Here is a 57671-nt window from a genome sequence, read left to right on the forward strand (position 1 = left end):
AAAATCGAGTAGGGGAGATTTTCTCTCCCCTCTCACACCACCGTACATGCCGTTCGGCATACGGCGGTTCAACATAACTTCAAAGCATGACGCTCATTGTAATAGTCAAGGCAGCTTATAAGCCCTGCTCTAGCTAATACTCCTTTTGAGATTGCCCTTACAATGCATGTCTTAGTCGCCACCCAGTAATAGCGGTCTCCACAGTACGCTGTCAATCTTGCAAGGTCTTTTCCAATCCCTAGTTTCTGCAATCCCCATTGTCTCTTGCTTGGTACTTTCCACTGTTTCCAGATGATGACTCTGAGTCTTGTCCTTAAGTGTGCGTCTATCTCTGTCATTACCGTTTTCATGGAACCAAGGGCATAGTAGTTGATCCACCCTCTCGTTACCTGATTGATTTTCTCAATCTTGCTCTTGACTGTTCCCGGCATCTTCCTACAAGTCAGTTCTTTTAGCCTGTCTTTGAATTTCTTCACAGATTCCTGGTGAGGTCTGCTCTTCCATTCTTTTGTCTTGCTGTCCTTGTAGAATCCGAAACCAAGATATTTCAGCTTCAGCGGTCTTGTGATGTGGGTCTTAGTCATATTGACCTTTAACCCCAGTTTCCTCTGTATCCAATCTGATACCGTCCGCATCACTCTTTTTGCACTCGATTCGCTTTTGACCGCTATCACACAGTCATCTGCGTATCTTGTGAACCGGAGCCCTCTTGTCTCCAACTCCTTATCCAGTTCATTCAGCATGATGTTTGACAGCAGCGGCGACAGGTTTCCGCCTTGTGGGGTCCCGAGTTTTGTTTCCTCGTAACCCTGCGGTGTCATGACTCCTGCTTTCAGATACCTGCGGATTAGGGATTCCGTATCGCCATCGTTGATAATGTTGTGGACCAGGCTCATCAATCTATCCTGTGGTACATTATCAAAGAATTTCTCCAGGTCGATATCTACTATCCATTCATAACCCTCGTTTAGATATACGAGCAGTTGCCGGATTGCCATTTCACAGCTCCTGTTCGGTCTAAAGCCATAGCTCCATTCCGAAAACAGCGGCTCACACATGGGACTTATTACCTGCACGATACCTTGCTGAATCACCCGGTCCATTACGGTCGGGATTCCCAGTTTTCTCACTCCGCCGTTCGGTTTCGGTATTTCCGCTCTCCTGACCGGCTGGGGTTTGTACTTCCTGTTCCTGATTTGATTCCTGATACTCTCCCAGTTCTCTTTGATATAGTCGCCGAGTTCTTCAATCGTTACCTCATCCACTCCTCCTGCACCTTTATTGGCACAGACTCTTTTGTATGCGGTGTTCATGTTGTCTTTAGAAAGTATCTTTTCCAACAGTTCTGACATTGCCTTGTGTGCTTTCTCCTTTCCGTTTCCATGGATTCACCCTAAGTTATGCAGTACCTGCTCATTTACGTTTTGCCCTTCCTGCTGTCAGGTATTCCATGGAGCATACATTTGATTACACGGTTACATTGTTCGGCCCTTCAGCAACGTCCATTTCAGGGCCTTGCCTATTACGGCTTCTGCTGACTTCTCACAGTTCGTTGTTACTACAGTGGATTTCACCGTCTGTGAGACCTCGCGGGATAAGCCTGTCAGTCTTTCCTCGTCTACCTGCCTGATTTACGCACATGGGTTACGGTTGCCTTTAGGACTTCGCTACGTTTGGCTAGCTTATCCGCCATGTACGCCTTATATCAGGTTTCTGTTCGTCAGGCTACGATTTCGCTATCCCTTCTTCTCACCCACACCTCACGATGTAAACCTTGGGAGTCGCTATGGGGTTCGTCGGCAACTACGCCCCTTGTGGACTTTCACCACAGACTGACGGCATGCCCGTCATACCAAAAAAGCCCCGGGCTGACGTCATGTCAACCCAGGGCGAACTATACATAAGTCCGTGGTACCACCTGCATTCAGATAGAATCTGCACTCTCCGGCACAGGAAATCATCCGATGCCATATCTCTGTAACGGGAGAACCCGGCAAGGCTTACTATTACTTCGGCCCACAGCTCAAAGACCGGTTGGGCATCCTTTCATTAAGGGCTCGCACCAGCCGCCCTCTCTCTGAAAATCCAGGATGCTTACTATTTCTTATCATAGCTTTTGTGCTCAATTTCGGAAATCATAACATAGAGACCAGGCTGTGTCAAGTAGCCTGATTCTTATTCCAAAGCGCCAGCCGGTACATTTCCCCGTTCTGTACCTCCGGCAATGACAGAAAATAATTGTATAAACGAGTCTCAAATATACGGTTGGCAATCTGCAATGTTTCCTGCTCCACCTTCACAAAACCGAACATCAGCAGCATATCTGTGGCTGAGTCATCGGCATTATAGGTGATTGTCTGTCCCTGAAAGAGAAGCTGGTATACCATTCTTTTTAAGTCCGGATAGTCATTAAGTTTCCCTATCAGAGAGTCAAACAAAGAATTCTTTTCCGCAAGCAGAAGTTTTACCGCTTCCAGAAATCCCTGTTTTGTCCAGACAGATTGTTCGGAGGGAAATTCTTTTGTCCCTGCCAGTTTTTCATCCATCAGTTTGCAAAGTCTCGACACCAGAAAAGGGTATCCTGACGTATAATCGTAAAGAAGTCCTGCCATTTTTTGTATATCCATACCGGTATGGTAGTCCTGCTCGTATTCACGAAGCATACTGGAGATATCTTCCGTTGAAAAACTCATTTCCACATCAAAATCAGCCGCAATATTCCAGGGACTGTTCTGCTTATGTTCCTCGTCCTCACGAAGTTTTCTTTTCATGTTTTGAATGTTGTATACGCCGGCGAGGATGACGGACTGGAAGGTCGGCGTCAGGTCACGGGAAAGGTAGGCCGCTCGCAGCTGCGCAAGGAAATCCACGAAAACCTGATTATTGGTCGCCGTGTCCACTTCATCAATAATGAGAACGATTGGCTTCTCTGTCCCGGCACACCACAGGGACAGGACACGGAATAACGATTGCAGCGAATTCAGTCTGGCAGTTCCTTCCGCATATGCACAGAGCCGTTTCTCAATCTCCTGCGGAAAATCCTTTACCGCATACAGCAGTTCCTCAGAAAAGGAAGCCACAAACTTCTGCTCATCCTGAAAAGAAAGGGAGCTCATTCTCTGAAAGTCAAGACTCACGACCACATATTCTTCCTGAAGAAAATGTGCCAATGCCCGCAGTATGGTTGTCTTTCCATACTGACGCGCCTTATTTATCGTGAAATATGCTCCCTCTTCCACCATTTCTTTGATGGCGGCCAGTCTGGAAGAAAGATCGACCATGTAGTGAAGATCCGGTCTGCAGACCCCGTTCACATTAAATTTTTTTGCCACAAAAACGCCCCCTTTCTAAATATAGCTTCATTTTACTACTTTAGAAAAGGAGGCGCAATCTTTTAATCCGAATTTTCTACCGGACTGTCTCTTTCTTTTTTATTCTTTATCTTCTTCGTATATTTTATCGTTTCGGCTTTGCCGTGATGCTCACCCAGTCTTTCATGTGGTGGATCTCCAGGATCTCAAAATTGTTGGCGAGCATGGCTTCTTTCACGGCTTCCTCCATGGTATTGATGATACCGGAGGTGATAAAGACGCCGTCGTCGGTAAGGAGCGGCGTCACGATACCGGAAAGAGGGATGATGACGTCCGCGAGGATATTTGCCACCACCACATCGTAGCGTTTTCCGTGGTTGTTCTCGTAGAATTCCATGGCCTCGGATTCATCCAGGATATTGACCCGGTGTACTTCCGCCTGTTCGGTCACACCGTTGATGGCAAAGTTCTCTTCTGTGGCGCGGATGGCGTTGGGATCAATGTCCGTGGCCATGGCGTGGCGGGCACCCAGTTTCAGTCCGATGATAGAGAGGATGCCGCTGCCGGTACCCACATCCAGAAGCTCGGTGTCCGGCTTTATGTATTTTTTCAGCTGAGAAATGCACAGCTTCGTTGTCTCGTGGGAGCCGCTGCCGAAAGCCGTGCCCGGGTCGATCTCGATGACAATGTCATCGTCTTTCTGGTCCGTGAGTGTCTCCCAGGTCGGTTTGATGACGATGTTGCCGTCCAGACGGAACGGTTTGAAAAACGCCTTCCAGTTATTGATCCAGTCTTCTTCCTCTGTGGTTCCCAGGGTGATCTTTCCCGTTCCCATCGGCATAAACGCAGAGAGTTCTTCGATTTTGGCGCGGATTTTATCCAGCATCTCATCGAGATTCTCTTTCTCGTCGATGTAACAGGAGATTTTTGCGGTGCCGTCATCCGGAGCGATCTCGTCCGGAAGAAGATCCACATACATGATCTTCCGGTCTTCTTCGGAGAGCGGCACGTGGTCTTCCACTTCCACTCCCTCGATGCCCATTTCCTGCAGCTCGTAACTTAACATGTCTTCGGCCGCCGTCGTTGTCTCGATTGTAATCTTATTCCATTTCATATTTATCTTCTTTCCTATTCCTTATTTATACAAGCTTCACCATTTATCCGCCTGCTTCGCAGGCAGATTTATCTGGCTGTCCCGTTCATCAAACCGATAACGGCAGTTACTGTTCCTGTTCCGCCAGATATTCCTCGATGAAATGTGAGGCCACTGCCCCGTCAGCGGCGGCAGTGATCACCTGACGCATCGCTTTGGTTCGCACATCGCCTACTGCGAAAACACCCGGCAGACTGGTTTTGGTAGTCTCATCGGCAACGATGTAGCCGGCCTTATCCATATCCACCTGTCCCCGGAACAATTCTGTGGCCGGAGAACGGCCGATGCTCACAAAGACACCGTCGCAGGCGATATCCTTTTCTTCCCCGGTCAGTTTATTTTTTACGCGGATTCCATTTACCTTATCTTCGTACAGGAATGCTTCCACGGTGCTGTTCCAGCAGAATTCCACGTTTTCTGCCTGCATCAGCGGAGTGTGATAAATCTTTTCCGCCCGGAGTGTGTCTCTTCTGTGAACAATCACAACTTTTTCACAGATTTTTGATAACAAAAGAGCGTCTCCCGCGGCTGAATTGCCGCCGCCGATGACCGCCACGGTTTTGCCTTTATAAAACATGCCGTCGCAGGCGGCGCAGTAGTTGACGCCTCTTCCCACCAGCTTCGCCTCATCCGCAATTCCCAGCTCCCGCGGCGTTGCTCCGGTGGCGATGACCACCGTGCGGCTTTTGAATGTTCCCTCACTGGTGACAATCTCTTTCACATCGCCGGAGAGCTGCACACTCTCCACCTCTGCCAGTTCCGTCTTTGCGCCAAAGCGCTCCGCTCCCTGCTGCATTTTCTCTCCCAGCTCAAAGCCGTCGATTCCCTCATCGAATCCCGGATAGTTGTCGATCTGGCTGGTGAGAGCCATCTGTCCGCCGGCGGACAATTTCTCGATAATCAATGTATCCATGCCGGCACGGGCACAGTAGAGGGCTGCCGTATAGCCACCCGGCCCGCCGCCGATGATCACAACGTCATAGAGATGTTCCATATGCATATCCTCCTTCTCTTTATATTTATCCCAGATGCTCTGCGATAAACGCTTCGATTTTGGCCTTGGAATCCGGGGCAGTGATGCTTCCCAGCATCTTTCCATCCTTAAAAACCATCAGAGTAGGAATCACTTCCACCTTATATTCTTCCGCCAGCGCTTCCTGCTCATCAATATTGATCTCCCCAATGATCATCCTGTCCGCGTACTGCTCCGCGATCTTTTTCATGGCCGGTCCGATGCGGCGGCAGTAAGTACACCACGGTGCGGAGAACTCCACCAGCGCCGGTTTTGCTCCTTCCAGTACATTTTCCTTAAAATTATCTGTTGTAATCTTTATCATTGACATATATAAATCTCCTTCCTTGTCTTCTGTAAAATAGGATTTCCTGTTTTTTCACAAGTATACCTTATTGTAACATAAGCCTGAACGAAAATACATTTTTTTGTGCTATAACATAAACAAGATCGCAGATATATTTTCATCGTAAAAACACTTTTTATTTCAATCTGCCGTGATACATGTCGCTGAAAATGCCTTCCCGCTCAATCAGTTCGCCATATTTTCCTTCCTGTACAATCTGTCCCTTATCAAATACCAAGATGGTATCGCAGTTTTTCAGGGTCGTGAGCCGGTGGGCGATGGAGATGACCGTCATCGGCGTCTCCTTCATGAGCTTTTCGATCTCCACCTGGATATGTTTTTCCGAAGTGTTATCAAGGGCCGAGGTCGCCTCATCAAGAATCAGGATCTCCGGTTTACGGAGAAAGATCCGGGCGATGGCAATTCTCTGCCGCTGTCCTCCGGACAGATTTCCTCCGCCTTCGGCCACCAGGGTATCAAATTTCTCCGGAAGAGACTGAATAAAATCATATATGTAAGCCTTCTTTGCGGCGGCTTCCACATCCGCCAGAGGAATTTCCCCGTCCAGACCGTAACAGATGTTATCATAAACAGTTCCGGCAATGAGGAACGGACTCTGCGGCACCAGCGCGATATCTCTGGCGATATCCTTCCTTGACAGGGCACGGATCTCTCTTCCGTTGATATAGATTTCTCCCCCGCACTGTTCCATTTTACAGAGAGCCTTGATAAAAGTCGACTTCCCACAGCCGCTGGGGCCCGCGATTCCGAGAAAGCTTCCTTTCTTCACTGCCAGATTGATATGGCAAAGCACCGGTTCCTCTTCCTTGTAAGCAAATGTGAGATTCCTCACCAGAACGCTGTCCTTCGTCTCCTGCATCGGGGCATTTTCCTCTTCCGCCCGGGCGGGAAGCGCATAGGAAAAGTCGCAGGGCAGATCCATCATCCGGAAAAAGTCTTCTGCCAGAACCATGGATTCCGACAACTCGTCAAGAATCCGGTGCAGTTCTTTCAGCGGCGTGATCAGCTGAGTAAAACACAGATACGCCGTCAGAACGCTTCCGACGCTGATGACGCCCTCCGTGGCAAGAAAAGTGGAAGTTCCGATCATGAGTACCGTGAAGACCGCCTCGTTGATAAATTTAAAACAGTCATACTTAGCCATCTGTATATGATGGCGCATTTCTTTTTTTCTCAGATATTCTGACTTCTGCCCGAAACGTCTTTTCTCAATGTCCACACTGTCCATAATCCGTATCACTTCAATACCGTTCAGCAGCTCCACGATCGTTCCGTCCATGGCGGACTTCGTCTCCAGAAGCTCCACCCGTATGCCCCGCTGGGTGCTGATCTGCCGGAACACGATGAGTGTTCCTATGGGAATCACCAATAACATCGGCAGCACCAGAATGACCGGCAGGGTGCAGAATATGGTCACGATTGCCGCGATACTGTTAAAAATCGCCGGAGCAAAATCCATGAACAAAAGTTTCTCAAGCTTTACCGTACCTTCCAGACACCGGTTCAGCCTGCCGTGTATATTTCCGGTCATATTTTCTTTAAAGTAGGAAAGGGGTGCCTTTAACAATGAGACAAGAACCAGACCTCTGGCTTTCTTTTCGGTCTTTGTGGCCGTATCTTCCACCATCACTCTTCTCAAAATCTTAATAAGCTCGTTGGCGACGTTCACCACCAAAATGAACAGCAGAAACGGAATCACTTTGATAAACGCGATCCGGTCATGAAGCAGAATATCATCGGTGAGCCAGCCGATCGCTGTCGGCGTCATCTGTGACAATCCGGCTGAAATCACCATGATGCAGATGATAAACAGGAAAGTAATCTTCTGTCTTCTGTCCAGCAGTCCATATAATTTACGAAATATTGGAAATTTCTTCTCCTTTTCTTTCATTGTTCTGTTCCTCTGTTTTCTGTAGACTGTGTTTCATTATAGCACTTTCCTGTTATAACAGTAAATACCGCCGGTCAAAAAACCGACGGTACCATAATCGTTATCTATTATTTTCACAGGATGCCCCTTCGGCCTTCCCGCTATTTCTTTTTCTTTCCGCCAAAAAAGCCCTTCCTTTCATGCTTTTCATGCTTTTCATGTTCCGGTTTTGCCGTCTCGGAAGCGGCGGAATCCGCTGCCGGCACTTCTCCCATAGCCTCCTGGAAGCGGCGCAGCGCTTCTTTCTGTGCCTCTGTCATGCGCTCCGGCACCTGTACTACGAGAGTAACAAAATGATTTCCCCGGAGATTCTTATTTCTGAGACTTGGAACACCCTTATTCTTCAGGCGGATCTTCGTATCTGTCTGAGTTCCCGGTTTGATGGTGTATTCCATCGGACCGTCCACCGTATCAATCTTGATGGTAGCGCCCAGCGCTGCCTGAGCAAAGGTAATCGGTTCCGTGGAAAAGATATCGTATTCCTGTCTCTGGAACTTCGGATGACGGGATACGTTGACATTGACAAGAAGATCTCCCCTTGGACCGCCGTTGATACCCGGCTCGCCTTTTTCACGGATTCTGACACTCTGGCCATTGTCGATACCTGCCGGAATCGGCACTTTGATCTTCTTGCGCACCTTGATGTATCCTGTACCGGAACAATCCGGACATTTATACCGGATCACCTGGCCGGTTCCGTTACAATCCGGACACGGCTGTACATTTCTTACCATACCAAACATGGACTGCTGGGTATAAACCACCTGGCCGGTTCCGTTACATTTGGAACAGGTCTCCGGACTGGTCCCCGGTTTTGCTCCCGTACCTCCACAGGTGTTACATTTCTCTTTTAATGTAATTTCCAGCTCTTTATCTACGCCGCGGATGGCCTCGTCAAAGGTAATGCGGACAGCCGCCCGCAGGTTGGCTCCCTGCCTCGGTCCGTTTCTTCTGGCGTTGCTGCGGCTACCGCCGCCAAAGAAGTCACCAAAAATATCACCGAAAATATCGCCCATATCGCCGCTGCCGAAATCGAAACCGCCAAAACCGCCGGCTCCGCCGCCCTGCTCAAAGGCTGCATGGCCAAACTGGTCATAGCGGGCTTTCTTCTCCGGATCGCTCAGCACTTCATAAGCTTCTGAAGCTTCCTTGAACTTTTCTTCCGCATTTTTGTCACCCGGATTCATGTCAGGATGATATTTCTTTGCCACCTTACGGTAGGCATGCTTTATTTCATCTGCTGTGGCGTTTTTACTGACGCCCAGAACCTCGTAATAATCTCTTTTCTCTGCCATACTATCCTCCAAATGAACGACAAGGGAAGAGGGGACAGGGCAGCCCCGTCTCCTCTTCCTGTATCATTGTACTGATTTCCGGTATTAAACTTCTTTGTAATCTGCGTCAACCACATCATCTGCATTGTAAGTTGCATTGGCGTCTCCGCCAGGAGCTGCCTGAGGGCCTCCCTGAGCGCCCTGCTGAGCCTGCTCATACATTTTTGCAAATAAGGACTGCGCATCTTTCATCAGCTGTTCTTTTGCTTCGTTGATCTCAGATACATCGGCATCGGTCATGTTGTCCGGTGTGGTGCGGTCCAGAATCTCTTTTACTTTTGTGATGTCAGCCTGAACGGTTGTCTTCTCGGAATCGCTGATCTTGTCACCGGCTTCTTCCAGTGCCTTCTCTGTCTGGAATACCATGTTGTCCGCATCATTTCTTGCGTCGATGGCTTCTTTTTTCTTCTTATCCTGAGCTTCGTATTCTGCTGCTTCTTTTACAGCTTTATCGATATCTTCCTCAGACATGTTGGAACCTGCTGTGATGGTGATGTGCTGCTCTTTTCCTGTTCCCAGGTCTTTTGCAGATACATTTACGATACCGTTGGCATCGATATCAAAGGTAACTTCGATCTGAGGTACACCTCTCCGTGCTGGTGGGATACCATCCAGACGGAACTGGCCTAAAGTCTTGTTATCTCTTGCGAACTGTCTCTCACCTTGTACAACGTGGATATCAACGGCTGTCTGATTATCCTCAGCTGTGGAGAAGATCTGGCTCTTCTTGGTAGGGATAGTAGTGTTACGCTCGATCAGTCTTGTGGCAACGCCGCCCATGGTCTCAATGGATAAGGACAGTGGAGTAACATCCAGTAAGAGGATATCGCCTGCACCGGCATCTCCGGCCAGCTTGCCGCCCTGAATGGAAGCACCGATGGCTACACATTCATCCGGGTTGATTCCCTTGAATGGCTCTTTGCCTGTCAGCTGTTTTACTTTATCCTGTACAGCCGGGATTCTTGTGGAACCGCCGACCAGTAATACTTTACTTAAATCACTGGCTGTAAGACCTGCATCTTTTAATGCTGTTGTAACAGGTGTTACTGTTCTCTCTACCAGATGAGCAGTCAGCTCGTTAAATTTAGCTCTGGTCAGATTCATCTCAAAGTGTTTTGGTCCTTCGGATGTTGCTGTGATGAACGGCAGGTTGATGTTTGTAGTTGTGGAAGAAGACAGCTCTTTCTTTGCTTTTTCTGCTGCTTCTTTTAATCTCTGCATTGCCATCTTATCTGTGGATAAGTCCACGCCTTCTTTTGCCTTGAAATCATCCAGCATGTACTGTGTGATCACATTATCGAAGTCATCGCCGCCTAAGTGGTTATCACCGGCTGTTGCCAGTACTTCGATGACACCGTCGCCGATCTCGATGATGGAAACATCAAAGGTACCGCCGCCTAAGTCGTATACCATGATCTTCTGTTCACTTTCATTATCAAGACCATAGGAAAGAGCGGCTGCTGTAGGCTCGTTGATGATACGTTTTACATCCAGTCCGGCAATCTTTCCGGCATCTTTTGTTGCCTGTCTCTGTGCATCATTGAAATATGCAGGAACAGTGATGACTGCTTCTGTTACTTTCTCGCCCAGGTAGTTCTCTGCGTCTGATTTTAATTTCTGTAAAATCATAGCGGAAATCTCCTGTGGAGAATATTTTTTACCGTCAATATCTACTTTATAATCGGTACCCATCTTACGTTTGATGGAAGAAATAGTCTTGTCAGCGTTGGTAACTGCCTGACGTTTTGCAGGTTCACCGACAACTCTTTCTCCTGTCTTTGTGAATGCCACAACAGATGGTGTTGTTCTCATACCTTCTGCGTTGGTGATAACGACTGGTTTACCACCTTCCATAACTGCTACACATGAGTTCGTAGTTCCTAAGTCAATACCTATAATCTTACTCATAATTCATTCCTCCTAAAATCAACTATATCTATTATCTCTGTTCGGAAACAGAATCTAGTTGGCAACTTTTACCATGCTGTGCCGAAGCACGCTGTCTTTATACATATAGCCTTTCTGGAATTCTTCCACAACCTGGTTCTCGCCAAATTCTTCATCTTCCACATGCATCACTGCGTTGTGGAAATCCGGGTTGAATTCTTTTCCGGCTGCGTCCATTGCTTTCACGCCGATCTCATCAAAGACGGTCATGAGCTGCTGGTAAATCTTTTCAATACCCTGGGCAAATGCGCCCTCCTTCTCTTCTTCAGAGAGGGCATCGAGACCTCTTTCGAAGTTATCCACTACCGGAAGCAGCTTCGCAAGGACTTCTTTTGCGCCGATATCATACATGCGGCTCTGCTCTTTGGCATTTCTCTTTCTGGCATTTTCAAACTCAGCCATGAGCCGCTGATATTTGTCCGTGATATCGGCAAGCTTTTCTTCACTTTTCTTTAATTCTATCTCCAGGGCTCTGGCGGATTTCTTTTTTGTTTTGCCGCCTGCCTCATTGGATTCTTTGTCATCTTCTGCCTCCGCAGCTCCGGTTTCTTTTCCTGTGACTGCTTCCTCAGAAGTCTCCTCCTGCTGTTCTTCTGCAGAACCTTCAGAATTCGTTTCCTCTACGATACTTTCGTCGAAATTTTTTTTATTCTCTTCCACTTAAGTACCACCTTTCTATGATTTATTATTAAATATCTCATCCAGATCATTTGTCAGATTCTTCAGAGTGCTCACCACCTTCTGGTAATCCATCCGTTTCGGTCCGATGATACCGACCGTTCCGGTTCCCCCTTCTTCCAGCTCATATGTTGCTGTCACAATACTGCAGTCCTTCAAAGTCTGCACCGGGGTCTCATTACCAATGTAAACCTGGATTCCGTGGCGCTCTTCCTGGTTTACTGTATCATCCACAAGCTTCACAAGAGCTTTTTTCTCTACCAGGGTGTCCAGAAGTGCCATGGTGTGATCCGGACTCATAAGCTCCGGATACTTGAGCATGTTCGTGGCTCCGCTGGTGTATATCTCCATATCGTCTGCTTCGTGTATCGCCTCCACAATTCCATTAAAAACGCCTTCCAGAATGGAGGCATGCATTCCTGCCTGCACCTTCATGGTATGCACCAGTTCCAGATTGATATCCTTGAGCGTCAGCCCCTGCAGGAAAGAATTCAATAAAATGTTGAGCTTAAGAATCTCGTCATTGCCAAGAGGATCTTCAATGTTCATCAGGAGATTTCTCACTGTGTCATTGCCCAAAACAATGACAGCCAGAAGTCTTCTGCTGTCCACCATGGAAAGCTGTATGAACTTGATCTTGGACTCCTTAATCTGTGGTGTAGTGATCAGCGTGGCATAATTGGTGTTAGCCGCCAGCACATCCGCTACCTTTTTAAGGACTTCCTCCATGCGGTCCATCTTCTGCAGGAGCGCCTGGCGTTCTTTCCGCATCTCGTTCTCACGGGCGGCAAACTCGGTCTCCTTCTCCTCCATCAGATGGTCGACGTAATAACGGTATCCTAAATCAGAAGGAATTCTTCCAGCAGATGTATGAGGCTGCAGAATATATCCCAGCTCTTCCAAATCTGCCATCTCATTACGAATGGTTGCAGAACTTAAATGTAAATCGGAATCTCTGGCAATAGTTCTGCTTCCAACAGGCTCACCAGTCTCAAGGTAAGTAGATATGATTGCCTTCAGTATTTTCATCTTCCGTTCATCCAGATCCATAACCGTTTCCCTTCTTTCTTAGTTATTAGCACTCATTTATGTCGAGTGCTAATATCTTTATAGATAACTTAGCACTATATGCTTTTCTTGTCAAGCATTAATTTCAAATTTTTATTTTTAACTGTTCAGCCATGCGTCGGGGAAAGAAACAGAAGCGTCGAAAGGTTACTTTCGTAAATTCTTTTTCTTTTCCCGGCATATGGCGTTCTGCCATAATCGAGGAAACAGGCGCATTGCGCCGGGTAAGTTGCGTTAGCAACGGGTTTCCGAGATGTCATGGCTGAACTGTTACTTTCAAGAAAATCCGTCATACTTCTATATAATAAGGACAGATATCTTCATACCGTCCATCCTTCATCCGGAACCCGCCGGGAATCACGCCCAGCTGCGTGAAGCCAATCTTTTCGTAGAGATGACGCGCGCCTGCATTGGTTTTTACCACGGCGTTAAACTGCAGGACTTTAAATCCAAGGGCACGAGCCTGACGGATGCAGTCTCTCACCAGCCGCTCCCCGATGTGACGGCCCCGCACGTCAGAGGCCACGGCGTAGCTGGCGTTGCAGATATGGCCGCAGCGTCCCACATTGTTGGGATGCAGAATATAAAGGCCCAGCACCTTTCCTGTGTCCGTGTCTTCCGCCACGCCGCAGTAACTCTGGCTGTTGAAAAATTCTTCTCCCGTCTCTTCCGTGAGCATCTCCTCCTGAGGAAAAGCAGCGCCCTCTTCCACCACCTCATTCCAGATGGCCGTCATGGAAGAAAGGTCCTGCCTATTGTATTTTCTCACTGTGATGTTCATATTATTTCTCTTCCTCCCGTCCGATATTTTATATATCTTATTTATCCTCAATATCTTGATATCTTGTTTTACGTGGAAAAGGACTGCCAGCAGCAGCCCTTTTACCATTTATCCTTTTTTCTTTTTCACAACGATTTTTCCGCCAAACTCGAATTTCCGAAGCTGTTTTTTCACTTTTTTGTTCCGGACATACACCGTACATTTTTTGGAAAGATCGTAAAAGAATCCTTTTTTGATATTTTTAGTGCGGATTACTATTTTTTCAAATTTGTTCTTTTTCCAGCCGAAATCCCCGTCAAATCGCTTGATATTTTTAGGCAGGGTCAGCTTCTTTAACTTCTTTGAACCGAGGAACACACCCTCCTCCAGCTTCCGGAGGGACTTGCTCAGGCGGATAGAAGAAAGCTTCTTCATCTCCCCAAAGGCATATCTTCCAACCGTCTGCACGGAGTTCGGCATGGTCACGGACCGGATCGTATTGTTTCCATTGAAAGCATAGTCCCCGATGTGACGGACAAAATCTTTCACCTTGTATTTTTTGGCGCTGCTGGTCACGTTATAAAGAATGGTCCCGTCTTTGGAATATACGTCGTTATCAATAACCCGGAAATATGGGTTGGACTCATCTGCGACAATCTGCACCGACGGACATCTCTTTATATCGATTCCAAACTCTGATCTGTAAACCGGTTCCCCGCAGCTGGACGGAAGAACGATTGTCTTCAGTTTCGGACAGTTAAAATAACTGACTTCATCCATATAGGAAACTTCTCCTTCAAATACGACTTCTTCCAGTTTTTTAAAGCTGATCGCTCTGCCCTGCACCGTGATGCCCGGAGCAAACGTAATCTTTCTCAGAGACTCGTGGGCGGTATTGGTTTCTTTTAAATCTGCCTGCCCCCATCCTTTGCCAAAGGAGTCATCGGAATCAACCATAAAGTCGTCCTCATCCCACCAGAACGAATCCACCGGATAGGATTTACCGAGGAATTCCACTTCATTTCTTATGTAGACTTCCGAAAGATCAGAATCCGGGTCCAGTTCTGCGTGTCCTTTCGCCTCGGAATCCCAGTCTATCAACCAGTAACGTACGCCATCCATGGTCACACTCGCCGCTTTCGCTCCAATGGAAGGCAGAAAGAACAGTCCCAGGAACAGGAATCCTCCCAGAATCATTCCCTGCAGTAACTTCATTTTTTTCATAGGTTCCCCTCCTTATTCTTTTTGTGATGTTCTTCCGTACATTTATTTTTTTCTTGCCGCATAAGTAACATCCACTGTCTTCTCACACCGCAGTCTGCCTTCCCCCCTGATACAGGTTTTGGAAAGATCCAGCTTCTGTACTTTCGTTCCCATACAATTTAAGAATCTTAACTTTCTGTTCTTTTTGAGTTTCAGAGACGTTATTTTCGTATTTTTGCAGCCTAAGATTTCAAGCTTTTTGTTTGTTTTTACGTTGATTTTTGTCAGAGCAGTATTATGGCAGCGAAGATATCTCAGGCTGGTACATCCGGTCACATCAAGGCTGGTTAATTTCCGGTTGTTCTGGCAATGTAAATACTTTAAATCTTTGTTTCCGCTCAGATCCAGAGAAGTAATCTGGGTATAATGACAATTCACGTTTTTCAATTTCTTATTTTTACTCAGATCCAGGGATTCCAGGGAAGGGGCTTTTACCGTGATACCTTTCAGTTTTCTGACTCCTTTTAGCGACAATGTCTTCAGCGTATCGCTGATGATATATATGTTTTTCAGTTTGGAACAGCGATCCAGATTCAGTGTTTCCGTTTCACCGGTAAACATAACATCCTCTAACTTTTTTAACCCGGACAGATCGATCTGGTCTGTCTGACCTCCGCATATAAAGGAATCCAGATTAGTGCATCCCTGCAGATTGATACCGTCAACATAAATCATATGCTCCGAATCAGGAATAAGCGCCAGCTGCTGCAGATTCGTACAGTCCTGCAGATTGATGGTTCCGATATGCATACTCTCAGAATATATTGTCACTTTTTCTAATTTGTCCATTCCGCTGAGATCCAAGTCCGGCGCAGCCGTCATGTCCTGCTGATACTCCGCCACCTCATAAATGAATTTTTTCAATCCAGTGAAATATTTGACGCCCTGAAATGAATCAATATATTGCCGTGTGTCAAAACGCATCTTTTTCACTTTTGACGCTTCCTTCGAAGAAAGGAAACCGTCCTCATTGGTATCCGCATTCTGCGCGTATTCCATCACTGCCGGCGCAAAATTCTTTTCATTGATCGCCACTTTGTCCGCGGCTTTCACGGACATACCGGCGCCCGCCATACAAGCACAGGCGGCGCCAGCAAACACAGCCATTTTGATAGATTTTCTCATACTTTTCATCCTTTCTCGTCAACGTTGTAGTACACTAGCTGTTTATATTTTACAATAACTCTGCCGGCCTGTCCATATAATCTTTGAACGCCCGTCTCTAAATACCTGTTTCCGATTTTCCTCATCCGTTTTTTATCTTCCCCCGTCAAAAAACGGGATTGTATATATTCATTCCATGATTATATTATAATTGTTATTTCAAAAGCCATAAATTGTTGTTTCCACAAAAAATATTGAGGAAAACTGTTGACATTTATAAAATCCATGGTATTCTATACTCATAATTGTTGAAACAACAATCAACAAACTGTTATTTCAAAAGGAGGTATGAGATGATTTACACAGTGACACTGAATCCGGCCCTTGACAAGACTGTTGAAATCCCCTCTCTGACCGTCAACGCGGTCAACCGCATCACCACCATGCGGACGGACCCGGGCGGCAAAGGGATCAACGTCTCAAAGGTCATTGCCAAACTGGGCGGAAAAAGTATTGCCACAGGAATCCTCGGCGGCGGCACCGGACGGGCGATCCTGTCGGCGCTGAAGGATCTGGAACTGACAACCAGCTTTCATTTTGTGGAAGGGGAGACCCGGACCAATATGAAAATCATTGACCCGGTACAGCACACCAACACTGACATCAATGAACCCGGCGTCACTGTCTCAGAGGAGATCCTCCATGAACTTCTCGAAGAACTTCTTGAAAACCTGACCGCCAAAGACATTGTGGTCATTTCCGGAAGCATGCCGAAAGGTTCTCCGCAGGATACCTACTACACCTGGACAAAGGCCTGCCGGGAGAAGGGCGCCAAAGTGATTCTTGACGCCGACGGAGACCTGTTAAAGGCCGGTCTTATGGCATCCCCATATCTGATCAAGCCCAATAATCATGAGCTTTCCTCTCTGGTCGGCCGTACTCTCACAACACCGGAGGAACTGGCAAAAACCGCCAGAGAACTGATGGAGCAATACGGCATTTCCAAAATCATAGTTTCTATGGGCGGTGACGGCGCATTGTATGTCACCGGGTCAGAAACCCTTTATGCGGAAGGACTGAAAGTGCCGGTGGGCAGCACCGTGGGCGCCGGAGACAGCGTCGTGGCCGCTCTGGCTGTGGCGGAGGAAGCCGGCATGAGCCTTTCAGACACCGTCTGTCTTTCCACCGCCACCGGAGCGGCGAACGTCATGTGCAGCGGCACACAGGCGGCGGAATATTCGGTCATCCAGGAACTGCTTCCTAAAGTGGTATTTCATCAGATTGAAATATAGAACTGTTGTTTAGCAAGTCGTTTTCAGTTGCAAATTTTTAATTTTTTCACTATGATAAAGAAAGGAGTTTTATTATGAAAGCAAAAGGCGTGAGACTTCACGGAGCCAATGATCTGCGTTTGGAGGAATTTAAACTTCCGGAGATTACCGATGACGAAATTTTAGTAAAGGTCGTATCTGACAGTATCTGCATGTCCACTTACAAATGCGCGATTCTGGGAACAGAACACAAACGGGTACATGAGGACGTGGCAGACCATCCGGCGATTATGGGCCACGAGTTTGCAGGCGACATCGTAAAAGTAGGCAGAAACCACCAGGATAAGTTTAAACCGGGTATGAAATTTACTCTTCAGCCGGCCTTAAACTACAAGGGAACCATGTGGAGCCCTGGATATTCCTATGAGTTCTTTGGCGGAGATACTACATACTGCATCATCCCGTCCGAAGTAATGGAACTGGGCTGTCTTCTTGAATACAAAGGCCGTGCTTATTATGAGGCATCTCTGGCGGAGCCAATGTCCTGCAGCATCGGCGCTTTCAATGCCGCTTATCACACAAAGATGGGCGTTTATACCCACCAGATGGGAATTAAAGAAGGGGGTAAACTGGCCATCATGGCAGGAGCAGGCCCGATGGGACTGGGCGCTCTGACTTACGCTCTTCACCGTGATGTGCGTCCTTCCGTGGTCGTGGTCACAGACTTAAATCAGGAACGTCTTGACCGGGCAGCCTCTTTATTCCCGCCGGAAGAAGCCGCAAAAGACGGGATCGATCTTCATTTTGTAAATACCGGAAACTTTGATGACCCGGTGGCAGAACTCATGCGCATCTCCGGAGGCACCGGTTATGACGACGTTCTGTGCTATGCGCCGGTTGCCGCTGTCGTTACACAGTCCAGCGCTATTTTAGGCCGGGACGGATGCCTGAACTTCTTCGCAGGTCCGACCGACAATCAATTCAGCGCTTCCATCAATTTCTATGATGTGCACTACAACTCCACACATGTCATGGGAACCACCGGCGGAAATACCGCTGACATGATCGAATCTCTGAAACTGACTGCCGAAGGACGGATCAATCCGGCAGTTATGGTCACACACATCGGAGGTCTGGATGCCGCAGCTGAGACCACTCTGAATCTTCCTAAGATTCCGGGGGGCAAGAAGCTGATCTACACGCATCTTTCCATGCCTCTGACTGCATTGACGGATCTCCGTGCCAAAGGGGAGGCCGAGGGAGACGAACGTCTTATAAAACTGGCAGATATCGTGGACGCGCACAACGGTCTGTGGTGCCCGGACGCCGAGGAATATCTGCTGGCTAACTTCATTACAGAATAATTTAGTGTCAGGATAACCTGTCCGTGTTATCCCGGCACGGACAGGAGGAATATATGGATTCAATGGAAATGCGCAGAGATGCGATTGTTCAGCTGATCAACGAAAAAGGAACGGTCAGTTTTGCTCAGATTAAGAAAGAATTTCCCAATGTGTCGGAAATGACACTGCGCACGGATCTGAAACTTCTCGATCAGGAGAAAAAGATTCTCCGTATCCACGGAGGGGCAAAATCTGTGCAGGTTATCATCGGCACCGATGATTTCCTGCACCGGAAATCCGTCCGCAATATACCGGAAAAACGGGAAATCGCAAAAAAAGCTCTGTCACTGCTTCACCCGGATACCACTTTCTTTCTGGATTCAGGAAGCACAGCCACTGTGCTGGCGCGGGAGATACCCGATGACTCCTATCTGATCTACACCACAGGACTGAGCTGTGCCACAGAGCTTGCCAACCTGGAGAAACCTACAGTCATGCTCCCGGGAGGCAAATTAAACCGCTACAGTCAGAGCGTCTTTGGTTTTCTGGCGATCAAAGAACTGGAGCGCGTAAATTTTGACCAGGCCTTTTTAGGCGTTACCGGCTTTCATCCTTCCGTGGGATTCTCCTGCGGCATCAACGATGAAGCATTCTTAAAGCAGACAGCCATCCGGCAGTCTGAGCAGGTAATCGCCCTGATGGATTCCTCAAAAATCGGTGTGAAATGCAGTTTCAGCTTTTGCGGACTCTCCGACATCGATATCATCGTTTCCGACGGGAAACTTCCGGAGGATTTTCTGGACGAATGCAGGAAGTACGGCGTAGAAGTCCTGTAAATGTCCCCGCATCCATTCAGCTGAACCGTTCTCCATGGAATTAACGGGGATTTAATGGAGGAAGGTTTTATGAAAAATACTGTACAACGTTTTGGTAAATTTTTATCGGCAATGGTTATGCCGAACATTGGTGCGCTGATTGCCTTCGGTTTTCTTGCCGCACTCTTCATTGACACAGGATGGATTCCAAATAAAGGGTTTAACAGCATGGTCAGCCCTATGCTCACCTACCTGATCCCTATCCTGATCGCTTCCACCGGCGGAAAGATGATCGGCGGAGACAGAGGCCGTGTTGTCGGCGCCATCGCTGTCATCGGCGCCATTCTGAGCAACACCGATATCACCATGCTGATGGCCGCCATGGTCATGGGACCTCTGGCAGGCTTCTGCATCAAAAAGTTTGATGATTTCATGGACGGCCGTATGCCGGCTGGTTTCGAGATGCTCATCAATAACTTTTCCGCCGGTATCATCGGTATGCTTCTGGCGATGCTCGGCTATGTGCTCATCGGCCCGATCATGAGCGCGATTCTCGCTGTCCTCTCCGCAGGAGTAAATATCCTAGTTCAGAACGGACTGCTCCCTCTGGTTTCCATCTTCATCGAACCGGCGAAGGTACTGTTCTTAAACAATGCGATCAACCATGGTATTTTCACCCCTCTTGCCACCGAACAGGCAGCAGAATTCGGAAAATCCATCATGTACATGCTGGAGCCAAACCCGGGTCCCGGACTTGGTGTTCTCTTAGCCTACATGTTCTTCTGTAAAGACAAAGTGACAAAAGACTCCGCCCCTGGCGCTGTGATCATTCACCTGCTGGGCGGTATCCACGAAATCTATTTCCCATACATCCTGATGAACCCTCTGGTTATCATCGCCCCGATCCTGGGAAATATGGCTGCCATCTTCTGGTTCTCTTTCACCGATTGCGGACTGGTGGGACCTGCTTCACCCGGATCCATCATCGCTTATCTGATGATGACGCCAGGTTCCGACTTATTTAAAGTGATCATCGGTGTTCTGCTGGCAACCGGCATCTCCTTTGCCATCGCCTCGCCGATCGTGCGGATGGCAGGCAGCAAGAGTCTTGAGGAAGCACAGGAAGAGATGGCTGCCATGAAGTCCGGAAACGAAAAAGTGGTTCCGGGAACCATCGAGCGCTCTTCCGAAATCCGGAAAATCATCTTCGCCTGTGACGCAGGCATGGGCTCTTCCGCCATGGGCGCAACCAAATTCCGCAACCGGATCAAAAATGACCGGCCGGATATCAGCGTCACCAATACTTCTGTGGACAATATTCCGGCAGACTGTGATATTGCCATCGTACAGACCACCCTGGCAGACCGGGCAAAGAAATCCGCGCCACAGGCACAGCTGATCACCATCGGCAACTTCCTGGCGGACCCTGCTCTGGATGCCCTGTACGTACAGCTGACCACCGGAGACGCCCCTGCGGCACCGGCCGGTGAAAACACAGATATCGTGATCCCGGATACACCGATCAAAAAACAGGTGATCGTGAAAGAAGGGATCAAACTGGGACAGAAATCCGTCACCAAAGAAGAAGCCATCCAGGCTGCGGGCGAACTTCTGGAGAAACTGGGCTACGTGGATCACACTTATGTGGATGCCATGCAGGAACGGGAAAAACTGGTTTCCACCTACATGGGCATGGGAGTCGCCATTCCTCACGGCACCACGCAGGCAAAAGACACCGTAAAGAAAACCGGTATCGTATGTCTCCAGTATCCGGACGGCGTAGATTTCGGTTCTGAGGATGCTCAGCTCGTATTTGGTATCGCCGGCATCGGCGACGAACATCTGGATCTTCTCGGAAAACTCTGTACTCTCTTAGAGGATCCTGCCCTTCTTGAAACTCTGAAAACCACCGACGATGTGGACTGGGTTTTAAAACAGTTAGGATAAAAATGACAAAACGTGCGGACTGCATCATGCAGACTCCGCACGTTTTTTTGCCGGTCCAGCTGCCAGCCGGTTTTCTCATCACACCTTTCTGCCTTTCTGGATCCTGAAACACGATCCTAAAGACCCGTTACCAGTGTAATGAGCCCGGCAACGCCGATAAACCCATACACGAATGTTTTCATTTTCGCTATATCGATCCTGTCCACAATCCGGCTTCCTGCCCAGGCGCCCACCAGCAGAGCGGCGGCTCCCACGGCCAGAGGAAGGAGGATTCCCGGATTCAGCTGTCCGGAAAAACTTCGCATTATTGTCCCATACAGATTCGTCATCATAAAAAAGAGCTGAATGGTCCCCAGATATTTTTTCTTATCTTCAAGAACCGCCATGAAATAAATGACCATGGTTGGTCCGCCAATACCAAAGAAGGCGTCAATGATTCCGGCCAGGGCCGCGCAGAGAAACGCAGACTTTACCCCGGCGGTCATCTGAATCTTCCCTTCTCCCACGATAAAATATACCGCAAGGATCATGAGAAAAATTCCCAGTACCGGTTTGAGACCGTCCATATTCAGCCCCATGGCCACCCGCAGGAAAATAAAATAAACCGGAAAATAAAAAAGCAGCGGCAGGACACACAGGCGGACGCACACAAAATGCCGGTAGCGCCAGACGATGGAAACACAGAGAACGGCACACAAAAACTGGCACATAAACGTCGACTGCACCATAGAAAAACAAAATGGATAGAACAGCATCAGAAGAATACCCGCGCCAAAACCGGTGACTCCCTGTATCATTCCGGCAAGAAAAGCCGGACACACGGTCAGTATATACAGAAGCACACGCTTCATCTCCTTTCCAAAAAACACGGATGCCCCGCGGAATTCCGCAGGGCATACAGTGGTCACAGATGATCTGTGATTCTTTAAAAGGAATATGCAGCGCCTCGGAAAACTCGTGCTCCTGGAATCCAACAACGCCGAACAGCTCTGCACCACCCTTTCCGCCACCCCGGAAGACTGCGCCATCATCGTCACCTACTCCGGTTCCACCGTCCGTATTCAGAATGAAGCGCAGCTTCTTCACGAAAAGGGCGTTCCCATCATTCTTCTGACCGGGCTGGGAGAAAACGCCGTCCGTCCCTACGCGGATTACATTCTCGATGTAACAACCCGGGAGCGGCTGTACTCTAAAGTCGGCAATTTCTCCACAAATGTGTCGGTGCAGCTGCTGCTGGATATCCTGTACTCCTGCTACTTTGCCGCTGATTTCGACAAAAACTGGAACACTCGTCTGGATATTGCGCACAAGATCGAACTTCACCGTTCTTCTCAAAATGAAATCATGCGGGAGCAGTAACCCGGTTACTCCGCAAAGTTTCCTGTATAGAGCTGATAATATTTGCCCTTGGCAGCGATCAGCTCATCGTGGGTACCTCTCTCAATAATGCGGCCCTGCTCCATGACCATGATACAGTCAGAGTTTTTGACTGTGGAAAGACGATGGGCGATGACAAAGGTGGTACGTCCCTTCATCAAAGCGTCCATACCATCCTGTACTAATTTCTCAGTACGGGTATCAATGGAGGAAGTGGCCTCGTCAAGAATCAGTGCCGGCGGGTCGGCCACAGCTGCACGGGCGATGGCAAGGAGCTGACGCTGGCCCTGACTCAAGTTGGCGCCGTCGCCGGTGAGCATGGTATCGTAACCGTCCGGCAGACGCCGGATAAATCCGTCGGCGTTGGCCAGTTTGGCCGCCTTGATACATTCTTCATCGGTGGCGTCCAGTTTACCGTAACGGATGTTGTCCATGACGGTGCCGGTGAACAGATGGGTATCCTGTAATACAATACCCAGAGACCGCCGCAGATCCTGTTTCTTTATTTTATTGATATTGATGCCGTCGTAACGGATCTTACCGTCGGCGATATCATAGAACCGGTTTATCAGGTTGGTGATGGTCGTCTTACCTGCGCCGGTGGCTCCAACGAAGGCAATCTTCTGGCCCGGTTTCGCCCAGAGGCTGATATTGTGGAGCACCAGTTTATCCTCGGTATAACCGAAGTCCACATCGTCAAGGACAACGGCTCCCTCCAGTTTAGTATAGGTGACGGTGCCGTCCGCTTTATGCGGATGTTTCCATGCCCACAGATTGGTTCTTTTCTCAGATTCTGTGATATTCCCGTTTTCATCTTCTTTGGCGTTGACCAGCTCCACGTATCCGTCATCCACTTCCGGAGTCTGATCCATCAGGTCAAAGACACGCTGGGCGCCGGCTGCGGCGTTGACCACGAAGTTGATCTGCTGGCTGACCTGGGTGATCGGGTTGGTAAAGCTTTTATTCAGACCCACAAAGGTGATAACGGTACCGATGGTAACACCTGCCAGACCGTTGATGCCTAAGATCGCGCCGATGATCGCTACCAGAGCATAGCTGATCCAGCCGATATTGGCGTTGACCGGCATCAGCAGGTTGGCGTAGCTGTTGGCCTTGTTGGTGCTGTTTCTCAATTTTTCGTTGACTTTATGGAAATCATCAATGGCCGCCTGTTCGTGGCAGAACACTTTGACCACTTTCTGTCCGTCAAGCATTTCCTCGATGAAGCCGTCCACCTCACCCAGATCCATCTGCTGATGGATGTAGTACTTTCCGGACATCTTCGAGAAATTGGCAGTGACCAGAAGCATGACAACGGCCGTCAGGATGGAGATCACTGTCAGCGCCGGATTTAAAATGATCATGGTCACCAGTGTGGCCGCCATGGTGATGACGGAGTTGATGATCTGCGGGATACTCTGGCTTAACAGCTGCCGCAGGGTATCCACGTCGTTGGTGTACACGGACATGATATCGCCGTGGGCGTGGGTATCAAAATATTTGATCGGGAGCGCTTCCATGTTGTGGAACAGGTCATCCCTCAGATGGAGCATAGTTCCCTGGCTCACATTTACCATGATACGGTTATAGGAAAACGCAGTGACAACGCCTACTGCCATGATACAGGCCAGACGGATCAGGTCGGACGCCAGTCCGTTGAAGTCACTGGAGCCGTTCTGAAGCATCGGCATGATATAATCATCCACCAGAGTCTGCGGGAAGGTCGCTCCCACTACTGTGGCGATGGCTGTAATCAAAATACAGGCAATGACAATGATAAATGGAACTTTATAGTAATGAAGCATATATTGGATGACCCTTCTGAGCAGTTTTGTGGCTGCTCTGGTCTCAAATTTCTGTTTCTTTTCACTCATCTATGTATTTCCTCCTTCCCTCTAAGCCGGCTGGTCAAAATCACCGCCGCCCTCCATCTGGGAATTATAAATCTCCTGATAGATGGCGTTGTGGGCAAGCAGGTTTTCCGGTGTATCAAAAGCATTTATGCTGCCGTTATCCAGCACGAGAATCCGGTCTGCGGACTCCACACTGGAGATACGCTGCGCGATAATGATCTTGGTGGTTCCAGGGATCTCTTTGGCGAAAGCCGCGCGGATCCTGGCATCCGTGGCGGTGTCCACGGCGCTGGTGGAATCATCCAGGATCAGAACCTTCGGTTTCTTAAGAAGCGCTCTGGCGATACAAAGCCGCTGCTTCTGTCCGCCGGATACGTTGGCGCCGCCCCGGGCGATTCTCGTCTCATAGCCGCCCGGCATCCGGTCAATGAATTCATCGGCACAGGCTGCCTTGCAGGCTTCCACACATTCCTCATAAGTCGCGTCCGGATTACCCCAGCGCAGATTGTCAAGGATCGTACCGGAAAAGAGAGTATTTTTCTGTAAAACCACAGAAACCTGATTTCTCAGCACTTCCGTGTCATAGTTGCGGACGTCCACGCCGCCCACACAGACAGAACCTTCATCCACGTCATACAGACGGCAGATCAGGTTGACCAGACTGCTCTTGCCGGCGCCTGTGCCGCCGATGACGCCGATGGTCTCTCCGCTCCTGATATGAAGATCGATATCTAACAGCGCATTTTTTCCGCTGCCATGTTTATAGGAAAAGTTTACATGATTAAAATCAATGCTGCCGTCAGCCACTTCCATGACCGGATTCTCCGGATCATGCAGGTCGGCTTTCTCGCTTAACACCTCGCTGATACGGCGGATGCTGGCAAGAGACATACTGATCATGACCACTACCATGGAAAGCATCATAAGACTCATGAGCAGCGCCATGATATAACTGAATAAGCTGGTCAGATCACCGGTGGTCATGGAACCGCCCACAATAAAGTGTGCGCCAAACCAGGACACGGAGATGATACAGAAATACACAGCCACCATCATGGCCGGGTTGTTAAAAGCCAGCAGACCCTCCGCCTTTACGGAAAGATCATAGAGCATTTTTGACGCCTTGGAGAATTTGACATTTTCATAATCCTCTCTGACAAACGCCTTAACCACACGGATGGCCGTCACATTTTCCTGTACGCTGGCGTTCAGGTCATCGTACCGTCGGAATACCTGACGGAAAATCTTCAGGGTGACCACCATGATAGAACCGATCACCGCGATCAGAAAGACCACCGCGATCAAAAACATGGCGCTCAGACGCGGACTGATGATCATACACATGGCAAAACTGAAAATCAGATTCAACGGCGCACGGACCGCCACACGGATACACATCATGAAGGCGTTCTGCACGTTGGTGATATCTGTTGTCATACGGGTAACAAGACCCGGCACACTGAATTTGTCAATGTTTGAAAAAGAAAAGGTCTGAATATTTTTATAAATGGCTTCCCGGAGATTGGCCGACAGACCGGCTGCCGCACCGGCTGCATTTTTACCTGCCATAGCTCCAAAGAAAAGACTTAAGAAAGCCATCACAACAATGAGGGCGCCGTAACGGTAAACGGCCGGCAGATTGCTGACCTCCAACCCTCGGTCAATAATCATGGCAGTGATAAAAGGCATCAGGATTTCCATGATTACTTCAAGCGCGGTCAAACCGATACATAGAAAGGTCTCCCGCTTATACTGTCCCAGCTGCTGTAAAACTTTTTTCACGGTAAATTAACCTCCTGTCCTTTTTTTCTTTGCGCTCCATCTTTATCAACTGGGCAAGAACTTTCTGTTCCAGACCCCAGAGCTGCATTTTTTCCTCCTGGCTCAAAGCGCCGCAGACTTCATCTTCCATCTGCCTTGCCTTATCAAAGAATACCTCTCTCTTTTCCAGAAGTTTTTTGGTGGGAAGCACTTCTTTTTTCCGGATATCTTCCGGATGCTCCCGAAAATAAAGATAATCTTTTTCTCTCAGCTTTTTGATCAGAGCAGACAGCGTCGCCTTGGACATGCCTGTCTCCCGGCACAGCTCCGTAAGGTAGGTCCCCTCCGAATGATGCCGCAGAAGATACACGAGAAAATAGACCTGGATACCACTGATCTCATCATTTTTCAGGCAGCAGTCTATCTGCGCCGCCAGATCCAGACCGATCTTCTTCATCATATAGATCAGCTCTTCTGCTCTGAAATCTTCTGTCATACCTGCGAACACCTCCTGTATATGTTTTCATAGTTTTTCGACGAACAGTTCATTACCTTACTTTCTGTCCACAGGAGATTTTACCTCGTTTCCCTTGAAATGTGAAATTCAAAATAATTATTATCTATAAAAAACTTTTATCGTTATTTATTTGCCGCCTCCCGCAAGTCTCTGTCGTTTCCGCATAACGCTTTAAATCCTTTGATTTTTATTTTGTGGGAATGTCTCATTTTCTTGAAATGCACTATAAGAAATGTTAGAATCTATAAACACACTTTATAGACTTCTGATCAGAAAGGAACTACCATGAACACTATACAACTGGAATGTTTTGTCACCGTGGCGGAATATCTGAATTTCTCCAAAGCTTCCCGGACATTAAAACTTACCCAGCCCGCCGTCACCCACCAGATTCAGACACTGGAAAAAGAGCTGGATGTCAAACTGTTTAACCGGACCAGCAAAAATGTCGCCCTCACTCAGGAAGGCGTTCTTTTCCTGTCCGACGCCAAACTGATTCTCAAAACCGCATTTTCCGCCAAGGAACGTCTCAGCAATCACGAGCATTTTCTTCCTTTTGAATTGGGATGCCACAACTATATGGAACTGCATCTTTTTCCTCCGGTATTACAAAAACTCAAAGAAGAATTTCCTCTGCTCCGGCCCAATATCCACCTGATTCCCTTTCCTTCATTATTAAATATGGTGGAAAACGAGCAGGTGCACGCCGTCCTGGGCACCACCGACGGACAGAAAAAATTCTCCCTGTCTTTCAGGGAAATGTATCAGGCCCCCATCACCTGTGTCTGCACGCCAAAACATCCCCTGGCGGCCAGCCGTTCCCTCACCACGGAACAGCTCACCGGAAGTTTCATCGCCTGTACGCCCCGGCAGATTCCGGACTCCGTTTTTGCCCTTCAAAACAACCTGCTTATCAATCTTCCTCCGGAGCAGCGCTATATCACCGAAAGCATTGAGAGCGCCATCGCCCTGGTCAAAGCACAGATCGGCTACACCTTATATCCGGATCTTCTTCCGGCAAGGGACCCGGAACTTTGCTACATCCCGGTCACCGACCTGCCGGAGATTCCCTTTGGCGTCTATTACGCCTTCGGCCAGGAACACCCGGCTCTGAAACGTTTCCTTTCCCTGATGGAAGACTATCTGCACCAGCCGCGCTTCGCTCCGTAAACAGAACCCCTTCCGACCGTTTCACCCCATAAGAAAAATTCTCCGGCCGCCTGTCACTCCATGAGAAGAAAATCCTCAAAAATCCGGTTGCTCACATCAATACCCGCGTCGGTGAGCCGGAGCCTGTCTCCTTCCAGAACAAGAAGCCCCATACCCACGTACCGGTCGATGACCCCGCCGTAGATTTCTTCCGCCGCCGTCCCGAATTCTTTCTCAAACCGGGACAAAGAGACGCCGGCCATCTTCCGCAGTCCAAAGATCATATAGTCTTCCATCCTGCTTTTTTCATCACAGCACTCGTAGTCATTCCTCCCCAAAAAAGGAACAAAGGGGTTCTCCATATAAGTCCGGATATCCGTCTCATTGGAAAATCTTGCGTTCTTATAATAAGAAGAAGCGCCAAGCCCCAGTCCCAGATAAGGGACCTCATCCCAGTAGCCGAGATTATGCCGGCAGGCAAATCCTGGTTTCGCATAATTGGATATCTCATAGCGCTCATAGCCTTTCTCATGGAGAATCTCTTTGGTCTTCTCGTACATTTCCCGGTCCGTATTTTCATCGGGCAGCTGCCGGCGGATCTCTTCCGAAGCAAAAAATGGAGTCCCCTCCTCAAGAATCAGACTGTACGATGAAATGTGTTCCGGCTCCAGGGCTGTCACCGTCTCCAGAGTCTTCACATAGTTCTCAAGACTCTGTCCCGGCAGACTGCTCATGAGATCGATATTAATATTCCGAAATCCCGCCTGTCTGGCATCCTGATAATTATAAAGAAACTGTTCCCAGGTATGGATCCGCCCCAGAGTTTGCAGCAGCCCGTCATCAGCACTCTGAAGTCCCAGGCTCAGACGGTTGATGCCCTCCTCCCGGCAGGCGGAAAGCTTTTCCCGGTTCAGGGTGCCGGGATTGGCCTCCATGGAAATCTCCGCGTCAGCCTCCAGAAGGAAACTTTCCCGCAGGCAGGAAAACAGGCTCCGGATCTGCTCCGGTTCCAGAACCGACGGAGTACCGCCGCCCACAAAGACCGTGGATATTTTCGGGGCAGATCCCGGTCTTACTTCCGTTTTTCCCCCTCCTGCCCGGCCATATACCGCTTCTTCCGGCCTGCCATTCTGTCCATACACTGTCTCTCCCGGCCTGCCATTCTGTCCATATACCGCCTCTCCCGTGCGGCGAATCTCTTCTTCCAGCGCCCGGACATACCGCTCCACGATCTCTTTCCCGGCAGGAAAGGATAAAAAATCACAATAATTACATTTTCTCACACAAAAAGGAATGTGGATATACAATTCCAGCATGTTATCTTCCTCCATGAATCTCCTCTTATAATCATCCTGTTTATAATGATTCTGTCAGCTGCCTTTTTTGTCTTTCCGGCTGCACTGTCTGTGTCCTACTATACCATCTGTGTCCGTGAACTTCCAGCCATCTTTCATCCCCTTCTCTTTTTTTCTTTACTCTTCCTTTACATTTTTATCATTCTTTCAGATTTTTTTCCCGATTACAAAAAAATATTTGATGGACAAATTGCATTTTTTGTCCGTATTTGTTATAGTATTTTTGTAACATGTAAGAAACAATCGGGAGAAACTTCATTATGATATTACCCATGGCCATACAGTTCATGCGCCGGTGACGCCGGATGATTTATACTGACCTTAACTGACCGATTTATACAAATCCACGCATGGATTTTCGACCTGGATGACCAGGTTCCCCCGGTGCCATATTCATTATTTTGAATGAGGGAGATTATGATTACTTACGAGAACACAAAAACGATTTATGATCTGGTGGAACATGCCGGAAGGGATTACGACAACAGAGTATTCCTTCGCTACGAAGAAAACGATATGGTCTTCGATATCAGCTACCGGCAGTTTATGGGAGAATGCCATGCCATCGCCGCATGGACCAAAGAACAGGATGCATCCATCGGCCACAAAACACAGGTGGGTCTGCTGGGAAGCAGCAGTCATCATTATCTGGCTGTAATGCTGGGCGTCATGTCCAACGGCAACGCCGTCGTTCCTCTGGATATCCAGATGGACGTGGAAACTTTAGCCGACTGTTTAAACCGTTCCGATGTAGACGTTCTGTTTTATGACTGGGAACATCATCCTCTGGTGGAGGGCGTCAAAGATCTCTGCCCGAGAATCAAAGCTTACATATCTCTGCAGCACGGTAAACACGTGCCATGTTCTGACAATATCTTAAAAGAATTCGCGGGACGCGCCGCCAGTCCGGATGTATCGGAAAACGACTGCGCCATGATCCTTTTCACCTCCGGAACCACCGGAAAAGGAAAAGGCGTCATGCTTTCCAACCGCAATCTCATTGACAATACATTCTGCAACACCGACACGGCCCTTCCGGACAGCAACGAAGTATATCTGAATATCCTGCCGATCCATCACGTATTCTGCTTACACAGTGATGTGCTGGTAACCATGCGCGACGGCAGCCTTCTGTGCCTGAACCGGGATATGAGCAAGCTGGTGGATCATCTGCGATTATTTGAACCGACCGCTTTCAGTGTCGTTCCGATGGTGGCAAAGGCTCTGTATAACCGTTACTGTCTGCTGAAAAAACAGCATCCGGAAAAAACTCCTGATGAGCTGAAAGCGGAAGTTTACGGAAGACGTCTCCGGAAAGTAAGCTGCGGCGGCGGATATCTGACACCGGAGCTGGCAGAGAATTACCGGAATCTCGGCATGTCCATCGCCCAGGGTTACGGCATGTCTGAATGTTCTCCTGTTATCTCCGCCGCTGACTGGGACCGTCCGGACAAAGTTGCCTCCGTGGGCAAAATCGTCAACCGTTGTCAGGTCCGCATCGTGGACGGAGAGATTCAGGTAAAGAGCCCTTCTGTCATGATGGGCTATTATAAAGATCCAGAAAACACCGCCGAAGCCATCACCGACGACGGCTGGCTGTGCACCGGCGACATCGGTTATGTGGATGACGAGGGATTCTTATATCTGACGGGACGTAAGAAGAACCTGATCATATTAAGCAACGGTGAAAATGTGGCTCCGGAACAGATTGAAAATATGTTCACCGATGAAGCCATCATAAAAGATATTCTCGTGTTTGAAGAAAATGATACGATCACAGCAGAAATCTATCCGAACTTCAAATATGCGGAGGCCAGCGATATCACCGATATTGAGGGTGCTGTGGGCGAGAGCATCGCCAAAATCAACCAGAAGCTTCCTACTTTCAAGAGAATCTTAAATTACCGCGTGCGCCGGGACCCGTTTGAGAAGACTACATCCAAAAAGATCAAACGTTCCAACTATTTCAGCCAGAAGAAACTGGAAGAAGAACAGCGCGCCAAGATCGTTATGCCGCAGAACGAACTGCAGCAGAAGATTTATAACAGCGTAGCCGCCGTTCTGGGACATCAGAATTTCGGTATCACCACTGACTTCTACCGCGCCGGCATGGATTCCATGGGCAGTGTTATGCTCCTCACGGATCTGGCCGACAACATGGATTTCTCCATCACTCTGGACGATCTGATGGCTCACGCCACCGTGGAGAAACTGGAGGCTTACTATAAAGAGACACAGGGCGAAGAAAAAGTGGACTACTCCATTCGTCCGGTTTATCCTCTGACCAACCTGCAGATTTATTTCGCCTACGTGATGCGGGGCAACACCACCGCCAATCTGCCGTCTCTGATCCGTCTGGACAGCAACGTGGATCTTGTCCGTCTGCAGACAGCGGTGGAAGACCTCTTTGACGTACACCCGGGCTTAAAGGCTGTCATCCAGATGGACGAGGGCGTGTTCAAGAGCTTCCGTCATGACGATGTGCGGGTCAGCATCCCGATCATCCGCCAGAGCGACGAAGAATTTGCCGAGACCAGAAAGAATCTGTTAGTGCCGTTTATGTATGGCAAAGATGAACCGCTCTACCATGCGGGCATTTACCAGACCGACAGCGCCAATTTCCTCTTCCTGGATATCGCCCACATCGTAGGCGACGGCATCACCCTGCAGATTCTCTTCGAAGATCTAAACAATCTGTATCTGGGCAATCCGGTGAAGAAAGAAAGCTATACCATGTTTGAGTACGCCCTGGATGAAAAAGCCTGGGCTGCCAAAGGCAAACGGGATCAGGATGTGGCATATTATCTGGATCTGATGAAAGACTTCAAGGTATCCAACAGTATCCTCACCCGCAGAGATTTCCACGATCTGGATACCGGTGTCAACGCTTCCCTGCGGGGCCGTTTCACCATCAGCCCGAATCAGCTGAATGCCTTCTGCCGGAAAAACAAAATATCAGAAAATGTCATGTTCCTGACTGCATTTAACTATTGTATCAGCATTTTTGCCAACGAAAAAGATGTGGTCAGCACCAGTATTCACAGCGGACGGACCGACAGCCGCTGGAGCAGACTGGCCGGCTGCCTGTTTACCACATACCTCTTCCGTTACACCAATGTGCCTCACGAGACTGTACCGCAGCTTCTGCATAAACATGCCCGTGAGATCATGGAGACCATGCGCTGCCATACATCCACCCTGCACGCCGATGAAATGTTCATCCAGTATCAGGGCGACATCCTGAACCTTGATGACATCGGAGGAGCGCCGGCAGAACGTGAGCCAATCCAGCTTGACTCCCTGCCGTTCCATCTGCAGATCATGTCCAACAAAAAAGGCTTCTATTACTACGAACTTCGTTACTGGGAGAACCGTTTTGACAGACAGCAGCTGGAAATTTTCATGGAATGTATGGACATCATTGTCAACGCCATGCTCACAGAACCTTCTGTGCGCCGCCTGAAAAAGCATCTGCCGGAACGTCTCTTCCCGAAACACTACTTCGTGAAGGCCGGAGACGTCAACGAAGCCGCCGGTTTCCCACTGATCCACGACGTCACTCCTGATACGGAAGTAAAGGCCTACGTCTTTGACGAGACCTGCCGCAAGCAGCCATACGGCGCATGGGGCTCCCTGTACATCATGGATCATCCGACAAAGGGCTGGACCGACCGGATCACCAACCCATACAGCGGCGGTATGCTCTACCAGACCGGCCTCCATGCCAGAATCCTTCCGGACGGCTCCCTGGATATCATGGAACGCTGCGGACGGACCATCATGGTGGAAAATCTGACCGGCCGTGATTATCTGGATCTTGCCAAACTGGAACATACCCTGACAAGCTGCGACGGCATCGACTCCGCCCACGCTTACACCTGCTGGGGACCGGAACACCGCCTGATGCTCTGCGCCGACATCACCGGAACCAAAGAACCGGATATGGAACAGCTGAAGGCAGATCTTTCCGAGAAACTGGAAGCCTGCCTGGTGCCGAAGGAGATACACTTTACGGCGGGAGTCTAAAATACAGAGTTTGTAACAGGAATAAATAGAATAAAAAAATGAACAAAAAGGACCGCTGCCAGACGTATGTTTTGGCAGCGGTCTTTTTGATCGCCGGTTCAAATGGCTTCTTTAAAGACCTCTCCGGCCCTCTCTTTCAAAAGCAGATACTGTTTCCGGTTAATTTCTATGAAATTTCCTTTTCGGGAAATGTATCCATCACCGATAAATTTCCTGATACAACGATTTACGGAACGCACACAGATTCCCGTATAATCAGAAAGTTCCTGTCTCACCAGACGGATACGCAAAATTCCGTTCTCCGCATATTTCTCATACCAGTCAGAAAAAAGGCAGGCAAGACGGCTGGAACCCTGCAGAAAGAGAAAATCTCTGCTGCTGCAGGCCTGTTCAAAAAGATATTCTCCCATCAGCTTGGATTCCCGCTTCAAAGCAGTGATATCTGTCTGTAGCCAATGTTCAAATTTATTCCGTGGAATCTTTACCAGGGTACACGCCGTAATGGTCTTTAACGTATGGCAATGTTCCCGGACCTCCATGAGAATTTCCATTCCTCCGTAGGCATAAACTTTCGCAAACGGCCGGTGACTGTAACACATGCCCTGCAGACTATTATTCGTCACCTTTACCATTCCCTCCCCGATCAGGCAAACCGTGCGGACGTCATCTCCCTCATAAAAGATTACGCTCTCTTTTTCCGCCTTTTCCACTCTCATGGATTCCAGCAGCCACTGGGGTGCTGTCTGAAAATACTTCTCAAATTGATTTCTTCTTTCGGGATCCAGTCTGGTCAGAAAAGGCAGCATTGTTGTCAAACATTTATTCTCCATCCATTTTCTCCAAAAGTCCTGTTTTTTTCATGATGAACGCACAGCAGACACAGGTCACAATTTCCGCACACGGGAAAGAAATCCAAACCCCTGTCATACCCCAGAATTTTGTGAACATCCACATAAACGGATAAAGCGCCAGCATCTGCCGCATCAGATTGATAAAAAGACTATATTTAATCTGGTTAACCGCCTGCATATAAGACGCTGCCATGGTCGCCATACCATTGAACAGATATCCCGCAGCCATGATACGCAGTGCCGGGATCCCGAAGGAAAGCATCCTGTCCGATGCCAGAAAAATTTTAAGAATCTGTGAAGGAAATACCGACAAAAATAATTCTCCCATTCCCATGAGCAGCATGGCAATTCCGGTTCCATAAATGAATGTTTTTTTCAGCCTTTCCCGGTTTCCCGCTCCATAATTAAAACTCATGACAGGGATACAGCCCTGTATCAGACCATTCACCGTCATAACCACCATCTGCTGCGCTTTAAAGTACGCTCCGAAAAAAGCCACCGCCGTGGTGGAATATGCGGCAAGAAAACCATTGGTAAAAGTTACCATAAAGGCTCCCAGCGCATTCATGACAAAAGAAGGCAGTCCGCACCGGAAAATGTCCAGCCAGATCAGCAGGTTCAGTTTCAGCCCTTTGATCTTCATTTGTACTTTCTGTCGGGTACACAGCAGGACATAAAAGGCAAGCACCATAGACAATGTATATCCAAGCACCGTGGACAGAGCAGCTCCTCTCACTCCCATGGCCGGAAACGGTCCGATTCCAAAAATAAGAATGGGATCAAACACAAAATTAAAAATAACACCTGCGGCCTGAAACAACATAGGTGCGATCATATTTCCTGTTCCCTGCAGAATTTTCTGTATGGCAATATGTACCATGTTGGGAATCTGCAGGAATACACACACTCTCATATAATCCATGCTGAGACTGTATATCTTTTCATCCTCAATAAAGATTCCAAAATACGGTTCCAGAATCAAAAAGAAAATCAGGTTCAGCACAATACCGAACAAAAAAGAGAGCAGAACTCCATGTGTCACCACGGTATCCGCCTGATCATAGTCTTCTCTTCCCAGATATCTGGCCACCAGAACATTGATCCCCACGCCGGTTCCTATGGAAAAAGCCAGCATCAGCGTGGTCAGCGGAAAAGCGAAGGACACCGCGGTCAGGGCGTCCTCACTCAGCCACGCCACGAAAAGGCAGTCCACAAAATTATAGGTATACTGCAGAAACATGGAAAACAGAGGCGGTAGTGACATTTTTATGATCAATGGCAAAACCGGCCCTGTTCCCATGACATTGGTCGTGGATGTCCTCCCGGCCGTATTATTTTGCATCACATTTTAATACCGCATTCAACAGCACGGACGCTCCCTGGGTACATTGTTTTGTGGAAGTAAATTCCGGTTCACAGTGGGAATGTCCGTCTTTGGACGGCACAAAAATCATCGTGGTCGGAATCATGTAGGCACAGAACTGAGCGTCATGTCCGGCACCGGAATTGATTCTCTGGTAAGAATATCCCAGTTCTTTTACGGATTCTTCCACATAGCCAACCAGTTCTTTATCATAATATACAGTATCACGGGTCCACGCCGGTTCATACTCTACGCGGCAGCCGACTATTTCTTTCGGCATATTTTCGATCACTTTCACCACCTGCTCGATGACCTTCGGGTCCTCATGTCTTGCGTCGATGGAAAAATCCACATAGTCCGGGATTACGGTATGTACATTCGGATGAAGCACGATTTCTCCGGTCGTATAAACCAGCTCCGGATCCAGTTTGTCCAGTTCATCATGCAGATACTGCAGAATCTTTGCCGCTGCATAAAAAGCATCATGGCGGTATTTCATCGGAGTTGTTCCGGCATGATCCGCCTGTCCGTAAGTTTTAATACGGTAACAGAGCATTCCAAGAACGCAGGTTACCACACCTATATCATTGCCTGCCGCCTCCAGAATCGGTCCCTGTTCGATGTGAAGCTCAAACATGGCCTTATAATCCTTTGGATTCAGTCTGTTCTCTTTCGGCCCCTTGAATCCGCAGGCATCAAGAGCTTCACCAAAAGTATGGTTCGCATCCAGAATGGATTTGGAATTCAGCATATCTTCCTGTTTAAATTTATAGCGGATATTTTCCGGAAGATAGTCATAGCAGAGAACACCGGAAGCCATCATGGACGGCGGATACAGAGAACCTTCCTCATTGGTCCAGATCATGGCCGTCAGATTATGTTTATGAGGAATCTTCTCTGCAGCCACTGTCTCCAGAACTTCCATGGCCCCCATCACACCAAGGATTCCGTCATAGTTTCCACCGTTTTTTACAGAATCACAGTGAGAAGCCATGACGATTCCCGGCAGATCCGGCTCGGAGCCTTTCAACGTCGCATACATACACGCCATATCATCGGTCTTGATCTCCGCTCCAATGGCCTCCATTCTTCTGATAAACTCGTTCCGGGCCTGGATATCTTCCGGGGACAGAGCATATCTTGTAATTCCGCCATGACCGGCATCGCCAAACTGGCTGAATGTTTTAATCTTATCTTCCATACGTTTTTCGCTACATGTATACATTTTCATTCCTCCCATTTTTCAGATAGTACCGCTTCCTGCTCTCTGTGCATTGACCAGATAGTGCCGCTATCTATTTCTTATACATTTGTTTTTTGTTGCTTTCTCCGTCTGCGCTATTTTTTACGTGATCGCTTCGTTTTAAAAGTTTCCATAAATCCATGGCAAAAAGCAGTCCTGCCGCGATAGCCGCCGATGTCACCAGTGCCTCTACCGCTGACGCCCGTCCTCTCTCTGTCTCTCCCTGAAAAAAGTAATACATGGTGTGATACAGGGCAGCTCCCGGAATCAGCGGAATGATACCCACCGCAATGTAAGCGGTTCTCGGCATCTTTGTGTATATTGCCATAATTTCCATATATAAACCCAGAGCAATTCCGGAAATCAGGAATTGAATCCCATAGGAAGGAAGAATCAGCCCCACCGCCAAATAGATGGTCCAGGCGATACCTCCTCCCAGGGCCGTATAAAAAACCTGTTTCCCTTTCAAATGGAAGAACAACGCAAATCCCGCCGATCCGGCAAATCCGCCGGCAATCTGTATCCAGTCCATGTGTGATCTCCTTTTCTTCATCCCGATTTCCCGGGCGGATCCGGAATCCTGTCCGGCCCGTGCCTGTCACAGCGCTACATTGACCAGCACAAATCCGGTGGCAATGACCAGACTGGTGATCACTGCCTCCCCCAGGCGGGTCAGCCCGGACAGCATATTATTGGAAAAAATCTCCTGTATCGCGCAGGTAAAAATAACTCCCGGAATAAAAATCATGATATTTCCGATACTTACCAACTCTGAAGATACCCCTCTCCAGATCCCTGCCATGGCGATAGACAAAAATCCAGCTACAGCAGAACATAAAAAGACCTGTACAAACCGGTTCATGCCCGAATCGGACAAAATCGTTTCCACCGGCGCGATCAGTATTCCAATGAGCGCAGATACGGCCATATCCCTGATGCTTCCTCCGAAAAACAGGGTGAAAGAAAGCGAAATCAGTGCAAAAATACCCATTTTTCCAAGCAGAGAATATGATTTTCTGCTTTCAATCTCCCGCAGCTTCTCTGCCGCCTGTTCCGGCGTCACCGGCGTTTCACAAATTTCCCTGGAAAGAGCATTTAACTGGGTCAGTTTATACATGTTTCTGTCAAATGCACGAATCCTGCGTATTTCCGTCAACCCGGCCGTGTGCTCTCCCGATATGGTAACGACAATGACATAAGTGATGGCAAAACATTCCACGGTCTCCGCTCCAAAAGCATGGCACATCCTTATGATACTGTCCTCCACCCGGCTGATCTCCGCGCCGGATGAAAGCATCTGCGCACCGATATCCAAAACTATCTGCAGTGCCTGCCTGCTCTTTCTCTCTTCCGTATCCACGTTTTCTCCTTTTACACGAAAATCAACTCATATCTATTATTTTTTCGGGCTTCGTTTTACATACTGTCCCATTCCCGGCTTTCCGACAAACTCTCCGTTGTCATAGACCAGCTGTCCCCGGAGATACGTCTGAACCGGATATCCGTGAAGCTTCTTGCCTTCCCAGATGGTATGGTCATAATCGGAATGCATGTTGCTGACACTGATGGTAAAATCTTTCTCTTTGTCATAAATTACAATATCCGCATCTTTTCCCACTACCAGGGAACCCTTATTATCACAGCCAAAAATCTTCGCCGGATTGGTAGCGCACACAGCCACTACCTGCTGGAATGTAAGCTTTCCGCTGTTGGCGGCGTCCAGCATATATGGATACAGATTTTCCACACCGGCACAGCCGTTTGGAATCTTTGTAAAGTCATCCTTGCCCCAGTCCTTCTCATAACTCTGGAATGGACAATGATCCGTTGCCACCGTATCAATCAGTCCGGCTTTCAACGCCTGCCACAGGGCGTCCTGGCTCTCCTGTCCTTTCATTGGCGGTGAGCATACAAAGTTTCTTCCGTCTTCCCGTTTATAGACGTCACAGGTGAATTCCAGATACTGCGGACAAGTTTCTATATAAACTTCCGCGCCGGCTCTTTTGGCGTCAATGCAGGCTTCCAGTCCTTCTTTATCGGCCATATGAACGACATACAGCGGGGCATCCAGATTTTTGGCCCAGTGTACTGCTCTCTTGTCCGCCTCAGCCTCCACAAATTCCGGACGGCTCAGATAATGATACCAGGCGCTGGTCTTGCCTTCTTTTAAAAACTGTTCCGTATACATATCGATCAAATCCGGATTTTCCGCATGGATATTGATGATGGCTCCCAGCTCTCTGGCACGAAGAAGAAGGCGGGCCAGAGTTGCATCGTCAACCATCATACCTTCTTTTTTATACACGAGGAAACATTTGAAGCTGGTAATTCCCTCTTCCACTGCCTTTTCCATCTCATCCAGGATCTCACCACCGTTTAAGTTGGTGATACAACAGTGCATGGCGTAATCCACACAGGCATCCGTTTCAAGAATTGCTTTTTTGGAATTCACAAGGCCCAGAATGGTTTCTCCCTCATGCTGTACAGGATAATCAAAAATGGTTGTCACACCGCCGCAGGCTGCCGCCCTTGTTCCGGAAAGATAGCTGTCCGCCGAAACTGTTCCTCCAAAAGGCATCTGCAGATGGGTATGTACATCAAGGGCTCCCGGCAGTACCAGTTTGCCCGATGCATCACAGATTTTTTCTGCCAGCTCCGGCTCGATATCCGCCTCCATGGCCACAATCTTTCCATCTTTCACGGCAATATCACAGGGATACATATCTGTGGTAGTCACTACCGTTCCGTTTTTGATCACCAAATCATATTGTTTCATAGCAAAACCTCCTTTACTGCTTTTCCTTTGTTCCGGCGTCCTGTCCGTCTTATTCGTATTTCGTTTTCAGGATGACGTCGTGTTCTTCTCTGCCTTCTTTGAATATCAGTTCACCCGGTGTAATACAATTCATGACAGGACAGACATTCAGACACAGATGGCATCCCACACATTTATCTTCCAGAAGTTTCGGTCTTCTTGTCTCCGTATCAAACGCAATGGCCTGATGTCCACCGTCAAAACAGGAAACATAACATCTTCCGCAGCCCACACAGGATTCCTCGTCGAATTTCGGCAGAATCTTGAAGGAACGATCCAGCTCATCGGCACCGATGATGCTAGGAAGCGCTTTTCCCACCAGATCCTGTACTCTGTCAATCCCATGTCTTTCCATATAATGGGACAGTCCGCTGATCATATCTTCCACAATACGGTAGCCGTACTGCATGATAGCTGTAGTACACTGTACATTCTCACATCCCAGGAGAATGAATTCCAGGGCATCTTTCCAGGTTTCCACACCTCCCATGCCGGAGAGAGGAATATTGACCAGTTTTGGATCATGCTTCAGATCAGATACAAACCGAAGAGCGATCGGCTTCACAGCCGCCCCTGAATATCCGGAAACAGAAGACTTGCCATTGACAACCGGCATACCGACATTTAAGTCCACATCCACGTTGGTGATGGATTTTACAGTATTGATGGCTGCCAGTCCTCTGGCGCCTCCTTCCACAGCCGCGATGGCCGGAATCTCCATGTTTGTGATGTTCGGCGTCATCTTTGCGATAACCGGAAGATGCGTGTTCGCTGTGACAACTTCACAGTAATGTTTAACCAGCTCCGGCCTGGTTCCCACATCGGAACCCATGGTAGAGGACGTCATCTGCGGACAGGAAAAATTACATTCAATAAGATCCACACCGGTCTCTGTCACTGCCTTCGCCAGGTAAGCCCATTCTTCATCATTACTTCCCATGATACTGGCCACGAGAACCTTATTCGGATAATCCTGTTTTAAGCGTCTCATATAGTCCAGATTCACTTCAATTGGTTTATCGGAAGTCTGCTCCATATTTTTAAATCCCAGCCAAGGGGTGTCCTCTTTTGTGACAATATCAAAACGAGGAGAACATTCATCCGGAATATATACGCTGATGGACTTGTAATAAATGCCTCCCCAGCCAGCTTCCAGAGCTTTCGCACACATTTCATAGTTACTTCCCACCGGTGAAGAAGAAAGGAAAAATGGATTCTCGCATTTCACTCCCAAAAAGTCTATTGATAAATCTTTCTTTAATGCCATAATTTCGTTCCCCCTATTTTAAATATTCCGCAATGTCAGCTGCTGCCTGCTTGCCGTCTGCCACCGCTTCCACCACGGTGCGTCCTCTTCCGTACAGCATATCTCCGCCGGTAAATACGCCCGCTTCTTTCTCCAGACCGGCAAATTCATCTGTCTGTTCCTGTCCGATGGCGAAAACGATCTGGTCTGCTTTTAATATCAGGGAGGAGTATCCATCTCTTCCCGCTGCTTTTAAACCAGTTACCTTTCCATTTTCTCCAAGGATTTCTTCAGGGGCAAATTGTGTAAAAATAGGAATTCCCATTTTCTGTACGGCTGCCACTTCTTCCATATTAGCCGGTGCCTCCTCGATGGTACGGCGATAGACGATCACTGCATTGGCACCCAGCTGCTTCGCTGTGGATACGCAGTCCATGGCCACATCACCGCCTCCGATGACAATCACATTTTCTCCCACCTTGAAATCCTGATCCTGATTTCTGGCTGCTTTGAGATAGGACAGGGCATTTTCCACACCGGAAAGCTCCGCTCCCGGGATAGTAACGTCTTTCGCCTTCCACAGTCCCACACCCACATAGACAGCGTCATATTCTTTTTTCAGCCGCTCCAGTTCATCCCTGTCTACTTTGTGATTGAATTCAAACTGAACGCCGGCCTGACGGATAGTTTCAATATCAAAATCCACCACTTTCTGTGGAAGTCTGGATGGAAGGATTCCGTAGGTGAGCATGCCGCCGGCCTTCTCATTGGCCTCAAAGATTGTCACCGCATATCCGTTCCGGGCCAGTTCTCTGGCACATGCCAGGGAAGAAGGGCCTGCTCCGATACAGGCAATCCTTTTGCCATTCGGCTCGCCTGGTTTCATGAAGTTCATGTTTTCTTCTTTTTCCTGTTCCACAAGGAATTTCTGAAGTTTTCCAATATGGATCGGCCTGTCAATGCCGCTTCTGCTGCAGGCTTTCTCACACATATTGTCATACGGACAGACATCCGCACAGCAGCCGGCCAGAGGATTATTTTCCCGAATAGTCTCCGCCGCTCCCCATACATTTTTAAAGCGCAGAGAACGGATAAATTTTGCCGGGTCTGTTCCTGCCGGACATCCCTCACTGCACGGTGCGTCATAGCAGAGAAGACAACGGGATGCTTCCTCCATTGCTCTTCTGAAATCATACCCTTTTTCCGCTTCCTGGGCATACGGTGTCATGATTGTTTTACTCATAATGTAAAAACCGCCTTTCTCCTTTTTCCTGTTGCTTCCGCTTCACGCTTCCACATTATTAAAATTTTAACAAGCAACTTTTGATAATCTTATTTTAATTCATACAGTTTTGGGCAAGTAAAGTGGTTTTTTTATTTTTTTCAATTTATATTTGTGCATTTTTTATAAAACTCTCCACCTGTCGAGGGTTTTGTCCCGTCAATTCTTCTGCTTATTTTTATTAAGAAATTAACATGTTTTTCACATATTTCTTCCACAAAAAAAGAAAGAAAGCCAATTTTATGAAACTGAATCTTTTCTTCCTTTAAGTATAAAACTGTCTTTCTTTCTCTCTATTTTTTCTTATCTGTAATTTTGACCGGAACAATAATTTTTGTGACGTGCTCATTCATATTGGCAGTATCCAGAGGAGAGATCAGAAATTCTTCCGTGACTTTTCCGCAGATTTCGTAACCGTTTTCATCGATCCATCGTTTCAATGCGATGTATCTCTTGAAAATATCTTCATATCTTCCCCGGTAAACAGTGGTTGCCGCCTGAAACCCTCCAAAAGAATGAATCTCTTTATTCTCCGATGGCGTTTCCGCCACCTGCACGGCAAACTCAATATCGCAGTCTTTGGAAATAAACTGTCCGAACATCTCTGTGAAAAAGGTCACAAAGACAGGGCCTGTAATCTCCATTCCCTGGCTTTTCGCCTTCTCCAGCACGGAAATCCAACGCTCCAGATTGACCTCCTCATTATGATAGGATTTGATGATGGAGCGGGATGTCAGCAGATAAATCTCCGGTATATTTTCTATGCGGTACTTTTCTTCATCCTCATAACGTTTTCCTTCCGAAAATCGGGACAGGATACAGAGATTCTCCCGCCGTTTCTTTTCCAGGCTGGCAATCTCCGCATCAATCTCCCGGATTCTCTCATGAATGCTGTCCATGTAGCTGTCCATTTTGTCATTTCGGATAATCTCCTTGATATCCTTGAGATTAAAACCCAGAGCGCGCAACTGGCGTATGATAACAGCGGTGATCAGCTGCTCCTTACTGTAATACCGGTACTTGCTGGTTTCCTTCCGTATTTTAGGGACAAGCAGCTCTATTTCATCATAATACCGCAGAGTTTTTATGGGAATTTTACATATATTTGATACCTGTCCAATTGAATAATACCTTTTTTCTTCCATTTCACTCACTCCATTGTCAAATTATTGCTCTACAAAACGCTATTTCGTGTAGACAATTTATTTTCACGATAAAATTTATTATAGCAAAATATATTGACAATGACAAGTTGCAGGAAAATTTCCTCTTTATCTGAGTTCAAATGTTTTTTTCGATTTGATCTCCTCAATCATGGCCGGCAGAACTTTATGCAGATCTCCCACAATACCATAGTCACATACTTCAAAAATCGGCGCTTTCGGATCCTTATTGATAGCCACAATGTATTTTGATTCGCTCATACCTGCCAGGTGCTGAATTGCTCCGGATATACCGCAGGCAATATAAAGATCCGGGCGCACGGTGGTTCCCGTCTGCCCCACCTGATGGCTGGCGTCAATCCAGCCGGCTTCCACACAGGCTCTTGACGAACCGACCACGCCTCCTACTGTATCCGCCAGCTCACGGACCAGAGCAAAGCCCTCTGCCGTTTTTAGCCCCCGGCCGCCGGATACCACGATTTTTGCATCTGTGAGATTCACCTTTTTCTTCTCATCCGGAATGATCATTTCCAGATGGGTGCGGATATCTGCTTCCTCCAGCTCCGGTACGATTTTCTCTACCTCTCCGGAAATCTCTTCCTGATATACCGCTCTTTCCATTACCCCAGGGCGGACTGTGGACATCTGAGGGCGATTTTTCGGACACACGATAGTGGCCATAAGATTTCCTCCAAAAGCCGGCCGGGTCATCAGCAGCTTGGAATCCTCTACATCAATCTCCAACTTTGTACAATCGGCGGTAAGCCCTGTCCCAAGTCTTGCCGCCAGCCTCGGCCCGATATCCCTTCCCAGAGAAGTGGCACCCACCAGCACGATCTCCGGTTTTCTCGCCCGGATCAAATCCGCAAATACTTTCACATATCCATCTGTGGAAAAATATTTTAATAACGGACTTTCCACATAGAGAACCCGATCCACGCCGTAATGAAGCAGCTTTTCTGCCTCTCTCTCCATTTGATATCCGTTTACCACGACAACGAGAGCTCTGCCAAGACAATCTGCCAGTTTTCTGCCCTCGCCAATCAGTTCTATCGTCACAGAAGCGATTTCTCCCTCTCTTTGTTCCGCCAGAACCCAGACATCTTTATAATCGCTCAGAGAAATATTCTGATTTACTTTTGCCCGCACGCTGCCTCACCTCCTAAAATAATTTCAGCGCCATCAACTTCTCTGTCAAAACCGCGGCCTTTTCTTTTTCACTGATTCCCTCGATAATCTCTGTCTTCTTTTCTTTCACAGGTACAAAGGAACGCTTCACATTGGTCGGCGAACCTTTTAATCCAATCTGTGTCGGATCTACATTGAGATCATCAAAGGTCAGCACATGAATCGGGTCTTCTTCTCCATCATAGACTTCAAAAATCCGGGATACTGTCGGGAATCTCGGCTCATTGAGTTCCTTTATCGCCGTGAGAAGACACGGTGTCTGCACAGTCATTACATAATCGGCATTTTCTGCAAGCCGGGTCACACGAAGCTTTCCTTCCTCCACGGCAATTTCTTTGGCATAGGTAATCTGAGGAATTCCCAGAAATTCCGCGATTTCCGGCCCCACCTGAGCCGTATCCCCGTCAATGGCCTGTCTGCCGCACAAGATCAGATCATAGTTTCCTATTTTTTCTATGGCTGCCGCCAGAATGGTGGCAGTCGCCCAGGTATCGGAACCGCCGAAGGCTCTGTCAGAGAGAAGCCAGGCCTCATCGGCGCCCATGGCAAGCCCCTCTTTCAGTGCGTCTTTTGCCTGGAACGGTCCCATGGAAAGAAGGATTACCTTTCCGCCTGCCTGTTCCCGCAGGGAAAGCGCTTCTTCCAGCGCGTTTTTATCATCAGGATTGATGATGCTCTGCACTCCCTCACGAATCAGTGTGCCTGTCTCCTGGTTGATTTTTACCTCATTTGTATCCGGCACCTGTTTTATACATACAATAATATTCATCTTTTTTTCCTCCCGGTATTACCGATGGTCTCATCCATCCGCTTATTTCAGCATGGCTCTTGAAATGACCACCTTATGAATTTCGGACGTGCCTTCATAAATTTCGGTTATCTTTGCATCACGGTACATTCTCTCCAGCGGATAATCTTTCATATATCCATATCCGCCATGAATCTGTAATGCCAGATTCGTCACGAAAGTTGCCGTCTCCGATGCATTAAGCTTTGCAATGGCAGCCTCTTTTGTATATGGTTGTCCGCTGACTTTCAGCCATGCCGCACGGAAAATCATCCATCTGGCACACTCCACTCTCACTGTCATATCAGAAATATACCACTGCAGTCCCTGCAGCGCTGCAATAGGTTTTCCAAACTGAACCCTTTCCTTCATATATTTTATGCTTTCCTGCAGTGCCCGTTCCGCAATACCAAGAGCCTGAGCCGCCACTCCGATCCTGGCGCCGTCCAGAGCTGTCATGGCAATTTTAAATCCCTGTCCTTCTTTTCCGATGAGATTTTCCTTCGGAACCCGGCAGTCCTCAAAAATCAGCTCCGCTGTCTCAGAACCATGGATTCCCATTTTTTCTTCAATCTTTCCCACAGAAAATCCCGGCGTATCTTTCTCCACCAAAATACAGGACAATCCCTTTGTTCCTCTGGAAGGATCCGTCAGAGCAAAAATCAAAAGATTTTTTGCCTGACTTCCCCCGGAAATAAAACATTTCGTTCCATTGATCACATATTCCCCGGTCTTCTCATCCAGAATAGCCGTGGTCTTCGCATTGCCGGCATCAGAACCTGCATTGGGTTCCGTCAGGGCAAAGGCTCCGAGAGCTCCCCCATTGGTAGTCTCCGGCAGATATTTCTGCTTTTGTTCTTCTGTGCCAAATTTATTTAAAACCGAAGCAAAAATGGTGTGGATAGAGAGAATCGCCGCGCAGGACGCATCCTTTTTGGCAATTTCAGTTACAGCCAGCACTTTATCAATGTCTGTTCCGCCGCTGCCACCGTATTTTTCCGGCGTCCCGATACCCGCAAATCCCACCTGACACATTTTTTCGAAAATATCTCTGGGGAACTCTCCGGTACGGTCGATCTCCTCAGCACGCGGCTCCACATATTTTTCCGCAAATTCCGCCGCTGTTTTCTGCAGCATTTTTTGTCCTTCTGTTAACGTAAAATCCATAACACTCCTCCTGCTATTATAAAACACCTTCCTCTTTCAGCTTCTCACAGGTCTCCTCATCCAGATGAAACACTTCCTGGTTGTGCTGTCCCAGCAGAGGCGCAGGCGTATCGATACTCGGCGGCGTCGCGCTGAGTTTCACCGGACATCCCTGAAAATACATATCTCCAATGGTCGGATGTTCCATATGCACCATCATTTCCCGGGCCTGAATCTGCGGATGTTCAATGGCCTCCTTCATATCAAGCACCGGTCCGCACGGAATACCAGCCTCGTCAAAAATTTCTTCCAGCTCTGCCTTTGTATATTGTCTGGTCCAATCCGCAATGATCTGCTGCAGTCCTTTTTCGTAATTCTGACAGCGCAGATCATTGGTCAGATACATTGGATCATCCACCAGTTCCGGATGACCGATCACATCACAAAACTTCTGAAACAGCCGGTCATTACCGACACCCAGAGCCACGTAGCCGTCTGAAGTCTCATAAATGTCAAAAGGCGCAATGGACGGATCAATATTTCCCTGCCGCTGTGGAATGATCCCCTGCATGGTTGTTTTTACGATGGAATTCTCCAGCAGTGTAAAAATGGTATCCATCATGGATACATCCACCTGCTGCCCTTCCCCTGTTTTTTCCCGGTGATAGAGGGCAAGAAGAAATCCCACGCACAGATAAATCCCCGCCACATGATCGGCGATAGACGGCCCCACCTTCACCGGCGGCGTATCTTTAAATCCTGTCAGATTCACAATACCTCCCATGGACTGCGCCACCACATCATAGCAGGCTCTGTGGGAAATCGGACCATACTGACCAAATCCGGAACCGGAAGCATAGATGATCCTTGGATTGATCTTTTTCAAAGTCTCATAATCCACACCCAGCTTCTTAGTCACACCCGGACGATAATTTTCCACCACCGCATCGGCGTCTTTGACCAGCTCATAAAACATTTCCCGGGCCTTTTCATTCTTCAGATTCAGTGTACATCCTTTTTTATTTCTGTTTAAAAAAGCATAAAATCCGCTTTCTCCGCTTTTCTCATCAATGGGTCCCCAGGTTCTGCACTGTTCTCCTGCCGGCGGCTCAAATTTGATGACTTCCGCTCCGTGATCAGCCAGCATGGTCGTACAGAAAGGTCCGTTCAGCGCACTGGTCAGATCCAGCACTTTAAGCCCCTCTAATGCCTTCATATCATTTCTCTCCTTCTGTCTCTTCTTCTCTTCGCTCCGGAATCTCATACTCAAAAATTCCCACAGTAGATATCGGCGGATCAACCATCATATCAATAGAACTTGGAAACGGTGGATTCTCCGGCAATTCACAGACCTTAAAGGAACGGACCTCTATGACCGCTTTTCCACCGGCTTCCTCGTTCAGCCTTGCCTTAAATTCCATATAATCTCCGGCATGACAAGGCACAAACAGGCGAATTTTTCTTACTTTGCTGCATCTTCCTACATTTCCGTATAATTTTGCCATCAGCCTCTCTGCCACATCTCCCATATATGTAATAGAACGGGCGCCATTGACCACTCCGCCTCCATAAAATACATCTCTGTCAGACATCCTGTACCGCATTGTTACTTCTTTTGACATCTCTCATCTTCCTTTCTGTCGTTTTTGTCTTATCTTTTCATTTCCTCAGCTCATCTGATTTAATGCTGCAACTCACTTTTTTGCTGCTCCGCTTTTTTCTGTCTTCTCCGACATAACATCTGTCATCCCGCATTTACAGATCCAGTTCTCTCCACGGATCGATGACCGCGCCGTCCGGCTGTTCGCCCCGCTGTAATTCTTTTTTCACCACCAGGACAACCGTACCCTCAGAAATCAGCTTCGGTTCCTCAAAGTAATACATGTCTCCCGGTTTCGCATCCTTCTTTCCCATTCTCGACGCCAGCGTCGCTACTTTATAGGTAGCAATCCGGCAGGTCCTCGACGTATTGCCTACCTTTACCATCTCTGCCACAAAATCCAGCTGATCGCCGATATAAGCATCCTCATAAAGTTCCACGTCCGTATAACCAAGACACAAAGACTCATCTCCGTCATTTAATATCATCAGTTCTGTCTCCACATCTCCGATAAAATCAAACTGGCGGCCAAAAGGAATTCTTCCTTCCGGATCATTGGCATCCGCCGTTGTCATCTTGTAACTTAATACCGCTTTTCTTCTTGTACTCACTGTCTTACCTCCTGTATTTTTTCTTTTTTATTTTTACGCACACATTGATGTGTTACTGAGAATTTTAAGTCATACCGCAAATGCACAGTCAACCATTCCAAGAAAATATTTTTAAAAAAAATTTCCTGATTTTTCAAAAACCCTCCCGTCTTCGATACTTTCCAATCTCTAAACACCTATATTTTTTCGACAAACACTGCAAACACCGGCAGAGTAAGAAAACAAAAAAGTGTGGACAGCAGCACAGTTCTCACTGCAAACTCGCTGTCCGTCCGGTATTGCCGGCTGAAAATAGCCGCCACTGACCCCACTGGCATAGCAAAACTCAGCACCACAACTTTATCCATAAGAGAAAGTGCGCTTTCTCCGGGCAAAAGAACTCGTTTTATCACCAGAACTGCCGCCAGACAGAGAGCCGGCACCAAAATCAGCTTGCAGATACTTATGATATAATTCTGCCACCGGGAAAAAATCTCTCTTCCCTTCAGGCCTCCCAGCTGAAAGCCGATCATAAACATGGTCAGAGGCGTTGTGGCGTTTCCCAGTATCTCCACCGCCCCTCCCAAAGCTGCCGGCAGAGTAATGCCTCCGATAAACAGAACCATCCCCGCCAGGACTCCGGCCATTCCCGGGCTCAGCATTTTCTTCCACTCTGCCTTTATATGCTTTCCCGCAGACAGCTGGATCAGAAAAATTCCCACTGTAAAAATGAGGATGTCATTGACCATCTCGACAATGGCCATGAAAAATACAGCTGTTTCTCCATACAAAACCCTTGCCACAGGAATTCCGATAAATCCGGTATTGCCAAATAGTAACATAAAGGCTGTGAGATATTGCCTTTGTCTGGAAAATTTCAGACACCGGGCAAGGGGAACACTCAAGAGAAGCAGCAGGATAAAAACGATCATACAGATGATAAAAATGCATCCGCTCTTTTTAAGAATATCCATAGAAAATTCCATCTGCATGGCGTCGATCACCAGACAGGGCCAGGTGAGATTGACAATAATGCTGTTGACCGCATCCCCCTGTTCTTCCGTGATCATCCGGCCTCTGCGAAATATCACGCCGGGAATCACCATAAGAAAGATCATCAGCATCGAGGACAACACCGATCGTATTACCATTTCTTTTCTCCTTTCCTTCTCGAACCCTGCGAATAACAGCAGAACATGCTGAGTAAACAAAAAGAGCTGCAAATTCCTGATTTTTAAATCATGAATTCACAGCTCTTTTTTTGCTTGTTTTAATCCAGCTCTTCTTTTCCATTTCCGGATACTATCCGATACAGCCATGCGCCGCTGGTATCACAGGCCCATCCTAAAAATGCCCCTATTATAATAGAAGGAACTAAAAGTTTCCAATCACCGCCTGCTGCAAAAGTCACAAAACATCCAAGAAACGTTCCAGGCGTGAAACTGAATAACTTGAATTTTGTGATAATGCAGATGACAAAAGAAATGATTCCACTCCATATGCCAATATTTCCCCAGACAGGGAAGAAATTTCCCAGAGTGATGATTGTCATACCGCAGATAACTCCTGCCAAATTCGGAATAATGGCATTCTTCAATCCGGCCACGCCATGCTTTCCTGTGGCAAAATAGGTGGTGCATCCTGCGAAACCGGCCCAGCCGAGAAGTCCCACAGCTCCGGAAACTCCGGTCCAGACGCCGCACAAAATACCTGTTGTAATACTAAGTGCCAATAAAGAACTTATTTTCTTCATCCTGTCTCCTCCATGATTTTGATGGTTGTATCCTATCATGGAGAAAATTTTTCAACAAGGACATCTGTCCCACTCTACCAAAAATCCAGATTAAAAACATCCTAATCCTCATCCAGCTTCAGCACGCTCATGAACGCTTTCTGAGGAATCTCTACATTGCCGATCTGACGCATCCGCTTCTTTCCTTCTTTCTGTTTCTCAAGAAGCTTCTTCTTCCGGCTGATATCGCCGCCGTAACATTTGGCAAGGACGTCTTTCCGGACGGCCTTCACCGTCTCTCTGGCGATGATCTTGCTGCCGATGGCCGCCTGAATCGGAATCTCGAAGAGGTGTCTTGGAATCTCTTCTTTTAATTTCTCGCACATCTTTCTGCCGCGCTCGTAAGCGGAAGATGCATGGACGATGAAAGAAAGGGCGTCCACAGTCTCCCGGTTGATAAGGATATCCAGTTTCACCAGATCCGACTGCACATAACCTTTCATCTCGTAATCAAAGGAAGCATAGCCTCTGGAACGGGATTTTAACGCGTCAAAGAAATCATAGATGATCTCATTGAGCGGCAGATCATATTTTAAGAGAGCTCTCGTCTCTTCCATATATTCCATGGAAACATAAGTGCCCCGGCGCTCCTGGCAGAGCTTCATGATGGATCCCACGTATTCTTTGGTCACCATGATCTCGGCAGAGACGATCGGCTCCTCCATGTACTCGATGGTGGACGGGTCCGGCAGGTTGGTCGGGTTGGTCAGATCAAACACTGTGCCGTCGGTGAGATGAACCTTATAGATAACGCTCGGTGCGGTGGTCACCAGATCCAGGTTATACTCCCTCTCCAGACGCTCCTGTACGATCTCCAGATGGAGAAGTCCCAGGAAACCGCAGCGGAAACCGAAGCCCAGTGCCACGGAGGTCTCCGGCTCATACTGCAGTGCCGCGTCATTCAGCTGCAGTTTCTCCAGAGCATCCCGCAGGTCCGGATATTTGGCGCCGTCGGCCGGGTACAGACCGCAGTACACCATCGGGTTTACCTTTTTGTATCCCGGCAGCGGCTCAGCACACGGGTTGTCCGCATCGGTGACCGTGTCGCCCACCCGGGTTTCTTTTACATTTTTCAGGCTGGCGGTGATGTAGCCTACCATGCCTGCAGAAAGTTCATCACATGGAATAAACTGTCCGGCGCCGAAGGTTCCCACTTCCACCACATCGGCTTTGGCGCCGGTGGCCATCATGAGCATGTTGGTACCTTTCCGGATCGTTCCCTCCATGATACGGGCGAAAATAATGACGCCTTTATAAGAATCATAAAGACTGTCAAAAATCAATGCCTGCAGCGGATGATCCGGACTTCCTCCCGGAGCCGGGATCTTCTTCACAATCTGCTCCAGCACCTGATCGATGTTGATACCGTTTTTGGCCGAAATCCGCGGCGCATCCTCCGCCTCAATGCCGATGACATCCTCGATCTCCGCCACCACCCGGTCCGGATCGGCGCTCGGCAGATCGATCTTGTTGATCACCGGCATGATCTCCAGATCATGGTCAATGGCAAGATAGACGTTGGCAAGGGTCTGAGCCTCAATGCCCTGGGCCGCATCCACCACCAGGATGGCGCCCTCGCAGGCTGCCAGGCTGCGGCTCACTTCATAGTTAAAGTCCACGTGGCCCGGTGTGTCAATCAAATTGAAAATGTATTCCTCTCCGTCTTCTGCTTTATATATGGTACGCACGGCCTGAGACTTAATGGTAATGCCGCGCTCTCTTTCCAAATCCATATTGTCAAGAACCTGGTCCTGCATCTCCCGGTCAGTGAGCAGACCGGTCTTTTCGATGATACGGTCTGCCAGGGTAGACTTTCCATGGTCAATATGGGCGATAATACAAAAATTCCGAATTTTACTCTGGTCAATTCCAGCCAAAATTGCTCCCTCCTGTTATTTCACTCTCACCGCCATGTGGGCGGGAATTTTCTATATTTTATCTAACAAACTACATCCAGCTTACTATATCATGAATTTTCCGGAACTTCCACATCTGTTTTTTCAGACAGAATCTTTTCTACCTTTTTCAGGCAGTAAAGACAGGTCGGCACCACATACATGGCCGCTGTCACCCAGGCAGCCTGGTCCGTAAAACAGATGGCGGTAAATCCCCATACCGGAACAAAGATAAGACTCACCGCTGTCCGGGCGATCATCTCCACCACGCCGGACAATACCGCCCGGCCGGAATATCCCAGTCCCTGTACACAGAGGCGGACAATGATAAGAATACCGAGAATCCAGTAGAAAAATCCCGAGTAAAAAAGCATTTCCCTGGAGGCATCTAACACCGCTGTCTCACCCGCGTCCACAAAGATCATAGACATCTCTCTTCCAAAGAAAATCAGCACCAGACCGATGAGGATACCGTAGAGAATGCCGGCCAGCGTTCCCTGCCGCAGCCCCTGCCTGATCCGGTCCACTTTTTTTGCGCCGTAGTTCTGACTGCAGAAGGTGGAAACCGCCGCCGCCATGGCGTCAAACGGACACATGGTAAAGTTCTTCAGGCGGGAAGCCGCCGTGTTGGCGGAGACGTAAATACTTCCCAGATTGTTGGTGGCCGCCTGCATGACCATGCTGCCGATGGCCGTGATGGAAAACTGCAGTCCCATGGGAAAGCCCATGACCATCAGCGTTTTCATCAGATCTCCCCGGATGGCGCACTCTTCTTTTTCCATGTGCAGCACCGGATATTTCTTTATGATATAGATTAAACAGAGCACACCGCTCATGAGCTGGGACGTGATCGTCGCGATGGCGGCGCCTGCCACACCCCAGTGAAGGGTGGTGATACAGAAAATATCCAGGAAAATGTTGGCAACACAGGCAAAAGCCAGGAACAGAAACGGTGTCCGGCTGTCTCCCACCGCCCGCATGATACTGGAGGTCAGATTATAAAGCAGGGTAAACGGGATTCCCAGCAGAATAATCAGAAGATAAATGTATGCGTCCGAAAATATATCATCCGGCGTTGCAAGAAGTTCCACGATCTGCGTGCAGAATACCCCGCAGAGGATGGTCAGCACCACGGCCATCACCGCCGTGATAATAAAACTGTTGAACACAAACCGCCGCATGGTACTGTAGTCTCCCGCGCCAAAACGCTGGGCCACGGGTACGCAGAAACCAGTGCAGGTTCCGATGCAGAATCCCAGAATTAAGAACTGCACACTGCTGGAAGCGCCGACTCCGGCCAGCGCGTTGGTTCCAAGAAAACGCCCCACGATGGCGGCGTCCGCCACATTGTATCCCTGCTGCAGCAGATTTCCCGCCAGCAAAGGCAGGGCAAATTTCAGAATCAAGAGGAGAGGATTGCCCTCTGTCATATCTTTTGTCATAAAAAATCTCCCTTCCTGCCGTCTGCAGAACCTGCCTGCGGCAAAAAGGGAGCATATTTTCTCTTATTCTTCGTTGGACAAACGGATGAATTCTTCCAGTCTCGCCTTCGCGGCGCCGCTGTCGATCAATTCTCCTGCCATACGAATTCCATCTTTGAGAGTCTCCGCCTTCCCGGCCACATAGAGTCCTGCACCTGCATTCATTAATACTGCATTTCTTTTCGGGCCTTTTTCTCCGTCCAGAATGGACAGCGTGATCTGTGCATTCTCCTGCGGAGTTCCTCCGGCCAGCTCTTCTTTCTTACATTTTTCAAAGCCGAACTGTTCCGGCTCAATCTCGTAAGACTGGAAACTTCCGTCCCTGATCTCACACACGGAAGTCTTCGCGCTCATGGATATCTCATCGAGACAATCCTGACCGTATACCACCAGGGCATTCTTTACACCCAGATTGGCAAGCACTTTTGCCAGAGGCTCCACCAGTTCCTTTTCATAAACGCCCATGACCTGCATGCTGGCTCCCGCCGGATTGGAAAGTGGTCCAAGAATGTTGAAAACCGTGCGGATTCCCAATTCTTTCCGCACATTGGCCACATAGCGCATGGCTGTGTGGTACTTCTGCGCAAAGAGGAAGCAGATATTGATATCCTTTAACATCTGTGCGCTTTTTGCCGGTGATACCATGATATTCACGCCCAGAGCCTCCAGCACATCGGCAGCGCCGCATTTGCTGGAAGCGGCCCGGTTGCCGTGTTTTGCCACCGGCACTCCGCCGGCCGCGATGACCAGGGCCGAGGTGGTGGAAATGTTAAAAGAATTGGACCGGTCTCCGCCGGTTCCCACAATCTCCAGCACATCCATATCATTTAACAGACGCACACAGTGGGCGCGCATGCCCGCCGCTGAGGCGGTGATCTCATCAATGGTCTCGCCTTTCATGGCAAGGGCCGTCAGATAGGCGCTCATCTGAATATCGCTGGCCTCTCCGGTCATAATCTCATTCATGACAGCCTCTGCAGTCTCGTAACTTAAATCCTGTTTTCTGCTCAAACTCATAATCGCTTCCCGAATCATCTTTCATTCCTCCAATCATATTGCTCTGATTCGCATTCCTCTATCATGGAAAAATGTATGATCCGCAGCAGTCAAAAAGTTCTTATGCGCGAAAAAACACCTGTCCATGACAATGTAACAGTTACTTTGTCAAGGACGGGTGTATACTAATCCAGAAAATGTATCCCGGTTCCTCCGCCTCAAAAGGAACAGTCCCCGAAATACGGTTCCGGCACTACATCCGCGGTGCCACCTTGTTTCACAATCTCTTGTGCTCTTTATGAGATACCATCATATCTCTGACAACTGACGTATGTCTTACGTCGCAGTATACTCAACCTGCCTGCAGCTTCATTTCTCTGCGAATGTTTATGCAGATCAATTCTGCCTGATGGCCTTCGCCCTTCTGCAAATCCCGGCATTGGTCTTTGACTGCGCCCTCAGTGGGCCATTATGATAATCTGCGTTCGGCCCGGCTCTCACCTCCCCGGACTCTCTGTGCGCGCACAACTATTTTTACTTCCACTTCAACGGTTTATGAACAAACGAAATCAATATTTTTCTATTCCTGTTAATTAAAACACAGAATCCTTTCTTTGTCAATTCTGAATTTCTATTGTCTGTAGGCTTTCTCCCCGCTTAACAGACGATACAGCATTTCCGCCAGGGGCTTCATGGCGTTCTTCGCCTCGGAAACCGTATTGTTCTGCGCTCCTACCTCAATGAGCACCGCCCGCCTGGCCAGATGCAAATTATAACGGTATCCCTTTATGTATATTTTCCGGGTAAAATCCGGATAATATTTGGCTGCCAGCAGCTGCATCTGCAGGCTGAACGCCAGATTCGCGGATTTGTTTGGATTTTTCAGATACGTGAGCTCTCCGCTTTTTAACCGGCTCACTCCATTGAAAAACATAATCTGCGCCGTGTCTTTTCCATCCACTTCTGTCACCAGATGAATAGAATCCTCCACCGAGTCCCGGTGCAGGTCAAGAACCACCTGAATGGACGGATTCTTTTTGAGCGTCGCCTCCACGCTGTCCCCGGCATAATCATAGGCTGCGTTTCTGTCCAGCTCCCCGTTGACCTGGTCATAAATGGAAGTATCATGGATAGAAGCGATACCGTAAGAAGCCAGCTCTTTTTTCAGAGCTTTTCCCACATCCAGCACGCTGCCGCTTTTCCCCTTCTCTTCTTTGTAAGTCTCGCTGCCATGGGTATGATAGATCAGCACCAGCGGTTCTTTCCCGCTGTCCCCATCCAGATCCACAGACAAATCTTCCGTGACAAGCTTCTTTCCGTTCAGATCCTCTCTGGTCATTGTCGTGGTACTGTCCACAATATAAAAATGACTTAGCAGGAAATCATAATCTGACAATTCTTTTATGGTATAACTGGCTCCCTCACCTGTGGTTTCCATGGTTCCGGCATCTTTTTTCTTTTTTTCCACCGACTCATCGTCAGATTCCGTAAAATAATCCGGCACAGCGTCGCTATACAGGGAAGAAAAATTATCCACGCCCTCCCAGTAATCCACACTGTACTGCTGCAGGGGAAACATTTCTGTCTGAAGCGCATAGCGAAACAACGGCAGAAACAAGCTGTCCTCTTCCAGATAATTCTCGTAGGAAAGGATGGGCACCAGCTCATTTCTTGCGTTGCGGATACCGTTGATGCCTGCATCTTTGATGATCTCCGCGCGAAGCGGGATCCTCTCTTTCAGTTCTTCCCAGAGGCCGCTCCGCCCCGGTTTGCTGTCTGATACCATCGCCATCCAGAGAATGACGAACACCACAATCAATATCATTTCCACCATCCGCCCAACGCGGCCAAAACTCTGCTCCATCCTGTCACGGCTCCTTTTTGACTGTCTTCCCGCAGACCATCTTATCCATCGCCCTCTTCGGCGCATTTTCCAGTCTTCCATAAATCCAGTGTATGCCTGTCCGTGAAAAATATGACCCGCATTTTAATTGCCTTCATCCCGATGGTTCTTCGGCTTCCGGGCAATCACCCGGTTGATGCCCTCGGATATGGTGTAGCTGATTCTCCTGACCGATTCATCAATCTCCTTTGGTGTCACAAACAGCCCGAATAATTCTTCACGGAGAGAGTTTGCCATAAAACTGTACTTTTCCTGATCGGACCAGGATTCATAGAGCGCAAGCATTCTTTTGTCCCCCAGAGATTCCAGAAAACACTGCATAATATCCCCTGCTATGGCGGGAACCGAGATTACCGTGGGAACCCCGACGGCAATAACCGGAATTCCCATGGTTTTTTCTGAGATTTCTTTCCGCTCATTTCCCACACCGGCGCCGGGCGCGATGCCCGTGTCACAGATCTGAATAGTTTTGTTGAGCCGGGCCGAAGTCTTTGCCGCCAGGGCATCGATGACCAGCAGCGCTTCCGGCTTTGTCTGATCAATGACCCCCTTCAGAACCTCCCCGGTCTCCATGCCGGTTTGGGCCATGACCCCCGGAGCGATGGCCATGGAAGCCCGCATTTTCCCGGAAAATGCATATTCTTCCAGATGCCCTGTGATAAAAAGATTTTTTATGACCAGAGGCCCCAGCGCATCGGGCGTCACTTCCCGGTTGCCAAGACCGGCCACCAGAATTTTCTTCCGGCTGCCCAGCAGTTTTTCCAGATGCTGCGCCAGAAGAGCGCTCATCTCTTCGTGGAACGCTCCGTCATTGTCCGCCAGGTCCACGCCCTCCAACGTAATGTAAACTCCCTTCGGTTTGCCGAGAATCCGTTCCCCCTCCTCGTTGGTCACGGTGATGATGGCCTCCTTCAGTCTGCCGCCCTCCCGCTTTCTTTTCTCCACGTGAATGCCGCTGCCAAAGGAACGGGAATCCCGCTGCTCCCTCT

47 protein-coding genes and 1 other annotated feature (1 of these 48 running past the window's edge) are annotated in these 57671 nt (G+C 48.4%); of the genes, 7 read left to right on the forward strand and 40 right to left on the reverse strand.

The features are described from left to right. Window positions 1-68: 68 nt before the first annotated feature. From ltrA to B5E53_RS01940, 13 genes are all read right to left on the reverse strand, one after another. Entirely contained in the window at window positions 69-1352 is a 1284-nt protein-coding gene (ltrA, locus tag B5E53_RS01880; protein ID WP_087312234.1) for a group II intron reverse transcriptase/maturase, read from the reverse strand. A gap of 530 nt (window positions 1353-1882) precedes the next feature. Beyond that, window positions 1883-2120 (reverse strand) — a binding site (T-box leader). Window positions 2121-2159: 39 nt separating this feature from the next. Then, window positions 2160-3332 (reverse strand): AAA-like domain-containing protein, encoded by a 1173-nt coding sequence (locus tag B5E53_RS01885; RefSeq protein ID WP_087312236.1) that lies wholly within the window; start codon window positions 3330-3332, stop codon window positions 2160-2162. 124 nt (window positions 3333-3456) lie between these two features. Then, window positions 3457-4425, reverse strand: coding sequence for a 50S ribosomal protein L11 methyltransferase (gene prmA, locus B5E53_RS01890; RefSeq protein ID WP_087312238.1), 969 nt, complete (start codon window positions 4423-4425; stop codon window positions 3457-3459). Between the two features lie 106 nt (window positions 4426-4531). Next, window positions 4532-5464: a thioredoxin-disulfide reductase gene (gene trxB, locus B5E53_RS01895; protein ID WP_087312240.1), complete on the reverse strand. Its 933-nt coding sequence runs from the start codon at window positions 5462-5464 to the stop codon at window positions 4532-4534. Between the two features lie 19 nt (window positions 5465-5483). After that, entirely contained in the window at window positions 5484-5807 is a 324-nt protein-coding gene (locus B5E53_RS01900; RefSeq protein ID WP_087312241.1) for a thioredoxin family protein, read from the reverse strand. A 151-nt stretch (window positions 5808-5958) separates the two neighbouring features. Then, a complete protein-coding gene (locus B5E53_RS01905) occupies window positions 5959-7734 on the reverse strand; it encodes an ABC transporter ATP-binding protein (RefSeq protein WP_087312243.1) in 1776 nt (591 codons plus the stop codon). A 140-nt stretch (window positions 7735-7874) separates the two neighbouring features. Then, window positions 7875-9068, reverse strand: coding sequence for a molecular chaperone DnaJ (gene dnaJ, locus B5E53_RS01910; RefSeq protein WP_087312245.1), 1194 nt, complete (start codon window positions 9066-9068; stop codon window positions 7875-7877). An 84-nt stretch (window positions 9069-9152) separates the two neighbouring features. Beyond that, on the reverse strand, window positions 9153-11015 hold the full coding sequence (dnaK, locus tag B5E53_RS01915) for a molecular chaperone DnaK (protein ID WP_087312247.1): 1863 nt from the start codon (window positions 11013-11015) through the stop codon (window positions 9153-9155). Between the two features lie 54 nt (window positions 11016-11069). Beyond that, entirely contained in the window at window positions 11070-11714 is a 645-nt protein-coding gene (gene grpE / locus B5E53_RS01920; RefSeq protein ID WP_087312249.1) for a nucleotide exchange factor GrpE, read from the reverse strand. 15 nt (window positions 11715-11729) lie between these two features. Then, a complete protein-coding gene (gene hrcA / locus B5E53_RS01925; RefSeq protein WP_087312251.1) occupies window positions 11730-12782 on the reverse strand; it encodes a heat-inducible transcriptional repressor HrcA in 1053 nt (350 codons plus the stop codon). Between the two features lie 307 nt (window positions 12783-13089). Then, window positions 13090-13581: a GNAT family N-acetyltransferase gene (locus B5E53_RS01930; RefSeq protein WP_087312612.1), complete on the reverse strand. Its 492-nt coding sequence runs from the start codon at window positions 13579-13581 to the stop codon at window positions 13090-13092. A 108-nt stretch (window positions 13582-13689) separates the two neighbouring features. Beyond that, on the reverse strand, window positions 13690-14784 hold the full coding sequence (locus B5E53_RS01935; RefSeq protein ID WP_087312254.1) for a leucine-rich repeat protein: 1095 nt from the start codon (window positions 14782-14784) through the stop codon (window positions 13690-13692). A 42-nt stretch (window positions 14785-14826) separates the two neighbouring features. Beyond that, window positions 14827-15948 carry a hypothetical protein gene (locus B5E53_RS01940; RefSeq protein ID WP_087312256.1) on the reverse strand — a complete coding sequence of 374 codons (1122 nt, stop codon included), beginning with the start codon at window positions 15946-15948 and terminating at the stop codon, window positions 14827-14829. Window positions 15949-16280: 332 nt separating this feature from the next. Here B5E53_RS01940 and pfkB point away from each other — a divergent pair, with 332 nt between their 5' ends. From pfkB to B5E53_RS01960, 4 genes are all read left to right on the forward strand, one after another. After that, complete coding sequence (gene pfkB, locus B5E53_RS01945) at window positions 16281-17219, forward strand: 1-phosphofructokinase (RefSeq protein WP_087312258.1); 939 nt, start codon at window positions 16281-16283, stop codon at window positions 17217-17219. Window positions 17220-17293: 74 nt separating this feature from the next. Beyond that, window positions 17294-18562 carry a zinc-binding dehydrogenase gene (locus B5E53_RS01950; RefSeq protein WP_087312261.1) on the forward strand — a complete coding sequence of 423 codons (1269 nt, stop codon included), beginning with the start codon at window positions 17294-17296 and terminating at the stop codon, window positions 18560-18562. A 53-nt stretch (window positions 18563-18615) separates the two neighbouring features. Beyond that, the gene (locus B5E53_RS01955; RefSeq protein ID WP_087312263.1) at window positions 18616-19377 is read left to right on the forward strand and encodes a DeoR/GlpR family DNA-binding transcription regulator; all 762 of its coding nucleotides are present in this window, start codon (window positions 18616-18618) and stop codon (window positions 19375-19377) included. Window positions 19378-19446: 69 nt separating this feature from the next. Further along, window positions 19447-21303, forward strand: coding sequence for a PTS mannitol transporter subunit IICBA (locus tag B5E53_RS01960; protein ID WP_087312265.1), 1857 nt, complete (start codon window positions 19447-19449; stop codon window positions 21301-21303). Window positions 21304-21419: 116 nt separating this feature from the next. Here the strand turns inward: B5E53_RS01960 and B5E53_RS01965 are convergent, their stop codons facing one another. Continuing rightward, window positions 21420-22145: a sulfite exporter TauE/SafE family protein gene (locus tag B5E53_RS01965; protein WP_162611745.1), complete on the reverse strand. Its 726-nt coding sequence runs from the start codon at window positions 22143-22145 to the stop codon at window positions 21420-21422. Window positions 22146-22239: 94 nt separating this feature from the next. Here B5E53_RS01965 and B5E53_RS01970 point away from each other — a divergent pair, with 94 nt between their 5' ends. Then, on the forward strand, window positions 22240-22662 hold the full coding sequence (locus B5E53_RS01970; RefSeq protein WP_087312613.1) for an SIS domain-containing protein: 423 nt from the start codon (window positions 22240-22242) through the stop codon (window positions 22660-22662). Window positions 22663-22667: 5 nt separating this feature from the next. Here the strand turns inward: B5E53_RS01970 and B5E53_RS01975 are convergent, their stop codons facing one another. Genes B5E53_RS01975 through B5E53_RS01985 form a run of 3 tightly spaced genes read right to left on the reverse strand, consistent with a single transcriptional unit; the run spans window position 22668 to window position 26790 of the window. Then, on the reverse strand, window positions 22668-24554 hold the full coding sequence (locus tag B5E53_RS01975) for an ABC transporter ATP-binding protein (RefSeq protein ID WP_087312269.1): 1887 nt from the start codon (window positions 24552-24554) through the stop codon (window positions 22668-22670). 21 nt (window positions 24555-24575) lie between these two features. Next, window positions 24576-26315: an ABC transporter ATP-binding protein gene (locus tag B5E53_RS01980; RefSeq protein ID WP_087312271.1), complete on the reverse strand. Its 1740-nt coding sequence runs from the start codon at window positions 26313-26315 to the stop codon at window positions 24576-24578. Further along, entirely contained in the window at window positions 26281-26790 is a 510-nt protein-coding gene (locus B5E53_RS01985) for a helix-turn-helix domain-containing protein (RefSeq protein WP_087312273.1), read from the reverse strand. The genes B5E53_RS01980 and B5E53_RS01985 overlap by 35 nt, the downstream gene beginning before the upstream one ends. A gap of 306 nt (window positions 26791-27096) precedes the next feature. On the opposite strand from B5E53_RS01985, the gene B5E53_RS01990 reads away from it, so the two are divergent. Continuing rightward, on the forward strand, window positions 27097-27981 hold the full coding sequence (locus tag B5E53_RS01990) for a LysR family transcriptional regulator (protein WP_087312275.1): 885 nt from the start codon (window positions 27097-27099) through the stop codon (window positions 27979-27981). Window positions 27982-28034: 53 nt separating this feature from the next. Here B5E53_RS01990 and hemW read toward each other — a convergent pair whose 3' ends face one another. Next, window positions 28035-29276: a radical SAM family heme chaperone HemW gene (gene hemW, locus B5E53_RS01995; protein ID WP_242963480.1), complete on the reverse strand. Its 1242-nt coding sequence runs from the start codon at window positions 29274-29276 to the stop codon at window positions 28035-28037. A gap of 456 nt (window positions 29277-29732) precedes the next feature. Here hemW and B5E53_RS02000 point away from each other — a divergent pair, with 456 nt between their 5' ends. Further along, window positions 29733-33341 (forward strand): AMP-binding protein, encoded by a 3609-nt coding sequence (locus tag B5E53_RS02000; protein WP_162611746.1) that lies wholly within the window; start codon window positions 29733-29735, stop codon window positions 33339-33341. Between the two features lie 98 nt (window positions 33342-33439). Here the strand turns inward: B5E53_RS02000 and B5E53_RS02005 are convergent, their stop codons facing one another. From B5E53_RS02005 to gpr, 22 genes are all read right to left on the reverse strand, one after another. Beyond that, window positions 33440-34171, reverse strand: coding sequence for a Crp/Fnr family transcriptional regulator (locus B5E53_RS02005; RefSeq protein WP_087312281.1), 732 nt, complete (start codon window positions 34169-34171; stop codon window positions 33440-33442). Next, the gene (locus B5E53_RS02010) at window positions 34161-35534 is read right to left on the reverse strand and encodes an MATE family efflux transporter (RefSeq protein WP_204245481.1); all 1374 of its coding nucleotides are present in this window, start codon (window positions 35532-35534) and stop codon (window positions 34161-34163) included. The genes B5E53_RS02005 and B5E53_RS02010 overlap by 11 nt, the downstream gene beginning before the upstream one ends. Beyond that, entirely contained in the window at window positions 35524-36780 is a 1257-nt protein-coding gene (locus B5E53_RS02015) for a Zn-dependent hydrolase (RefSeq protein WP_087312285.1), read from the reverse strand. The genes B5E53_RS02010 and B5E53_RS02015 overlap by 11 nt, the downstream gene beginning before the upstream one ends. Window positions 36781-36850: 70 nt before the next feature. After that, window positions 36851-37351 (reverse strand): threonine/serine exporter family protein, encoded by a 501-nt coding sequence (locus B5E53_RS02020; protein ID WP_087312287.1) that lies wholly within the window; start codon window positions 37349-37351, stop codon window positions 36851-36853. Window positions 37352-37396: 45 nt separating this feature from the next. Beyond that, entirely contained in the window at window positions 37397-38158 is a 762-nt protein-coding gene (locus B5E53_RS02025) for a threonine/serine exporter family protein (RefSeq protein ID WP_242963481.1), read from the reverse strand. Between the two features lie 36 nt (window positions 38159-38194). Beyond that, window positions 38195-39574, reverse strand: a complete 1380-nt coding sequence (hydA, locus tag B5E53_RS02030) for a dihydropyrimidinase (protein WP_087312289.1) — start codon at window positions 39572-39574, stop codon at window positions 38195-38197. 49 nt (window positions 39575-39623) lie between these two features. Beyond that, on the reverse strand, window positions 39624-40880 hold the full coding sequence (preA, locus tag B5E53_RS02035; protein WP_087312291.1) for an NAD-dependent dihydropyrimidine dehydrogenase subunit PreA: 1257 nt from the start codon (window positions 40878-40880) through the stop codon (window positions 39624-39626). Window positions 40881-40893: 13 nt separating this feature from the next. Beyond that, window positions 40894-42102 (reverse strand): FAD-dependent oxidoreductase, encoded by a 1209-nt coding sequence (locus B5E53_RS02040; protein ID WP_087312293.1) that lies wholly within the window; start codon window positions 42100-42102, stop codon window positions 40894-40896. Window positions 42103-42434: 332 nt separating this feature from the next. Continuing rightward, a complete protein-coding gene (locus tag B5E53_RS02045) occupies window positions 42435-43286 on the reverse strand; it encodes a MerR family transcriptional regulator (protein WP_087312295.1) in 852 nt (283 codons plus the stop codon). Between the two features lie 126 nt (window positions 43287-43412). Then, entirely contained in the window at window positions 43413-44429 is a 1017-nt protein-coding gene (locus B5E53_RS02050; RefSeq protein WP_343215577.1) for an electron transfer flavoprotein subunit alpha/FixB family protein, read from the reverse strand. A 37-nt stretch (window positions 44430-44466) separates the two neighbouring features. Next, on the reverse strand, window positions 44467-45261 hold the full coding sequence (locus B5E53_RS02055) for an electron transfer flavoprotein subunit beta/FixA family protein (protein ID WP_087312299.1): 795 nt from the start codon (window positions 45259-45261) through the stop codon (window positions 44467-44469). A gap of 42 nt (window positions 45262-45303) precedes the next feature. Beyond that, entirely contained in the window at window positions 45304-46446 is a 1143-nt protein-coding gene (gene acrC / locus B5E53_RS02060; RefSeq protein WP_087312301.1) for an acryloyl-CoA reductase, read from the reverse strand. Between the two features lie 16 nt (window positions 46447-46462). Beyond that, window positions 46463-47641, reverse strand: a complete 1179-nt coding sequence (locus B5E53_RS02065) for a CoA transferase (protein ID WP_087312303.1) — start codon at window positions 47639-47641, stop codon at window positions 46463-46465. A 1-nt stretch (window position 47642) separates the two neighbouring features. Then, window positions 47643-48047: an acyl-CoA hydrolase gene (locus B5E53_RS02070; RefSeq protein ID WP_087312305.1), complete on the reverse strand. Its 405-nt coding sequence runs from the start codon at window positions 48045-48047 to the stop codon at window positions 47643-47645. Window positions 48048-48180: 133 nt separating this feature from the next. Beyond that, window positions 48181-48636: a beta-alanyl-CoA:ammonia lyase gene (locus tag B5E53_RS02075; RefSeq protein ID WP_242963482.1), complete on the reverse strand. Its 456-nt coding sequence runs from the start codon at window positions 48634-48636 to the stop codon at window positions 48181-48183. Between the two features lie 176 nt (window positions 48637-48812). Beyond that, window positions 48813-49766, reverse strand: a complete 954-nt coding sequence (locus tag B5E53_RS02080; protein ID WP_087312307.1) for an AEC family transporter — start codon at window positions 49764-49766, stop codon at window positions 48813-48815. Between the two features lie 119 nt (window positions 49767-49885). Next, window positions 49886-50368 carry a DUF1097 domain-containing protein gene (locus B5E53_RS02085; RefSeq protein ID WP_242963483.1) on the reverse strand — a complete coding sequence of 161 codons (483 nt, stop codon included), beginning with the start codon at window positions 50366-50368 and terminating at the stop codon, window positions 49886-49888. Window positions 50369-50469: 101 nt separating this feature from the next. Then, entirely contained in the window at window positions 50470-52284 is a 1815-nt protein-coding gene (gene lepA / locus B5E53_RS02090) for a translation elongation factor 4 (protein ID WP_087312309.1), read from the reverse strand. Window positions 52285-52373: 89 nt separating this feature from the next. Next, window positions 52374-53744, reverse strand: coding sequence for an MATE family efflux transporter (locus tag B5E53_RS02095; protein ID WP_087312311.1), 1371 nt, complete (start codon window positions 53742-53744; stop codon window positions 52374-52376). 63 nt (window positions 53745-53807) lie between these two features. Continuing rightward, the gene (gene trpD / locus B5E53_RS02100) at window positions 53808-54818 is read right to left on the reverse strand and encodes an anthranilate phosphoribosyltransferase (protein ID WP_087312313.1); all 1011 of its coding nucleotides are present in this window, start codon (window positions 54816-54818) and stop codon (window positions 53808-53810) included. Window positions 54819-55410: 592 nt separating this feature from the next. Then, the gene (gene spoIIP / locus B5E53_RS02105; protein WP_162611748.1) at window positions 55411-56643 is read right to left on the reverse strand and encodes a stage II sporulation protein P; all 1233 of its coding nucleotides are present in this window, start codon (window positions 56641-56643) and stop codon (window positions 55411-55413) included. 123 nt (window positions 56644-56766) lie between these two features. Next, on the reverse strand, window positions 56767-57671 hold the 3' portion of the coding sequence (gpr, locus tag B5E53_RS02110; protein WP_242963484.1) for a GPR endopeptidase. 115 nt of this gene lie beyond the right edge of the window; the window shows 905 of its 1020 coding nt (coding positions 116-1020); the start codon falls outside the window, past its right edge; the stop codon is at window positions 56767-56769.

The organism is Eubacterium sp. An11 (assembly GCF_002161065.1).
Lineage (GTDB): Bacteria > Bacillota > Clostridia > Lachnospirales > Lachnospiraceae > Anaerobutyricum > Anaerobutyricum faecale.

Coding starts and splice junctions, on each gene's coding strand:
- B5E53_RS01940 (WP_087312256.1), bottom strand. CDS start 15,948: ATGAGAAAATCTATCAAAATGGCTGTGTTTGCTGGCGCCGCCTGTGCT.
- dnaK (WP_087312247.1), bottom strand. CDS start 11,015: ATGAGTAAGATTATAGGTATTGACTTAGGAACTACGAACTCATGTGTA.
- hemW (WP_242963480.1), bottom strand. CDS start 29,276: ATGCTGGAATTGTATATCCACATTCCTTTTTGTGTGAGAAAATGTAAT.
- B5E53_RS02000 (WP_162611746.1), top strand. CDS start 29,733: ATGATTACTTACGAGAACACAAAAACGATTTATGATCTGGTGGAACAT.
- dnaJ (WP_087312245.1), bottom strand. CDS start 9,068: ATGGCAGAGAAAAGAGATTATTACGAGGTTCTGGGCGTCAGTAAAAAC.
- B5E53_RS02095 (WP_087312311.1), bottom strand. CDS start 53,744: ATGACAAAAGATATGACAGAGGGCAATCCTCTCCTCTTGATTCTGAAA.
- B5E53_RS01930 (WP_087312612.1), bottom strand. CDS start 13,581: ATGAACATCACAGTGAGAAAATACAATAGGCAGGACCTTTCTTCCATG.
- ltrA (WP_087312234.1), bottom strand. CDS start 1,352: ATGTCAGAACTGTTGGAAAAGATACTTTCTAAAGACAACATGAACACC.
- B5E53_RS02015 (WP_087312285.1), bottom strand. CDS start 36,780: ATGTATACATGTAGCGAAAAACGTATGGAAGATAAGATTAAAACATTC.
- B5E53_RS01975 (WP_087312269.1), bottom strand. CDS start 24,554: ATGAGTGAAAAGAAACAGAAATTTGAGACCAGAGCAGCCACAAAACTG.
- hrcA (WP_087312251.1), bottom strand. CDS start 12,782: ATGGATCTGGATGAACGGAAGATGAAAATACTGAAGGCAATCATATCT.
- B5E53_RS02070 (WP_087312305.1), bottom strand. CDS start 48,047: ATGTCAAAAGAAGTAACAATGCGGTACAGGATGTCTGACAGAGATGTA.
- prmA (WP_087312238.1), bottom strand. CDS start 4,425: ATGAAATGGAATAAGATTACAATCGAGACAACGACGGCGGCCGAAGAC.
- hydA (WP_087312289.1), bottom strand. CDS start 39,574: ATGAAACAATATGATTTGGTGATCAAAAACGGAACGGTAGTGACTACC.
- trxB (WP_087312240.1), bottom strand. CDS start 5,464: ATGCATATGGAACATCTCTATGACGTTGTGATCATCGGCGGCGGGCCG.
- B5E53_RS01935 (WP_087312254.1), bottom strand. CDS start 14,784: ATGAAAAAAATGAAGTTACTGCAGGGAATGATTCTGGGAGGATTCCTG.
- pfkB (WP_087312258.1), top strand. CDS start 16,281: ATGATTTACACAGTGACACTGAATCCGGCCCTTGACAAGACTGTTGAA.
- B5E53_RS02065 (WP_087312303.1), bottom strand. CDS start 47,641: ATGAAGGCATTAGAGGGGCTTAAAGTGCTGGATCTGACCAGTGCGCTG.
- B5E53_RS01960 (WP_087312265.1), top strand. CDS start 19,447: ATGAAAAATACTGTACAACGTTTTGGTAAATTTTTATCGGCAATGGTT.
- B5E53_RS02005 (WP_087312281.1), bottom strand. CDS start 34,171: ATGGAGAATAAATGTTTGACAACAATGCTGCCTTTTCTGACCAGACTG.
- trpD (WP_087312313.1), bottom strand. CDS start 54,818: ATGATTCGGGAAGCGATTATGAGTTTGAGCAGAAAACAGGATTTAAGT.
- B5E53_RS01950 (WP_087312261.1), top strand. CDS start 17,294: ATGAAAGCAAAAGGCGTGAGACTTCACGGAGCCAATGATCTGCGTTTG.
- B5E53_RS01970 (WP_087312613.1), top strand. CDS start 22,240: ATGCAGCGCCTCGGAAAACTCGTGCTCCTGGAATCCAACAACGCCGAA.
- B5E53_RS02055 (WP_087312299.1), bottom strand. CDS start 45,261: ATGAATATTATTGTATGTATAAAACAGGTGCCGGATACAAATGAGGTA.
- B5E53_RS02085 (WP_242963483.1), bottom strand. CDS start 50,368: ATGAAGAAAATAAGTTCTTTATTGGCACTTAGTATTACAACAGGTATT.
- acrC (WP_087312301.1), bottom strand. CDS start 46,446: ATGGATTTTACGTTAACAGAAGGACAAAAAATGCTGCAGAAAACAGCG.
- B5E53_RS01955 (WP_087312263.1), top strand. CDS start 18,616: ATGGATTCAATGGAAATGCGCAGAGATGCGATTGTTCAGCTGATCAAC.
- B5E53_RS02080 (WP_087312307.1), bottom strand. CDS start 49,766: ATGGTAATACGATCGGTGTTGTCCTCGATGCTGATGATCTTTCTTATG.
- B5E53_RS02045 (WP_087312295.1), bottom strand. CDS start 43,286: ATGGAAGAAAAAAGGTATTATTCAATTGGACAGGTATCAAATATATGT.
- B5E53_RS02040 (WP_087312293.1), bottom strand. CDS start 42,102: ATGAGTAAAACAATCATGACACCGTATGCCCAGGAAGCGGAAAAAGGG.
- B5E53_RS01990 (WP_087312275.1), top strand. CDS start 27,097: ATGAACACTATACAACTGGAATGTTTTGTCACCGTGGCGGAATATCTG.
- B5E53_RS02010 (WP_204245481.1), bottom strand. CDS start 35,534: ATGCAAAATAATACGGCCGGGAGGACATCCACGACCAATGTCATGGGA.
- B5E53_RS02020 (WP_087312287.1), bottom strand. CDS start 37,351: ATGAAGAAAAGGAGATCACACATGGACTGGATACAGATTGCCGGCGGA.
- B5E53_RS01905 (WP_087312243.1), bottom strand. CDS start 7,734: ATGAAAGAAAAGGAGAAGAAATTTCCAATATTTCGTAAATTATATGGA.
- spoIIP (WP_162611748.1), bottom strand. CDS start 56,643: ATGGAGCAGAGTTTTGGCCGCGTTGGGCGGATGGTGGAAATGATATTG.
- B5E53_RS01985 (WP_087312273.1), bottom strand. CDS start 26,790: ATGACAGAAGATTTCAGAGCAGAAGAGCTGATCTATATGATGAAGAAG.
- B5E53_RS01900 (WP_087312241.1), bottom strand. CDS start 5,807: ATGTCAATGATAAAGATTACAACAGATAATTTTAAGGAAAATGTACTG.
- preA (WP_087312291.1), bottom strand. CDS start 40,880: ATGGCATTAAAGAAAGATTTATCAATAGACTTTTTGGGAGTGAAATGC.